Here is a 57,259-nt window from a genome sequence, read left to right on the forward strand (position 1 = left end):
CTCGGCCCACTCCAGCAGCCGGGCCGCGGCGAGGGCCTCCCGCAGCCGCGCCTCGCTCGCCCCCGGGGCGGCCAGCCGCAGGTTCTCCCGTACGGAGCTGTCGAAGATGTGGGCGTCCTGGGCACACAGGCCCACGACCCGGCGCACGTCGTCCCCGTCGAGGGTGCGCGCGTCGGTCCCGCCCAGGGTGTACGAGCCTTCGTGCTGGTCCAGGAAGCGCAGCAGGACCTGTGCCAGCGTGGTCTTGCCGGCTCCCGAGGGCCCGACGACCGCGATCCGGCGGCCCGCTTCGAGGGTCAGGTCGAGCCCGCTCAGCGCGTCGTTCTCCTGCCCGGGGTGCCGGGCGGCGAGCCCCTTCAACCGGAGCGGGAAGGGCGAGGCGGGCAGGGCTTCGGGGCGCTCCGGCTCGGTGACCGGGGCGGGCGTGTCGATGACCTCGTAGACCCGCTCGGCGCTGCGCCGGACCCGCTGGCGGTACTGGACGGCCTGCGGAAGCCCGCTGACGGCCTCGAAGGCGGCCAGCGGCGTCAGGACGACCACGGCCATGGCCACCCCGGACAGCCGGCCCCCGGCGACGGCGTTCGCCCCGACGGCTGCCGCGCACACCACCGTCAGTCCGGTCAGGAAGGCGGACAGCCCGCTCCCGAGCCCGGTGACGGCGGCCGCCCGGGCCGCGATCCCGGTCAGGGTGCGGTCGCTCTCCTTCGCGGCGGCCTTGCGCCCTCCGAGCGCTCCGGCGACCGTGAGTTCCGCGGTTCCGGTGAGCAGATCCGCCACACGGGTGGCGAGCTCTCCCCGGGCGGGCGCCAGCCGGCGCTCCGTCCGGCGCGCGCAGACCGCGCTGACGAGCGGTACGCCGACCCCGGCGGCCAGCAGCCCGACGGCGAGCACCACCCCGGCCTCGGGCAGCAGCCAGGCGGTGAACGCCACCGAGCCGGTGCCCACGAGCAGCGCGGTGCCGACGGGCAGCAGCCAGCGCAGCCAGTAGTCCTGCAGGGCGTCGGCGTCGGCCACCAGCCGGGTCAGCAGATCCCCGCGCCGCTGGGTGCGCAGTCCGGCGGGCGCGATGCGCTCCAGCCGCTGGAACACCGAGACGCGCAGGTCGGCGAGCATCCGCAGGACCGCGTCGTGGGACACGAGCCGCTCCGCGTAGCGGAAGACGGCCCGTCCCATGCCGAAGGCCCGCGTCGCGGTGACGGCCACCATCAGGTACAGCACGGGCGGCTGTTCGGAGGCGCGCGAGATGAGCCATCCGGAGACGGCCATCAGCCCGACGCTGCACCCGACGGCCAGCGCCCCGAGGAACAGACCGAGCCTGAACCGTCCCTGCCAGGCCTTGGCGACGCCCCGTACCCGCCGGAGCGGATCGCCCCCGCCGGCATCGCTGCCGCCGGTGGACGCGGCCCGTTCCGGAGCGTCCCCGAGGATCCACTCGCCGGGATCGCGCGGTGCCGGTCCCGGCGCGGGCTGCCCCGCCCGCAGGGCGGGAAGCGAAACGGCGGGAAGCGGCGCGGCGGGGGAGGACCCGGCGGGCCCGGCCCCCACCCGCACGACCCGGTCGGCCAGCGCCAGCAGCGCCGGCCGGTGGACCACCAGCAGAACGGTCCGGCCGACCGCGAGGCGGCGTACGGCCTCCACCACGGCCGCCTCGGTCTCGCCGTCCAGGGCCGCCGTCGGCTCGTCGAGCAGGAGCACCGGCCGGTCCGCCAGGAACGCCCGGGCCAGCGCGAGGCGCTGGCGCTGACCGGCGGACAGTCCGACCCCGCCCTCGCCGAGGAGGGTGTCCGCCCCCCGCGGGAGAGCCCGTACGAACTCCCAGGCCCCGGCGTCCGCCAGGGCGGCGGTCACCTCGGCATCGGCGGCGCCGGGCCGCGCCAGCCGCACGTTCTCCGCGATCGTCCCCGCGAACAGGTGCGGCCGCTGCGGGACCCACGCGATCTGCTCCCGCCACTGCTCGAGCGCCAGCCCGGCCAGGTCCGCGCCCCCGACCAGGACCCGGCCCGCACTCGGTGTCACGAAGCCCAGCAGCACCTGCAGCAGCGTGGACTTGCCAGCGCCGCTCGGGCCGGTGAGGGCCACGCATTCGCCCGGTTCCACCGTCAGCGAGACGGGTCCGGGGGAATCCTCGCCCCGGCCGTCGTACCGGACGGCCACCCCGTCGAGCTCGATCCGCAGGTCCGGGACCGGGACGGAGGCCGTCCCCGGCGAGGCGGCGACCGGGGTCTCCAGCACCTCGAAGATCTCTTCCGCGGCGGCCAGTCCTTCCGCCGCCGCGTGGTACTGCGCCCCGACCTGACGCAGGGGCAGATACGCCTCGGGCGCCAGGACCAGGATGACCAGCCCGGTGTAGAGGTCCAGCTCCCCGTGGACGAGCCGCATGCCGATGGTCACGGCGACCAGTGCCACCGACAGGGTCGCCAGCAGTTCGAGTGCGAACGAGGACAGGAACGCGATGCGCAGCGTGCGCATCGTCGCCTGCCGGTAGTCATCGGTGATCTTGCGGATGGACTCCGCCTGCGCCTTCGCGCGGCCGAAGACCTTGAGGGTCGGCAGACCGGCCACCACGTCCAGGAAGTGCCCCGAGAGCCGGGACAGCAGCCGCCACTGGCGGTCCATCCGGGACTGGGTGGCCATGCCGATCAGGATCATGAAGAGGGGGATCAGCGGGAGCGTGACCACGATGATCGCCGCCGACACCCAGTCCTCGGTGACGATCCGCGCGAGCACCGCCACGGGGACGACGATCGCGAGCCCCAGCTGGGGCAGGTACCGCGAGAAGTAGTCGTCGAGCGCGTCCACTCCCCGGGTGGCCAGGGCCACCAGGGAGCCGGTCCGCTGTCCGCTCAGCCAGCCGGGCCCCAGGTCCGCCGCACGTTCCAGCAGCCGGCCGCGCAGTTCGGACTTGACCGCCGCGCTCGCCCGGTGCGCGGCCAGCTCGGTCAGCCAGGCGACCAGGCCGCGGCCGAGCGCCACCGCCGCGAGCAGCAGCAGGGGCGTCCGCAGGGCTGAGCCGTCGAGTCCGTCCTCGAAGGCACCGACCACGATCTCGGCGATCAGCATCGCCTGGCCGACGACCAGCCCCGCCCCGGCGAGCCCGAGGGCCACCACCGCCCCCAGGAAGAGGCGGGTGGAGCGGGCGTACCGAAGCAGGCGCGGGTCGATCGGTTTCACGTGAAACATCCCCCAGGCAGGATCGGGCGGAGCGGAGCTGACGAGTCGGCGGAGCGGCTCAGTGCACGTCGGCGATGTGCTGCGTGCCGATGCGCTTGCGGAACACCCAGTACGTCCACGCCTGGTAGAGCAGGACGACCGGGGTCGCCACCGCCGCGCACCAGGTCATGATCTTCAGGGTGTACGCGCTGGACGAGGCGTTGGTGACCGTGAGGTTCCAGGCGTCGTTCAGCGAGGACGGCATGACGTTCGGGAAGAGCGTCAGGAAGAGCATCGCGACGGCCGCCGCGATGGTGACCCCCGAGAGGCCGAAGGACCAGCCCTCGCGGCCCGCGAGGTTGAAGCCGAGGGCACCGACCAGGGCCAGTACCGCCACGATCATGGCGATCAGGCTCCAGCCGTCACCGCGCGAGACCTGGGTCCAGATCAGGAAGGCGAGCGCCAGCACGGCGGTCACCGCCCCGAGCCGGGTGGCCAGCTTGCGCGAGCGGTCCCGGATGTCGCCGACCGTCTTGAGCGAGGTGAACACCGCGCCGTGGAAGGTGAACAGGGTCAGGGTGACCAGGCCGCCGAGGATCGAGTAGACGTTGAGCAGGTCGAAGAAGTTTCCGACGTACTCCATGTCCTGGTCGATCTTGACTCCGCGCACGATGTTGGCGAAGGCCACGCCCCACAGGAACGCGGGGATCAGCGAGGTCCAGAAGATCGCGTGTTCCCAGTTGGTCTGCCACTTGTCCTCGGGCCGCTTGTGCCGGTACTCGAAGGCGACCCCGCGGATGATCAGGCAGATCAGGATGAGCAGGAGCGGCAGGTAGAAGCCGGAGAAGAGGGTGGCGTACCACTCGGGGAAGGCGGCGAAGGTCGCGCCGCCGGCCGTGAGCAGCCAGACCTCGTTGCCGTCCCACACGGGCCCGATCGTGTTGATCAGGACCCGCTTCTCCGTGCGGTCGCGGGCCAGCAGCTTGGTCAGGACGCCGACTCCGAAGTCGAAGCCCTCCAGGAAGAAGTAGCCGATCCACAGAACGGCGATGAGTACGAACCAGACGTCGTGGAGTTGCATGGTGTGGTCTCCTCAGCCTCAGTACGAGAAGGCCATCGGCCGGTCGGGGTTCTTGTCGTCTCCGCCGATCTTGGTCGGCGGGTTGAGGTCGGCCTCGGTGAGCTCGGGCGGGCCGACCTTGACGTACTTCAGGAGGAGCTTGACCTCGATCACGGCGAGCACGGCGTAGAGCGTCGTGAAGCCGATCATCGAGGTGAGCACCTCACCCTGGGAGACGTTCGGCGAGACCGCGTCCCTGGTGCGCAGGACCCCGTAGACCACCCAGGGCTGGCGGCCCATCTCGGTGAAGATCCAGCCCCAGGAGTTGGCGATCAGCGGGAAGCCCATGGTCCAGAGCGCGATGATCCAGTACCAGTTGGTGAACTTGGGGCTCAGCGCCTTCTTGAAGAGGACCAGGTGCGGGACCTCTTCCTCACCGGTGCGCAGCCCCGGCGGCAGCATGAACTTCCTGCGGGTCAGCCAGAGCCCCAGCATGCCGACACCGAGCGAGGCCATTCCGAAGCCCATCATCCACCGGAAGCCCCAGTAGGCGACGGGGATGTTGGGCCGGTAGTCACCGGGCCCGAACTTCTCCTGCTCGGCCTTGTTGACGTCGTTGATGCCCGGGACGAACGAGGTGAAGTCGTCGTTGGCCAGGAAGGACAGCAGGCCCGGGATCTCTATCGCGACCTTGTTGTGGCCCTTCTCGACGTCTCCGTAGGCGAAGACGGAGAAGGGAGCCGGCGCCTCGCCGTCCCAGAGCGCCTCGGCGGCGGCCATCTTCATCGGCTGCTGCTTGAACATCACCTTGCCGAGCATGTCTCCGCTGATGGCGGTCCCCAGACCGGCGATGATCATGACGACCAGTCCGAGTCGCAGCGAGGTCCGCATGACGGGGATGTGCCTCTTGCGGGCCAGGTGGAAGGCCGAGATGCCGACCATGAACGCGCCGCCGACCAGGAAGGCCGCCGTCATGGTGTGGAAGAACTGGGTCAGCGCGGTGTTCTGCGTGAGCACCAGCCAGAAGTCCGTGAGCTCGGCCCGGCCGCGCTCGGGGTTCATCCGGTAGCCGACGGGGTGCTGCATCCAGGAGTTGGCCGCGAGGATGAAGTACGCGGACAGGATGGTGCCGATCGAGACCATCCAGATGCAGGCCAGGTGGATCTTCTTCGGCAGCTTGTCCCAGCCGAAGATCCACAGGCCGATGAAGGTGGACTCGAAGAAGAAGGCGATGAGCGCCTCGAAGGCCAGCGGGGCCCCGAAGATGTCACCGACGAACCGCGAGTAGTCGGACCAGTTCATGCCGAACTGGAACTCCTGGACGATGCCGGTGACGACGCCCATCGCGATGTTGATCAGGAAGAGCTTGCCCCAGAACTTGGTGGCCCTGAGGTACTTCTCCTTTTCCGAACGCACCCAGGCGGTCTGCAAGATCGCGACGAGCGCGGCCAGCGAGATCGTCAAGGGAACGAAGAGGAAGTGATAGACGGTGGTAATACCGAACTGCCATCGCGCCAGGGTCTCTGGCGCCAAAGCTAGGTCCACGTCGTCGTCTCCTTCGTTTCGCCGTGGTCACAGCCGCAGTTTGCCTCTTGCATCCCACCCAATCCGGGAGGAAGCAGGACACGCTTGTGAACGCGTTCACATTCACAAGCATTATGTCGTACCGCTGTCGGCATCTTTCAGGGGGGTCCCCCCTAGCGAATAAATTCAACAGATTGTTGAATGCGACCCATGAAGATTCGATTCCTCTGGCCCGCCGGCCAGCTCACCGCAACGCTTGACGAAACGCCGACCGCCAAGGCGCTCGCCGACGCGCTCCCCATTTCCGCCTCCGCCAACACCTGGGGCGAGGAGGTCTACTTCGACACCGGCGTCTCCGTGGCACTGGAGCACGACGCCCAGCAGGTCGTCGAGCCCGGCACGGTCGCGTTCTGGACCGAGGGCGACGCGCTCGCGCTGCCCTACGGCCCCACTCCGATCTCCCGCGGGGGCGAGAGCCGCCTGGCGAGCCCGTGCAACGTCCTCGGCTCGTTCGACGGCGACCCCCGCCTGCTGGCCACCGTCCGCGACGGCGACCCCATCCGCGTGGAACTGGCCTGACACCAGTCCCGGGAGCACCACCTCTCCTGCGGGAGCACTACATCTCCTTGAAGAACGCCTCTGCCGTGTGCAGGAAGAGGTCGTTCGCCTCGGGCTCGCCGATCGTGACCCGCAGGCCCTCGCCCGCGAAGGGCCGGACCACCACGCCGGCCTTCTCGCAGGCCGCCGCGAAGTCGGAGGTGCGCTCCCCGAGCCGCATCCACACGAAGTTGGCCTGCGTCTCGGGCACCACGGTCCAGCCCTGGGCCAGCAGCGCCCCGTAGACCCGGGCGCGCTCGCCCACCAGCGACCCGACCCGGCCCATCAGCTCGTCCTCGGCCCGCAGCGAGGCGACCGCCGCGTCCTGGGCGAGCTGGCTGACGCCGAAGGGCACCGCGGTCTTGCGCAGCGCGGCGGCCACCGGCTCGTGCGCGACCGCAAAGCCGACGCGCAGGCCGGCGAGCCCGTACGCCTTGGAGAACGTTCGCAGCACGGCGACGTTGGGGCGGTTGCGGTAGAGCTCGATGCCGTCCGGGACCTCGACGTCGCGGACGAACTCCTTGTACGCCTCGTCGATGACGACGAGGATGTCGGAGGGCACCCGGTCCAGGAACCGCTCCAGCTCGGCACGGCGCACGGCGGTGCCGGTGGGGTTGTTGGGGTTGCAGACGAAGATCAGGCGGGTCCGCTCGGTGATCGCCTCGAACATCGCGTCCAGGTCGTGCACGTCGCCCTCGGCCAGCGGGACCTGAACCGACGTCGCACCCGAGATCTGAACGATGATCGGATAAGCCTCGAAAGACCGCCAGGCGTAGATGACCTCGTCGCCGGGACCCGCCGTCGACTGGATCAGCGACTGGGCGACACCGACCGAGCCGGTGCCGGTGGCGATGTGATCGGCCGGGACCCCGAAGCGCTCGGCGAGCTCGTTCACCAGGCCGGTGCACATCATGTCCGGGTACCGGTTGAAGTGGCCGGCCGCGGCGACCGCGCTCTCCAGGACCCCAGGCAGGGGCGGGTACGGGTTCTCGTTCGAGGACAGCTTGAACGCGACCGGACCGCCCGCAGCCGCGGGCTTCCCGGGCTTGTAGGTGGGAATGCCGTCCAGCTCGGCGCGCAGCTTCGGGCTCTTCTCGCTCACCGCAGGTCCTCCTCGACCATCCCGTACGACGTCGCCGTCGACTCAATACTCCTCACCTTATGAGGATTCCGTCCATCCGAGAACGGCAGGCGCCTGGAATGCGGGAGAGCGCACGCATATATGCGTGCGCCGGTGGCCTGCGCCGTGGCGCGCGTCCCTCGTACAGGTGAGTTGAGCAGAGCCCGAGAGCGCACCGTTTTGGCATGCACGGTCCCGTCGACAAGGACACCAGACACCCTGAGCGACCAAGCGCCTTCATTTCCAAGGTCATTGGGGGTGGCGAACCGTGCAGAAACGTGCCTGTCAACGCGTGCATATGCATCCGGGCCGCGCTGCCCACCGAGCCCTACTATCGGCTCGCCATGACAGCAGCAGGGAAGCATCAGGTGAGCCGGACCGAGACCACCCGGCGGGCCGCCGGCCGACAAAGCCGGGCCGGCATCAGGGACGTGGCCGCCGCGGCGGGCGTCTCGATCACGACCGTCTCCGACGCCCTCAACGGGAAGGGACGGCTGCCGGACGCCACCCGCCGCCACGTTCGCGAGGTCGCAGACCGGCTGGGCTACCGCCCCTCCGCGGCGGCCCGCACCCTCCGTACCGGCAAGTCGGGCCTCATCGGCCTGACCGTGACGACGTACGGGGATGAACCTTTCACCTTCACCGAATTCGCGTACTTCGCCGAGATGGCCAGGGCGGCCACCTCCGCCGCGCTCGCTCGCGGCTACGCCCTCGTCATCCTCCCCGCCACCTCCCGACACGACGTCTGGTCCAACGTGGCCCTCGACGGCACCGTCGTCATCGACCCCTCCGACCACGATCCCGTCGTCACCGAACTGGTCCGCCAGGGTCTGCCCGTCGTATCCGACGGACGCCCGGCCGGCTCACTCCCCGTCACCGCCTGGGTCGACAACGACCACGAGGCCGCCGTCCTGGGCCTCCTCGACCACCTCGCCGCCGCCGGAGCCCGCCGCATCGGGCTCCTGACCGGCACCACCACCGACACCTACACCCGGCTCTCCACCACGGCCTACCTGCGCTGGTGCGAGCGCGTGGGCCAAGATCCCGTCTACGAGTCCTACCCCGCCCACGATCCGTGCGCCGGCGCCGTCGCCGCCGACCGGCTGCTCGCCCGGCCCGACCGGCCCGACGCCGTCTACGGCCTGTTCGACCCCAACGGCACCGACCTGCTCGCCGCCGCCCGGCGCTACGGCCTGCGCGTTCCCGAGGATCTACTGCTCGTGTGCTGCAGCGAATCCACCGTGTACGCCAACACCGAGCCGCCCATCACCACCCTGTCCCTCAAACCGCGCCGCATCGGCACCGCCGTCGTCCAGCTGCTCATCGACGCCATCGAGGGCGTCGACACGGGCGGACCCGTCGAACAGGTCATCCCGACCGAGCTGATCATCCGTACCTCGTCCCAGCGCAGGCAGCCCCGTACGACCGTCAGCCCGCCCCGTTCCCCGGCGCAGGACTGACCACCACGTCGGCCCAACGGCGGGGCCACCGGCCCCGCCCGGGATTTCAGCAACACTCATATCGGGAGAAACCGGCAGGAAGGACCAGCTCCGACCAGGATTCACCACCCCTGGTGCGTCACAGAGCGCGAGCTGCATTCCTATGATGGGCGCACGACATCACGGACCCTCCGCCCCCGAGGCGGAAGGGTCCGCAGGTGTACGGCAGCGCGACGGTGGTGGAGGGGTCGATGACTCAGGGGGCCGGTCAGGGACCCGCGGTGCGGACGGACACCGAGCGGGACTTCCGGTTGCCGGTCGCCGAACCCGCCTCGCATCCCGTTCACCCGGGAGCCGCAGCAGCCGGATCGGTCGGCTCCACGGGGTACGGGGCGGACACACCCGTCTACGGCGAGTACCCCGCGTACTACGACGCGGGCCCGGCTCCCGTCCCCGCGCAGCACGGGTACGGCCACGAAGCCCCGTACGGCGCCGCCGGCGCCTTCGGAGAGCCCGCCGGCCACCAGATGGGCCACGCCTCCGAGGAGAGCGACCCCGACGGGTACACCCCGACGCAGCGCGATCTCCCCGTCATCGGGCGCGGCGCCCTCGGCGGTCCCGGCGACACCGTTCAGATCCAGTACGTCCCCCAGGAGACCCCCGGCGAGGGCCCCGGCCCGCTCTACGTCGTCGGCGACGTCCACGGCTACATCGACGAACTCGTCGCCGAACTGCAGTTCCAGGGGCTCATCGACGCCGACCACAACTGGTCCGCCGGCAACGCCCGGCTCTGGTTCCTCGGCGACTTCACCGACCGCGGACCCGACGGCATCGGGGTCATCGACCTGGTCATGCGGCTCTCCGCCGAAGCGGCCGCCGCGGGCGGCTACTGCAAGGCCCTCATGGGCAACCACGAGCTGCTGCTCATCGGCGCCAAGCGGTTCGGGGACACTCCCGTCGTCTCCGGCGCCGGCACCGCCACCTTCCAGGCCGCCTGGCTCCTCAACGGCGGTCAGCGCACCGACATGGACCGCCTGCAGGACGTCCACCTCCAGTGGATGTCCCGGCTGGACGCGGCGGTCCTGGTGGACGACCACCTGCTCCTGCACTCGGACACCACCGCCTACCTCGACTACGGCGACTCGGTCGAGGACGTCAACGACACCATCCACGAGCTGCTCAACCGCAACGACGCCGACATCACCTGGGACCTGTTCCGCAAGTTCACCAAGCGCTTCGCCTTCCGCGACGAGGACACCGGCCCCCAGGCCGTACGCGAGCTCATCGGCACCTACGGTGGCAGCCGGGTCGTACACGGCCACAGCCCCATCCCCTACCTGCTGGGCGAGGTGGGCACCGAGGACGGTGACGGTGCACACGGTCCCGAGGCCGTCGTCGGCCCGCACGTCTACGCGGAAGGCCTGGCCATCGCGATGGACGGTGGCGTGACGATGGCGGGCAAACTGCTCGTCGTGCAACTCCCGCTGAACGACTGAGGCTTCCCGGAGCTGGGTATTTCCGGAAAGCCCCTGTCGACGTACGGCGTGGGCGCTCTACCATCGCTCTATCCGTAGCAGGCTCTCCTCCGTTTGTGCCGGCGCCCCGTTCAACACGGACATACCGGTCCCCACGGAGCATCGGGGGATGCACATGACCAGCGCTCCGCACCTGCTCACCGAAGACCGACCGGAGTTCGATCGGCTCCTCGACGAGGCGCTGCGCACGGCGAACGCCCGGCCCGAGCTCGCCGCCCTCGGCGAACGGCTGAACGCCGAACAGCTGCGCACCATGGCCATGGGGGCCACCGGGCTGCTGACGGCCGCGGCCGCAGCCGAGTACGACCACTACGTGAAGGTCCGCAAGGAGCGGCAGGACGAGATCCTGTCCACCCCCGGGACGACGGGGGAGGAGGGCGACGGGCAGGGCGGTGGCGCGGGCGTCAGCGCCGTGGTCGCGGTCCTCGCGCCGGTCCTGGCCGGCACCGCCATGCTGATCTTCCTGCTGGTGGGCTACATCCTGAAGATGATCGAACCCGAACCGGCCTTCGCCGACACGATGCTGACGGCGGGTTGGCTCTTCGGCGGACTGACCGCGGCCGCCCTGCTCTTCGCCGTGATCGGGCTGCTCGTGACGGCCGTACGCAACAGCTCCACCGAGGTGGCTGCGGACGAGACCGAGGCGGTACCCGACGAGGTGTCGCGGGCCCGGGAGGCCTGGCGCAACGCCCTGCTGGAGCGGGGCATCGTGCCGTTCCTCCGGGACGCGCTGGCCGATCCCAGCACGGGGGCCGGCTTCCCCGCCCCCAGAAAGCCGGGAGCCGGGCGCATCCCCAACCTGGGATACACCCGGCCCGATTTCACCAGTCCCGGGGCCCCGGCTGAGGGGCCCCGTCCCGGTTACTCGTCCCCGGACTTCACCAGTCCGGACTTCGGCGGCCCGGAGACCGAGCCGGAGTGAGGGCTAGTTCGACTCGAGGCTGTTCGGGGGACCCGCGTAGTTCAGGTCTCCCTTCCACTCGGGCTCTCCCTTGGAGACGCCCTTGGCCCGGACGACGGGGGTGGGCGGCGGCGTCTGCTCCTGCCAGCCCGCGGCGTCCGGGATGAAGTTCTGCCCGTTGACCGCGATGTGGAGCTGGAACACCCGGCCCGTGGTCGTCAGGACCTTGATGTACGCGGCAGTGGCCTGGCCGTCGATGGAGACTCCGCAGGCGAATCCCGTTTCCTCGCTGTCGGGGTAGCCCGGGAGGCCGGAGACGTCGATCCAGGTGGGTACGCCACCCACGGTGGTGGCCCGGCCCGCGAAGGTGTGACCGTTGCTGAGCGCGGCGTGGAAGTCCTCGTTGTTCGACGGCGCGAAGCTGTCGATGTCACTGCACGGACCGGTGGAGCCCGTGGAACCCGTCGCGCCCGTCGAACCGGTTGCACCCGTGGAACCGGTTGCGCCCGTGGCACCGGTCGGACCGGTGGCGCCCGTCGCACCCGTGTAGCCGCGCGGCCCGGTCGGACCCGTGACTCCGGTCGCACCCGTAGCGCCGGTCGCACCGGTGGCGCCGGTGGCACCCGTGTAGCCGCGCGGCCCGGTCGGACCCGTGACTCCGGTCGCACCCGTAGCGCCGGTCGCACCGGTCGCTCCGGTCGCACCCGGGTAGCCGCGCGGCCCGGTCGGACCCGTCGCACCCTTGGGTCCCTTGGGTCCCTTGGGTCCGCGCGGGCCCACCTTGCAGTCGTCGCCGTGAGCCGCCGCCGGCGCACTCGCTCTGTGGCGCTGGGACTTGCAGTGGTCCGGACCCCCGGACGCCTCGGCCAGCGCGACCGCCGGGGACGCAAGGCCACCCAGTACCAGCGCCACCGTGGCGAGCGTGCCTCCCGTCAGCCAGCCGGCCCGTCGGGGCAGCGGCCCCAGGTAGGTACGGGTTTTGTTCTCAGAACTCATGTACCGCTCCTCGCACACACCGGATCGAATGGAACTGCGAAGTCCGGAGATGCGACCGGGCTCCGCGGGCCATCCTGGGGACCCGGGCGCCTTGAACCCGACCGGCGCGCCCATCGGTCAGCGGAACGGCGGACCCCACACCGCCACTTGGCGGCCTGCTGCGGGGCCACTCGGGTCCGCCCGGAGGTTCGAGTCCCCGCGGCTCCGCGGCGGTCCGTGTTTCACGTGAAACATCCGTTCCTGTTTCACGTGAAACATCGGTGAGCCCGCCCGTCTAGCCGGCGGACCGGTCTCCCAGCACCCGCCTCCGCTGAGCGACATCCGCGAGCGCCGGCGAGCGCCAGGCCCCGTCCGGGTGGTACAGGTTCCGGCCCGGCTCCACGATCTCGTCGATCCGGTCGAGGGTCGCATCGTCGAGGACCAGTCCGGCGCCCTTCAGCAGGGCTTCCAGCTGCTCCATGGTCCGCGGGCCGGTGATCACCGAGGTGACGGCGGGATGCGCCAACGGGAAGGCCACCGCCAGCTCGGGCAGCGTGCAGCCGATGGAGTCGGCGAGCTCCACCAGCTGCTCCACAGCCTCCAGCTTCGCGACGTTGCCCGGAATCGCGGGGTCGAACCGGGCCGGAGTCAGCGCCGGACGCCCCGAGGTCATGTCGACTGCGCTGCCGAGCCGGTACTTCCCGCTCAGGAACCCCGACGCGAGCGGGCTCCAGGTCAGGACGCCCATCCCGTACCTCCGGGCCACCGGCAGCACACTGGTCTCGATCCCGCGCGCGAGGATCGAGTACGGCGGCTGCTCGGTCCGGAACCTCGGCAGGGCCCGCCGTTCGGCGACGTGGTGCGCCTCGACGATCTCCTCGGCCGGGAAGGTGGAGCAGCCGAAGGCTCGTATCTTGCCGGCCCGGACCAGATCGCCGAGGACGGACAGGGTCTCCTCGACGTCCGTGCCCTGATCCGGCCGGTGCACCTGGTAGAGGTCGATCCAGTCCGTGTCCAGTCGGCGCAGGCTGTCCTCGACGGCACGCACGATCCAGCGCCGGGAGTTCCCGCTGCGGTTGCGGCCCTCGCCCATCTGGAAGTGCACCTTGGTCGCGAGCACGACGTCGTCCCGCCGGCCCTTCAGGGCCTTGCCCACGATCTGCTCGGACTCCCCGGCGGAGTACATGTCCGCGGTGTCCACGAAGTTGATGCCGTGATCGAGCGCGGTGTGGATGATCCGTGCGCACTCCTCGTGATCCGGATTGCCGACCGCGCCGAACATCATCGTGCCGAGGCAGTGCGTGCTGACCTCGATGCCGGTCCCACCCAGAATTCGGTATCGCATGCTCATGGGCCCGGACTCTAGGAGCTGGAGCGCACTCCAGGACAAGCCCTACGGCGAAGCCTCGTGCGACTACCGGACGTGCGGCGGCCCGGAGCACCGGCCGGACCGAAGTCCGGCGGCACTCCGGGCCGCTTGGGTTTCACCGTCGGATCACGGTGCTGCTCGCACCGGGCTCACCGACTCGGGGACTAGCCGCGGGGCTTGTCATCCTTCGGCACCATGTGCTCGGCGACCGGCGCCTCGGCCTCCGGCATCTTGCCGGACCGGTTCTTGAGGTCGGGCTTCATGGTCTGCGGCTTCTGGAGGAACATGTCCCTGGCGGGCACGCGCAGTGCGGGAGCGGTCTGGGGGCCGGGGATGATCTGAACCCAGGGGTGCTGCTGCCCCATCGCAGCCGTCCCGCAGTCCAGGGACGGTTGCGGGTTGCTGACGGTGCAGAAGGTCTCCCAGACCTGCCCGGTGATGGTCGAGATCTCGATGTTGGCCCCGTTGGCGTGCTCGTCGACGGCGATTCCGCACGCCACCCCGGACGGGTAGTTCGGGTTGCGCGCGGGGTTGGTCAGGTTGTGCCAGTCGAAGTTCGTGTTGGGGTTCCCGAGACCACGGATTCCGACGTACGCGACCCCGTTGATCATCACCGCCTTGATCTCTCGGGAGGAGCTGGGCTTGTAGTTGGCGATGGCGTTGCACTGCGAGGAAGGACCGGTCGCACCTGTGGTACCGGTGGCACCGGTCGCACCCGTGGCGCCCGTCGCACCAGTGACACCGGTCGCACCCGTAACGCCTGTAGCACCCGTCGCACCTGTGGCGCCCGTGGCACCGGTCGCACCTGTAGCGCCCGTCGGGCCGGTCGGTCCGGTCGGGCCAGTCGGTCCGGTCGCACCCGTGGCACCGTCAGCACCCGTCGCGCCGGTCGCACCATCGGCACCCGTCGGACCGGTCAGGCCGGTCGCACCCGTGGCACCGTCGGCACCCGTGGCACCGGTCGCACCGTCAGCACCGGTCGGACCCGTCAGGCCAGTCGCGCCCGTGGCACCGTCGACACCCGTCGCACCGGTCGCTCCATCGGCACCCGTCGCGCCGGTCGCACCGTCAGCACCCGTCGGACCGGTCAGGCCGGTCGCACCCGTGGCACCATCAGCGCCCGTCGCACCGGTCGCTCCATCAGCACCCGTCGCACCCGTCGCGCCATCAGCACCCGTCGGACCGGTCAGGCCGGTCGCACCCGTGGCACCATCTGCACCCGTCGCACCGGTCGCACCATCGACACCCGTCGGACCGGTCGGGCCCGTCGGGCCTGTGGCACCGTCAGCACCCGTGGCACCGGTCGCGCCATCGGCACCCGTGGCACCGGTCGCACCATCGGCACCCGTCGCACCGGTCGCACCGTCAGCACCCGTCGCACCGGTCGCACCGTCAGCACCCGTCGCACCGGTCGCACCGTCAGCACCCGTCGCGCCCGTCGCACCGTCAGCACCCGTCGCACCGGTCGCACCATCGGCACCCGTCGCGCCCGTCGCACCGTCAGCACCCGTCGCACCGGTCGCACCATCGGCACCCGTCGCACCGGTCGCACCGTCAGTACCCGTCGCACCATCGGCGCCCGTCGCACCATCGGCACCGGTCGGCCCGGTCGGTCCGGTCGGCCCCGTCGCCCCATCCGCACCTGCTGTGCCGGTCGCGCCCGTGGCGCCGTCGGCACCGGTGGCGCCCGTCGCGCCGCTGGCTCCCGTCGCGCCGCTGGCTCCCGTCGCACCCGTCGCACCCGTCGCGCCGCCGGGACCTGCCGGGCCCGTCGGCCCCGTCGGCCCCGTCGCGCCGGCCGGCGGGCAGCCGTGGTCGTGGCCGTCGTGGTGGTCGCGCCCCTCTTGGTCGCGCCCGTCGTGGTCGCGCCCCTCGTCTTCGCGCCAGCCGCCGTGCTCGTCGTCGTCCCCGCCGCCCCGGCTCCAGTCCTGTGGCGGTCCGTCGTGCGGCTCGCAGTCCTCGCCTCCGCCGCCGCCCGACGGAGTCGTGGCTCTCACGGCCGTGACCGTCGGCGTGACCGCCGCGACAACGGGGTTGGCCATGCCCACGAGTACGAGGGAAAGCGAGGCCAGGGCACCTCCCGCGATCCAGGCACGATTGCGGGGGACGGGACCAAGGCGGAGCTTGGTCTGGTGCTCACGACTCATCTGCAGCGCTCCTTCGGAACGGAAGGCGAGCCGGAACGGTTGGCGCCCCGGCTGCGAGTTCGAACGTCCTTGGGACTTACGGACGGAGCCGCCCGGATCTTGAGATGGCCGCGATGTTTATCAGCAGAACGGCTTATCAGACGCCTCCGAACGGCTGCGCCGCCGCCCACCGGCCGGTAGCGCCACCGGCGTGCCGCCGCCCCATCGGCGCCCGCACTCCCTAACGTCGCCCGCGATCCGTCCGACGAGAGGGTGCTGCGGTGAGGCCGACCATCTGTCTGAACATGATCGTCAAGAACGAGGCGCCGACGATCCGGAAGTGCCTGGAGTCGGTGCGCCCTCTGATCGACACCTGGGTGATCGTGGACACGGGTTCCACCGACGGCACCCAGGACGTCATCCGCGACTGCTTCGCCGATCTGCCCGGCGCGCTCCACGACCGGCCGTGGAAGGGTTTCGACGGCAGCCGCACCGAGGCGATCGAACTCGCGCGCTCCAGCGCGGACTACCTGCTGTTCATCGACGGCGACGACGAGATGCAGATCCGGCCCGGGTTCCGCATGCCGGACCTGACCCTCGACGCGTACCAGGTGGCACTGCACGACGGTCCGATCGTCCACTGGCGGCCGGCGCTGGTCTCCACCCGGCTGCCCTGGCGGTACGTGGGCGTACTCCACGAGTACATCGACTGCGGCACCGAGTACGTCCGCGACGTGATCGAGGGCTTCAACATCCTCTCCGTCGGCGGTGGGGGCCGTCTCCGGGAAGAGGGTCAGCGGGCGAAGTACCTGCGCGACGCGGAAGTCCTCACCGAAGGCCTCGCAAAGGAACCCGGCAACAGCCGTTACGCGTTCTACCTGGCCCAGAGCTGGCGCGACGCGGGAGAGCCGGAGAAATCCCTCGACGCCTACGACCACCGCGTGGCCATGGGCGGCTGGGCCGAGGAGACCTACTGCGCGCAGCTCTACGCCGCACGGCTCGCGGTCACCCTCCAAAGGCCGTCGGCCGAGGTGATGGACCGCTACCTGCGGGCACACGAGAGCCGGCCCTCACGCGCCGAGGCCCTCGGCGACCTCGCCCGGCAATGCCGCCTCGAAAGCCGTTGGCCCCTCGCCTACCTGTTCGCCCGGCAGGCAGTACGGATGCCGCCCCCGGACGACATCCTCTTCGTCGAGTTCGCCTGGCACGACTGGCGCGCACTCGACGAACTCGCGGTGGCCGCCTACTGGACCGGGGAGTACCAGGAGTCCTCGGACTGCTGCGAACTCCTGCTCCAGGGCGGCAAGCTGCCCGACGACCAGCAGGACCGGGTCCTCGCGAACCTCGAGTTCGCACGGCGCAAGCTGGGCGTGGCCTCCCGGGCCTTCGCCTGACCGTCCGCCCCCGTCAGGTCACAACGGCGGCCCGCGACTCCCCCCTCGGTGTCGCGGGCCGTCCGTGTGTACCGGTGGCGGGAGGTCAGTCCGCCAGCGGCAGGTACACGCGGTTGCCCGCGGCCGCGAACTCGGCCGACTTCTCCGCCATGCCCGCCTCGATCTCCTCGGCGCCCAGGTCGCCACCGTGCTGGCGGCGGATGTCCTGGGAGATCTTCATCGAGCAGAACTTCGGACCGCACATGGAGCAGAAGTGCGCGGTCTTGGCCGGCTCGGCCGGGAGGGTCTCGTCGTGGAACTCACGGGCCGTGTCCGGGTCGAGGGCCAGGTTGAACTGGTCCTCCCAGCGGAACTCGAACCGTGCGTCCGACAGGGCGTCGTCCCATTCCTGGGCGCCCGGGTGGCCCTTGGCCAGGTCCGCCGCGTGGGCCGCGATCTTGTACGTGATGACACCGGTCTTCACGTCGTCGCGGTTCGGCAGGCCCAGGTGCTCCTTGGGCGTGACGTAGCAGAGCATCGCAGTGCCCCACCAGGCGATCATCGCGGCGCCGATGCCCGAGGTGATGTGGTCGTACGCGGGCGCGACGTCGGTGGTCAGCGGGCCGAGCGTGTAGAACGGCGCCTCCTCGCAGATCTCCTGCTGAAGGTCGATGTTCTCCTTGATCTTGTGCATCGGGACGTGCCCGGGGCCCTCGATCATCGTCTGCACGTTGTACCGCTTGGCGATCGTGTTCAGCTCGCCCAGCGTCTTCAGCTCCGCGAACTGCGCCGCGTCGTTGGCGTCCGCGATGGAGCCGGGGCGCAGGCCGTCACCCAGGGAGTACGTGACGTCGTACGCCGCGAGGATCTCGCAGAGCTCCTCGAAGTTCGTGTAGAGGAAGTTCTCCTTGTGGTGCGCCAGGCACCAGGCGGCCATGATCGAGCCGCCGCGCGAGACGATGCCGGTCTTGCGGCGCGCGGTCAGCGGCACGTACGACAGCAGCACGCCGGCGTGGACCGTCATGTAGTCGACGCCCTGCTCGGCCTGCTCGATGACCGTGTCCTTGTAGATCTCCCAGGTCAGGTCCTCGGCCTTGCCGTCGACCTTCTCCAGCGCCTGGTACAGCGGCACGGTGCCGATCGGCACGGGAGAGTTGCGCAGCACCCACTCGCGGGTGGTGTGGATGTTGCGGCCGGTCGAGAGGTCCATGACCGTGTCGGCGCCCCACTTGGTCGCCCAGGTCATCTTGTCCACCTCCTCCTCGATCGAGGAGGTGACCGCGGAGTTGCCGATGTTGGCGTTGACCTTCACCAGGAACCGCTTGCCGATGATCATCGGCTCGATCTCGGGGTGGTTCACGTTGACCGGCATGACCGCGCGACCTGCGGCGATCTCCTCGCGGACGACCTCGGGGGAGACGTTCTCGCGGATCGCGACGTACTCCATCTCCGGGGTGATCTCGCCCCGGCGGGCGTACGCGAGCTGCGTGACCGCGGCGCCGCCACGGCCGCGGCGGGGCTGGCGCGGACGGCCCGGGAAGACCGCGTCGAGGTTCTTGAGGCCACCGCGGGGCGAGGTGTGCTTGATGCCGTCGTCCTCGGGGCGCACGGGGCGGCCCGCGTACTCCTCGGTGTCCCCGCGGCTGATGATCCAGTTCTCGCGCAGCGGCGGCAGGCCCCGGCGCACGTCGGTCTCGATCTGCGGGTCGGTGTACGGACCGGACGTGTCGTAGAGCGTCACGTCCTTGCCGTTGGTGAGGTGGACCTGGCGGACCGGCACCCGGATGTCGGGGCGGGAGCCCGCCACGTAGCCCTTGTGCCAGCCCGGCTGGCGCTCGGTCTGGCCGTCGGCGTCCTGGCTGACGGCAGGCGTGCGTGCGTCCTGAATGGTCATGAGACCTAATCTCCCTACGCCGGCATTACCCGGTAACAGGTTCGGCGGTCGACGCAGCCTCTTCCCGTACGCATATTCGAATGCGAACGGTGATCAGCGCCCTCTCAGCCCGGTGCTCCGAGCTCCCGCGTTGTGCAAAGTAGCCCCCACGCTAGCGTCATGTGTGGCGTGCTGAACAGTGGGCCCCCTCATCTGTTGCGATGATCAGTCAGTGACGTCCTCGCCGCAGCCCCCCACCGAACCCACGGATCCCGCTGGTCACGCCGGCCACGCAGGCCACGCGCATGCGGAACCCGGTCACTCGCCCGCCCCCTCTGCCGGACACTCCCACGGCCATGCGCACAGCCACGGCCCGGCGGCCCCCGTCTCGAAGCACCTGCGCAAGGTGATCGCGGCCGTGCTGATCCCCTTCGCCACCGCCGTCGTGATCGGCATGGTGGTGCTCTGGCCCGGCGGTGCTCCGGGCCACGAGCGCACCGGGGTCGGCTTCGACCGGCAGACCCAGCAGGGCACGGTCGTCGCGCTGCAGAGCGTCGACTGCAAATCCGTGAACGCCGCGCAGGTGCCGCCCACCGGCGATACCTCCACCCCCGAGGGGCGCGAGGCCCTGGCCGCGCAGAACGGCGAGTGCAAGAAGGCCACGATCAAGGTCGGCAGCGGGCCCGACAAGGGCCGGGAGTTCGTCGAGATCGTCCAGCCGGGCGCACCACGACAGTTGACGGACGGCCAGGGCGTGGTGGTCGCCTACGCCCCGGACGCGCCCCGGGATCTCCAGTACTCCGTGATCGACGTGAACCGCAAGCTGCCGATGGCCCTGCTCGCCGGCATCTTCGCCCTCTCGGTGGTCCTCGTCGGGCGGATGCGCGGGCTGTTCGCGCTCATCGCCCTCGTCGTCAGCTTCGCCGTCCTGACCCTCTTCATCCTCCCGGCGATCCTGCAGGGGTCGAATCCGCTGGTCGTGGCCGTGGTCGGAGCCAGTGCGATCATGCTGATCGCGCTCTACATGTGCCACGGGCTGACGGCCCGCACCTCGGTCGCGGTCCTCGGCACCATCATCTCGCTGCTGCTGATCGGCCTGCTGGGCTCGCTGTTCATCGACTGGGCGTTCCTCAGCGGCAACACGGACGACAACACCGGGCTGATCCACGGGCTCTACCCGAACATCGACATGAGCGGTTTGCTGCTTGCGGGTGTCATCATCGGATCGCTCGGCGTACTCGACGACGTGACCGTCACTCAGACTTCGGCGGTCTGGGAACTCCACCAGGCCGACCCCTCGATGGGCCCGCGCGGGCTCTACCGGGCGGGCATCCGCATCGGGCGGGACCACATCGCCTCGGTGGTCAACACGCTGGTACTGGCGTACGCGGGCGCGGCGTTGCCGCTGCTCCTGCTGTTCTCGATCGCGAACAGCAGCATGGGGTCGGTGGCCAACAGCGAGCTGGTCGCGGAAGAGATCGTACGAACCCTCGTGGGCTCGATCGGACTGGTCGCCTCGGTACCCGTGACGACGGCTCTGGCCGCGCTGGTGGTGTCCGCGGACCGCGCGGAATCCCCGGCGGCCACAGCGGCCTCGGGGCCGCTCCGCGGCGGCCGGGGCCGGAGACGCAAGCGCTGAAAGGCGGACCGGCGGGCGCGACGGGTCAGTTCGCGCAGGCGGCCGGTCGTGAGGAACGGCAAGGTGGAGCACTCAGCGTGTCGGCACGCTGAGCCGTGGTGCCGTGGTGCGGTGGTGCTGTGGTGCGGTGGTGCTGTGGTGCGGTGGTGCGGTGTGCCGTGGTGCGGTGGTGCTTGCCGGCGCACCCTGGTCACGAGGTGTCCGGCCGGGCTCGTGTCAGCCCGCGTTCTGCTCGTTCTGCTGCGACTCCGCGAGGATCTTGTCGAGCGCCTCGTCGAGGTTCTCCTCGAAGTCCCCGAGGTTGCGCTCCTGGCCGAGCGGAACGATCCGGTCGGTACGGTCGAGGAACGCCACGAGTGGCGCCGCGCTCGCACGGAAGAGAGCCCGGTCTGCACCTACTTGCAGCCGGATGTGGACGTCGGACAGTTCCTCCGGATCGGTCGGGGCGATGTGGACATCGCCGTCACCGCACGGCTTGTTGATGCCGTCGAGAAGGAGCTCCCGGCCGAACGCCCAGGTCACGGGCGCATCTCCGGGAAGGTGGAAGGTCAGGCGGACTGCGTAGGGGTCACGAGCGTCGTACCGGAGTTCCACCGGGATCCGGAACGAGAGCTCCTCGGAAACGAGGAAACTCATCATGACCTCTGCCTGTACCGACTCGCGCATTGCCTACCCCGCTGTAGTGGAAGTGGCCAGGAATGATCCCCCAAGGCCCTCTTGACAAGAGTGGTGGAAGCGCTAGCAGATCACAAGGAGTGAGTTTTCAGATACTGATAGAGAACGAGAGGGTGCTCAACAGCGCGCCTACTTCACTCCGTAGCCGATCGACCGCATACAGCAATCGACTTTCCTGGTGCAGAGGAAGAGAAATCGCCATGGTCGCGGCGGTGTCGCCGGCCGTGATGGGGATGGCCGCGCACACCGTGCCGAGGGCGTATTCCTGCCGCTCGGTCACCGGCTGCATCCGCTCCATGGAGCTGATCCGCTGCTCCAGAGCCCGTAGATCCCGCACGGTGTAGGCGGTGATGGCCTCGACCGGGTGACGGTCGTAGTAGTCCATGCGCGTCTTCTCGTCGAGCTGGCCGAGCAGGCACTGCCCGATGGCGTGCGCGTGGCCGGTCTCGCGGAAATCGGCCCACTCTTCGCAGGCCGGGTTCGCCGGGGTGTCCGAGACGCCCACGACCTCGATTTCACCCTCGCGGTAGACCGCGAAGTAGACGGGGGCCCCGACCGCGTCGCGGAAGTGCGCGAGGGAGTCGAGGATCATGCTGCGACGTTTCTGCTGAAGTCCGCCACCGGCCAGTCGGCCCGCGGCGTCCCCCAGGACGAAGACTCCGCTCTCCCGTCGCAGATAGCCCTCGTGCGTCAGGGTGCGCAGCAGGTGGTACGCAGTGGGAAGCGGGAGCCCGGCCTCGCGCGCCAGTTGTTTCGCCGGGGCTCCCTCACTATGGGAACCCACCGCTTCGAGCAGCCTCAGTGCCCGCTGCACCGAACCGATCAGAGTCGGCACACCGGCATTGTGAACCGAAGACAAAGCTCACCCCCAGGCGTGGCGGCGAGCCTTGGGGGGGCCCGCCCTGCGGGGGCCGCCCCCGCGTGTGCCGTGACTCCTGGGGGTCGTGCTCGGTGGCTGTAATAAAGAACCGCAGGTCAGAGCGGTAGTACCGGCGTTCGGTGCCCAGGGAACGGCACAGATTGCCACTCTATCCGCCGATTCCCGGGCTGTGAGCGGTTTGGCGCTTCACGTTCCCTCAGCTGGGTTAATCCCGCTGTGACCCTGGTTGTGCCAGTTCTACCACTCTCCGGCGGAGGACTTCGACTCGGTGCCCTTGAACTTCCTGACGACGAAGATCAGGCCTCCGACGAGGGCCACGAGGAGCAGCGCCTTGAAGAGGAAGCCGATGAGCGCACCGATGATGCTGGTGATCACGCCACCGAAGACGAACAGCACCAGCAGCGGAACGGCGACCCACTTGACCCACCAGGGCATGCCCTCGAATATCGCTCGGATGCCTTCCATGTCCTCGACCTCTTCCTAGTCCGTCTAGCCGTTGAACTCCTGCTCTCGATGCTAGGAGGCCAGGGCTCTCGGCGGGGGCCCGCGAGCCCTCGTAGTCCCCTGATCCGACCCCTAGGGGGACGGGGCTCCGGACCCTCAGTACCGCTCGGTGCCCCTCAGTCCCCCAGGGGCCGTTCACCCTTCCGGCGGAGAGAAGACGACCATCACCTTCAGGTTCTCGGTGATGTGGTGGAACTTGTGCGGCACCCCGGCCGGCACGTAGACCACGCTCCCGTTGGCGACTATCGTCGTCTCCTCCCCGACGGTGATCGAGGCCCGGCCGCTCACGACGAAGTACACCTCGTCCTGGCCGTGGGGCTGTTGGGGATCGCTCTGTCCGGCGTCCAGCGCGTACAGCCCGACCGACATGTTCCGCTCGCGCAGGAACTGCAGGTAGGCGCCCTTGTTCGCGGCCCGCTCGGCCTCGAGCTCGTCCAGCCGGAAGGCCTTCATCTTCTTTGTACCCCTTGTGCTCTCTCGTCCGGCAAGCATCCGCAGATCAGCTGATGTTCCACCGCGACCATCTCTGCAACGATCAGACACATGACGAATTTCGTAGTCAAGACCCTCGCCAACGCGGCAGCCCTGGCCGTCGCCATCTGGCTCGTACCCGGCATCACGCTCGACGAAGGCAGCGGCACGGGCCGCCGGGCGCTCTCCCTGGTCCTGGTCGCGCTGATCTTCGGCCTGGTCAACTTCGCCGTGAAGCCGGTGGTGCGGCTGCTCTCGCTGCCCCTCTTCGTCCTCACCCTCGGCCTCTTCACCATCGTGGTCAACGCGGCGATGCTGCTGCTGACCTCGTGGCTGGCGAAGCAGTTCGACCTCAGCTTCCACGTCGACGACTTCTTCTGGTCGGCGATCGTCGGCGCCCTGATCATCTCCATCGTCTCCTGGGCCGCGAACATGGTCCTGCCCGACAAGAACTGAAGCCGGGCACCCATGTACCGCGTGTGCTTCGTCTGCACCGGCAACATCTGCCGCTCTCCCATGGCCGAGTCGGTCTTCCGCTCCCACGTGGCCGACGCCGGGCTCTCGGGCCTGGTCGAGGTGGACAGCGCCGGCACCGGCGGCTGGCACGAGGGGGACGGGGCCGACCCGCGCACCGTGGCCGTCCTGGAGGCCGCCGGGTACGAGCCCGGCCACCGGGCCCGGCAGTTCCGGGCCTCCTGGTTCGCCGGCCTCGACCTCGTCATCGCCCTCGACGCCGGGCACCTGCGTGACCTGAGGGCGCTCGCCCCCACCCCTGAGGACGCCGCCAAGGTCCGGCTGCTGCGGTCCTACGACCCGGCGGCCTCCGCCGCCCAGGCCGACGTACCGGACCCCTACTACGGCCCCCTCGACGGATTCGAGGAGTGCCTTCAGCTGGTCGAGGCCGCGAGCCCCGGCCTGCTGGCCGCCGTAAGCGAAGCCGTGAAGGAGAAGGAGCACACCCCATGAGCGCCCCCGACCCCGTGTCGCCGAAGGCGGAGCGGTTCGGCGACGGCACCGTCGCCGTCCGCGCCGGTCTGCCGGAGCCCGTCAAGAACGAGCCTCCGCTGCCCGGCCCCGTCTTCGCCGCCCACTTCCACCTTCCCGGCGACGTCGAGGGCCCCTACGCCTACGGCCGCGACACCAACCCCACCTGGACCCTGCTGGAGCGGGCCATCGGGGAGCTGGAGGCCCCCGGCCTGGACGGAGCCGACACGGTCGTCTTCGCCTCCGGCATGGCCGCGGTGTCCGCCGTCCTGCTCTCCCAGGCGCGCGCGGGCGAGACCGTCGTCCTGCCGGACGACGGCTACCAGGTCCTGCCCCTCGTACGGGAACAGCTGGAGGCGTACGGGGTCCACGTGCGCACCGCCCCCACCGGCGAGGACGCCCAGCTCTCCGTGCTCGACGGGGCCCGGCTGCTGTGGCTGGAAACCCCGTCCAACCCGGGGCTCGACGTCTGCGACGTACGGCGCCTCGTGGACGCGGCGCACGCCGGCGGAACCCTCGTCGCCGTCGACAACACCCTCGCGACCCCGCTCGGCCAGCGCCCCCTCGAACTGGGTGCCGACTTCTCAGTGGCCAGCGGCACCAAGGGGCTGACCGGCCACGGCGACCTGCTGCTCGGTTACGTCGTCTGCCGCAACGCCGAGCTCGCCGCGGGCATCCGCCGCTGGCGCAAGGTGGTCGGCGCGATCCCCGGCCCCATGGAGGCCTGGCTCGCCCACCGTTCCCTGTCCACCATCCAGCTGCGCGCGCAGCGCCAGTGGGCCAACGCGCTCGCCGTCGCCGAGGCCCTCGCCGACCGCGGTGACGTCACCGGGCTGCGCTACCCGGGCCTGCCGTCGGACCCGTCCCACAAGACGGCCGCGCGTCAGATGCGGGGCTTCGGCTCCGTGGTCTCCTTCACCCTGGCCGACCGCGCACACGCGGAACGGTTCATGGCCGCCCTGCGGCTCGTCGAGGACGCCACCAGCTTCGGAGGCGTGCGGTCCACCGCGGAGCGCCGCCGGCGGTGGGGCGGCGACGCCGTTCCGGAGGGCTTCATCCGCTTCTCCGCAGGGGCCGAGGACACCGAGGACCTGGTCGCGGACGTGCTGCGGGCGCTCGACCTGGCGGCCGCGAAGAGCTGACCGGCCGCCCGAAGGCGGTCCGAGCACGCCGTCCGGCGGCCCGGACCGCCCGGATCCCCTACCGGCGGGTTTCACCCGGACGCGTTTCAGAAGCGGAAGTCTGGGCCACTCTTCTCCCATGACCGAACGTCCAGTGGTCAAACGCACCGCCCGCGCGATCCTGCTCGACGGTGACGACCTGATCCTCATCAAGCGGACCAAACCCGGCGTCGACCCGTACTGGCTCACTCCCGGCGGGGGCGTCGAGTCCTCGGACCTGACCGTCGTCGACGCCCTCCACCGAGAACTCCACGAGGAACTCGGCGCGAAGATCACCGATGTCGTGCCCTGCTTCGTCGACACCATCGAGCACATCGCCGACGGGGGAGTGACCGGCGTCAAGGTGCAGCACTTCTTCGTCTGCCACCTCGAATCCATGGACCCCAGCCAGCGGCACGGCCCCGAGATCGACGAGCCGGAGGGCGAGTACGAGATCGTCCGCGTGCCCTTCAGCCGCGTCGGCATCGCCGCGGTGCACCTCGTCCCGCTGTCCCTGCGCCACTACCTCGACGGCAACATCGAGGGCGTGCGCGCCATGCACGCCCCCGACCTGGGCTGACCCCCTCACGCGGGCGCCGCCGCAATCAGCCGGCGACGCCCGCCAGTTCCTCCACCTCGTCGTGCCGGATCCGGTCACCGGGGATCCCGATCCTCTTCAGCGCGTCCACTCCGCTGCGGATCATCGCGGCCGGCCCCGAGACGAACGCGTCGTACGAGCTCCAGGGCCCGTGGGTGCCGACGGCCTGCGGCAGTTGTCCGGCGAACCCCTCGTCACACACCACCGGGCGCACCGACAGCCAGGGGTGCGAGCGCTGCAGCCCCAGCAGCGTGTCCTTGTCGTACAGGTCGTCGTCACTGCGCGCCCCGAAGAACACCTCCACCGGACGCCGCTCCCCGTGCTCGGCCACGTCCTCGATCAGCGCCTTGATCGGGGCGATCCCCGTGCCGCCGCCCAGGCACAGCATTCCGTTGTCGGTGCTGTGGTCGACCACCATCGATCCCGCCGGAGGCCCGAGCCGCAGCACGTCGCCGGGCCGGGCGTGCCGTACGAGCGCGTTGGAGACCCATCCCGCCGGTACGGCCTTGACGTGGAAGGACAGCAGTCCGTCCGCGCGCGGCGCCGAGGCGAAGGAGTAGTGCCGCCAGATCCGCGGCCACCACGGGGTCTCCAGGCTCGTGTACTGGCCCGCGAGGAAGGGGTAGGGCTGGTCGGGGCGGACGGTGATCACCGCGATGTCGGAGGTGCGCAGATCGTGGGAGACCACCTCCGCGTGCCACCACGGCGGCGCCTTGGGCTCGTCCTCGGCCGCCGCGTCGATCATGATCTGGGAGATCGCGGTGTACGCCCGGACCCAGGCGGCCTCGGTCTCCGGCCCCCAGGTGGACTCCGCGTACTTGGCCAGCGCCCCGATCAGGGCCTCTCCGACCGGCGGATAGTGCTCCGCCCGCGTTCCGTACTTGCGGTGCCCCGTGCCCAGCCGGCGCAGGTAGGCGGTGAGCACCTCGGGGTTGTCGATGTGCTCGGCGGCCGTCAGCAGCGCCTTCAGCAGCCGGTCGCGCTGTACGTCCATCGCTGCGGGGAACAGCCCCCGGAGATCGGGGTATCCCGTGAACACGACGGCGTAGAAGTAGGAGGTCACCTTGTCGGCGACGGGTGCGATCTCCGCGAGGGTCCGGCGGATGAGAACGGCATCGGGTGAGGGCTCGGGCGCACTGTCCCCGGACGGTATCCGGGACGGCCCCCGTCTTGCCGATCTGGTGGGCGGAGCGTCCATGCGGTGCCTCGCTTCGAGCATCTCGGTAGGTCTGCACACGCCACGGCCTTCGAATCCGTGGTTCCGGGTTTCACAGCGTGCCAGTCCGCCCCAGAGCCTGCGGGGAAATGCGGGAAATCCGCGTTTCGAACCCACTTTCCCCTTAAGATGCCTCAACTCCCATGCGCGCCACCCCTGTCAGCTGGTATGCCTCCCGCAGGTCCCGGCCCTCGTAGACGTGCGTCGCCCGCTCCACCAGGTAGGGCCGGGCATTCACCGCGACCGAGACCGGGACCACGTCGAAGAGCGCCACGTCGGTGCTGGAGTCCCCGTACGCAACACAATCGGCCCGGGTCACGCCGAACCGCGCGCACAGCTGGTCGGCCACCGTGACCTTCCCCTCCGGCGTCAGGATCCCGGCCACGTCCACCGGCCGAGTGAAGGGCACTTCCGGGAAGACCGAGCCGTGCGCGGCGTGCGCGCCCCACTCCAGCAAGAGCTCCACGAAGAACGACGGCGACAGCGAGATCACCGCGCAGTACTCCCCGCGCTCCCGGATCTCCTTCCAGACCTCCTGGATCCCCAGCAGCCACGGAGCCGCGTCGAACGCCGCCCGGACGTGCGCCGGGGTCAGATCCGCCCAGAGCCGCTGGATGGCCGTCGCGAACTGGAACGGCTGGAGCTCCAGCGCGGCGAAGGACCGCTCCAGCGCGGCGATCTCTTCGCTCAGCCCGAGTTGCCGGGACATCTCGACGGGTGACGACGTGCCGTACATCAGCGTTCCGTCGAGGTCGAACAGGTGAAGGCGGGTCATAGCCATCGAGGCTAGTCCCTATGTTTCACGTGAAACAGTGCCCCGCCCCGGACGGCGCACGCGGCGGCGGGGCGATGTTTCACGTGAAACATCCACCCCAAATCCCCTGGACCGGATCCCGGTCCATGAACCACTCTGAGGCCGTGACACCACCCCATCTCACCGCCCTCCCCATTCGCGCACTGACCGTGGACGACCTCCGCCACTGCGCCGATCTCTCAGAAGACCGCGGCTGGCCCCGCGAGGACCACAAGTGGGGGCTGCTGCTCGCCGCCGGACACGGCTACGGCATCGACGCCCCCGACGGCCTGGGACTCGCCACCGTCTGCGTGGTCACCCGCTACGGGCCTCCGCTGGCCGATCCCGAACTCGCCGCCATCGGCATGGTCCTGGTCGCCGAGCGCTACGCCCGCCAGGGTCTGGGCCGACGCCTGATGACGTACATCTGCGACGACGTCCTCAAGGGCGTTCCGATCACCCTGCACGCCACCCCGTACGGCCGCCCTCTCTACGAGGAGCTCGGCTTCGAGACCACCGGCCGTGCCGAGATGCTCCGGGGCTCCTTCAGCCCGGATGCCGCCGCTCCCGGGCAGGACGGAATCCACGTCCGGCCCGCCGGTGGCGAGGACATCCCGCGGATCCTGCTGCTGGACGCCGAGGTCTTCGGCGCCGACCGGACCCACATGGTCACCCGGCTGCCGGCCTTCACGGACCGGCTGCTCGTCGCCGAGGACCCGTCCGGCGAGCTGATCGGCTACGGAGCCATCTGGCCGAACATGGAGACCCATGTCATCGGACCGCTGGTGGCCCGCGACACCGATGCGGCCCGCGCCCTGGTCACCGCCCTTGCGGCCGCCACCGACCGGCCCTTGCGCACCGATGTCGACGTACGCCACGAGGAGCTGCTCGGCTGGCTCAAGGACCGTGGTCTCGGCTCCGTGACCTTCAATGCCGTGATGACCCGGGGCATCCCCGACCTGCCCGGTGACTGGACCCGCCGCTGGGCTCCGCTCACCGTGGCGGCCGGCTGAGCCAGGAGGACCGGACCATGACCGACACCAGTTCCGACCTGCTCATCCGGCCGGCCACCGAGGAGGACCTGCCGGCGATCGTCGCGATGCTCGCGGACGACCCGCTCGGTGCCACCCGGGAGTCCCCCGACGACCTCACCCCGTACGTGGCGGCGCTCCAGCGGCTGACGGACGATCCCCACCAGCACGTGGTCGTCGCCGTCCGTGCGGACCGCGTCGTCGGCACGCTCCAGCTGACGATCGTCCCCGGGCTCTCCCGCAAGGGGAGCACCCGTTCGATCATCGAGGGCGTACGCGTCCACGCCGACGAACGCGGCAGCGGACTGGGAACCCGCTTCATCGAATGGGCGATCGAGCGGTCCCGCGCGGAGAACTGCGCACTCGTCCAGCTCACCTCGGACGTGACCCGCACCGACGCCCACCGCTTCTACGAGCGGCTCGGCTTCACCGCGTCCCACGTCGGGTTCAAGCTCCAGCTCTGAGCCTCCGTGTGGGCCGGGTCGCTGCCGGCGGCCCGGCCTACGATCGGGAAGATGAGCAGCCTCCCCCTCATCAGCACCGCGGAGCGCCGACGTCGCCTCGGCCGCCGGCACTGCCTCGCACCGTCGGCCCGCGCCACGAACGTGCCCGAGGCCGCGGACGCCGTGATCGGCCTGCACGCCACCGACGCATCGACGGTGTTCCTCTCGGCCCGGGCCCGGCTGAGCGAAGGCGGACCGGGGGCGGTCGAACGGGCCCTGTACGAGGACGTGAGCCTCGTACGGCTGCTCAGCATGCGCCGTACGCTCTTCGCCGTTTCCACCGAGCTCGCCCCGTACGTCGACTCCTCCACCGCGCGGGCCATCGCCGCGAAGGAGCGGCGCACCCTCCTCAAGCACCTCGCCGAAGACGGTCAGGGCCTCGATGCCGACTGGCTCGCCGGGGCGGAGAGCGCCGCCCTCGACGCACTGGACAGCCAGGGGCCCTCCACCGGCAGCCAGCTCTCGGCGGCCGTGCCCGTACTGCGCCAGAAGATCACCATCGAGCGGGGCAAGAAGTACGAGACGGAGACGGGCGTCGCCACCCGCGTCATCCGGCTCCTCGCCGCCGACGGCCGCATCCGCCGGGACCGGCCCCGGGGGTCGTGGACCTCCAGCCAGTACCGCTGGGTTCACACCGAGCCCTGGCCCGCCGTGCCGCCGGCCGAGGCCCGCGCCGAGCTGGCCCGCCGCTGGCTCGGGTCGTACGGTCCGGCCACCGAGGCCGACCTCAAGTGGTGGACGGGCTGGACCCTCACCGACGTGCGCACAGCTCTTGCCGCGGTCGGCCCCGACACGGTCCGGCTCGACGACGGCACCACCGCGCTCGTCAGCCCCGGTGACACCGGGCCCGAACCCGAGCAGGAGCCCTGGGCCGCCCTGCTGCCCGCCCTCGACCCGAGCGCGATGGGCTGGGCGGACCGGGGCTTCCACCTCGACCCCGCCCACCGCCCGGCCCTCTTCGACTACGCCGGCAACATCGGCCCCACCGTGTGGTGGAACGGCCGGATCGTCGGCGGTTGGGCCCAGCGCGCCGACGGAGAGATCGTCCACCGGCTGCTGGGGGACGCCGGCAGCGGAGCCGAGGAGGCCATCGCCGCCGAGGCCGTCCGGCTCTCCTCCTGGCTGGGGGAGGCCCGCGTCACCCCACGCTTCCGCACCCCGCTGGAGCGTGAACTCGCAGCGGGGTGAGGGCGGTCCGCTAGCCGATGCCCCGCCAGCCCTGCGGGTCGACCCCGCCGGGCACCGGCGCCTGCGGGTCGTAGGGCTCGCGGGTGAACACGAACGAGCCGAGGTCGAGGTGGCTCACCGATCCGTCCGGCCGCCGTACGGCCCGCAGCGACTCGCCCGCGTAGTAGCCGCCCAGTCCGGTCCAGCTGCCGTCCGGCTCGGGCCGGAAACGCGCGGACCGGCCGCTGCCACCCACCGGGCCCAGCTCCAGGGAACCGTCGTAGGTCAGTCGTACGGCCTGGGCCGACGTGCCCCAGTACCAGGGGCCACAGAGCTCCAGCGCGACGGGATCGGCCTCCCGCAGCGGCCGCCACGGCTCGGGGATCCGCGGCTCCGCCTCGGCGACGATGCCCAGCAATTCGGCCGCCAGCGTCGAAACAGCCGGCCCCGAAGTGCAGTTGGCCAGCACCACCGCAGCCACGTCGTCCGCTTCGCTCAGCCACAGCCCGGCGACGAAGCCGGGCAGCGAGCCGCTGTGGCCCGCGAGCCGGCGCCCGCCGCTCAGCGTCAGCTGCATCCCCAGCCCGTATCCGAGCTCGGCGAGGCCCGGCTCCGGCGGGGTGGCCGACGTCCGCATCTCCCGAACGGACTCCGCGCTCAGCACGCGCGCGTCGCCCCGCACGAGGAAAGCGGCGAACTTCGCCAGATCGGCGGTGGTGGACCACAGCTGGCCGGCCGGGGCCATGAGCCCGAGGTCCTCCAGGGGCTCCGGCATCATCACGTCCGCCCACGGGTGCACCGCCCAGCCGCCGGCGTGCGGAGCCACCGGCTGCGCCGACGTGCGCTCCAGTCCCAGCGGCTCCAGCACCTCGGCGCGGAGCACGTCCTCCCACGGCCTCGCCCGGACGGCTTCCACGAGCGAACCGAGCAGGGTGTAGCCGGGGTTGGAGTAGTGGTGGCGGCGTCCGGGCTCGAAGCGGAAGGGGTGCTCGCCCAGGACGTCCGAGAGCTCCGGCCGCAGCGTGCCCGCCGTGCGCTCCCACCACTCGCCGGGCGTCTCCGCCGCCAGCCCGGCCGTATGGGACAGCAGTTGCCCCACCGTCACCTCGCCGACTCCGGTTCCCGGAAGGAACTTCTCGACCGGGTCGCCCAGTTCCAGCAGGCCCTCGTCCCGCAGCCGCATCACCAGCACGGCGGTGAACGTCTTGGTGATCGACCCGATCCGGTACTGCACGTTTCCGTCCGGACCGTGCCCCTCGACCATGGTCCGGGACCCCTCCCAGACCACCTCTCCACCCCGCACCACGGTCGCCACCAGGGACGGAGCCCGGCCCTCGCGCTGCGCCACCGCGATCCGGTGGCTCAGTGCACGCCGGGTCGCGGGCAGCAGGACAAGATCTTCAGATACGGCATCCATGGGGCGGATGCTACGTGTTGGCCATGTCCACGAACCGCGAATAATGGCCCTGGAAGGCCACGGTGATGGTGGCCGTCGGACCGTTACGGTGCTTCGCCACGATCAGGTCCGCCTCACCTGCTCGGGGGGACTCCTTCTCGTACGCGTCCTCGCGGTGCAGCAGGATCACCATGTCGGCGTCCTGCTCGATCGAGCCGGACTCACGCAGGTCGGAGACCATCGGCTTCTTGTCGGTGCGCTGTTCGGGACCACGGTTCAGCTGGGACAGCGCGATCACCGGGACCTCCAGCTCCTTCGCCAGGAGCTTGAGGTTTCGGGACATGTCCGAGACCTCCTGCTGGCGGCTCTCGGGCCGGCGCGAGCCGCCCGACTGCATCAGCTGGAGGTAGTCGATGACGACGAGCGACAGGTCGCTGCGCTGCTTGAGGCGGCGGCACTTGGCCCGGATCTCCATCATCGACAGGTTCGGGGAGTCGTCGATGTAGAGCGGGGCGGCGGAGACGTCCGGCATCCGGCGGGCCAGCCGGGTCCAGTCGTCGTCCGTCATCGTGCCGGAGCGCATGTGGTGCAGGGCCACCCGGGCCTCCGCCGAGAGCAGGCGCATCGCGATCTCGTTGCGCCCCATTTCGAGGGAGAAGATGACGCTGGGCAGATTGGCCTTGATGGAACAGGCGCGGGCGAAGTCCAGCGCGAGGGTGGACTTACCCATGGCGGGACGGGCCGCGATGACGATCATCTGGCCCGGGTGCAGACCGTTGGTCAGCGAGTCCAGGTCCGTGAAGCCGGTCGGGACGCCCGACATCTGGCCGCTGCGCGACCCGATCGCCTCGATCTCGTCGAGAGCGCCCTCCATGATGTCGCCGAGCGGCAGGTAGTCCTCGGAGGTCCGCTGCTCGGTGACGGCGTAGATCTCGGCCTGGGCGCTGTTGACGATCTCGTCGACGTCCCCGTCGGCGGCGTAGCCCATCTGTGTGATCTTCGTACCGGCCGCGACCAGGCGGCGCAGGACCGCCCGCTCGTGGACGATCTCCGCGTAGTACTCGGCGTTCGCCGCCGTGGGGACCGACTGGACGAGGGTGTGCAGGTAGGGAGCCCCGCCGATCTTGCTGATCTCACCGCGCCGGGTCAGCTCGGCGCTGACGGTGATCGGGTCGGCCGGCTCTCCCTTGGCGTACAGGTCGAGGATCGCCTGGTAGATCGTCTCGTGCGACGGGCGGTAGAAGTCGTGGCCCTTCAGCACCTCGACCACGTCGGCGATGGCGTCCTTGGACAGCAGCATGCCGCCCAGGACGGACTGCTCGGCGTCGAGGTCCTGGGGCGGGACGCGCTCGAAGCCGCCGCCCCCGCCGTCCCAGGAGCCGCCCTCGCGGCCCCGATCGCTCTGTTCGTCCCCGCGGCCACGGCCTTCGCCGTTGCGGCGCGGACGGGCGGGCAGACGGTCACCTGGACCGCTGTCGGCCCAGGGGTCGTCCATGGGCTCGGACATGCTCACCGGGCCGCCTCCTCCCGTCCGCAACGCGGACCTTGCCGTGTCACTCTTTCTACGACACGGCTCTGACATTTGGGGCACCCGAATCGGCTCTCGGCGAGTCGGACAACGCACCACGGTAGGGCCGCGAGCGACGTCAGCCAATCTTGTTATCCACAGGCTGTGTGGATGAGGTGTGGATGACGGCGCCAATGCTGTGGGTAACTCCCCGGAAGCTGTGCACGGACCGGGGGACGGCGCTGTGGACAAAATCACCTGCCCTACCCACCTACCCCACCTGACCTGGCACTTCTCCCTCCACCGGCTGTGGGGAAGAAAATTATTCGCCACTGTCTCAAGATCGCCTCCAACGAGGTGGGACGAACGCTCGAATCGGCGTATCGGTAAGGAGTCCAGACCCCTTGCGTCTATTACCTGTGGAAGATTAGATTGAGCACATGAGACAGGCCCCCACCGCACCGAAGGCTGCCCCGAGACGGCACGACCGCGAGATCCTCGCACTCGCCGTCCCCGCCTTCGGCGCCCTCGTCGCCGAACCCCTCTTCGTGATGGCCGACAGCGCCATCGTGGGCCACCTCGGCACACCCCAGCTGGCCGGTCTCGGCATCGCTGCCGCACTCCTCACCACGGCCGTGAGCATCTTCGTCTTCCTCGCCTACGCCACCACCGCGGCCGTGGCCCGCCGCGTCGGCGCGGGCGACCTCCAGGCCGCCATCCGGCAGGGCATGGACGGCATCTGGCTCGCCCTGCTCCTCGGCGCGGCCGTCGTCGCCGTCGTGCTGCCCACGGCGCCCACCCTGATCTCCTTCTTCGGGGCCTCCGACACCGTCGCCCCGTACGCGATCACCTACCTGCGGATCTCGGCCCTCGGCATCCCCGCGATGCTCGTGGTGCTCGCCGCCACCGGCGTCATCCGCGGCCTCCAGGACACCCGGACCCCGCTCTACGTCGCGATCGGCGGCTTCGCCCTCAACGGAGCCCTGAACGTGGCCTTCGTCTACGGGGCCGGCCTCGGCATCGCCGGCTCCGCCTGGGGCACCGTGATCGCCCAGTGCGCCATGGCCGCCGCCTACCTGGTCGTGGTGGTCCGGGGCGCCCGCAGGCACGGTGCCTCCCTGAAACCCGACGCCGAGGGCATCCGGGCCTGCGCGCAGGCCGGCGCACCCCTGCTGGTCCGCACTCTGTCCCTGCGGGCCGTCCTGCTGATCGCGACCGCCGTGGCCGCACGCCTCGGGGACGCCGACATCGCCGCCCACCAGATCCTGCTCTCCCTGTGGAGCCTGCTCGCCTTCGCCCTCGACGCGATCGCGATCGCCGGGCAGGCCATCATCGGCCGCTACCTCGGCGCGGGCGACACGGCGGGGGCCAAGGCCGTCTGCCGCCGCATGGTGCAGTGGGGGATCGCCTCCGGCATCGTCTTGGGCCTCCTCGTGATCGCGGCACGCCCGGTGTTCATCCCGCTCTTCACGAGCGACCCCGCCGTCGAGGACGCCCTCCTGCCGGCCCTGCTCGTGGTGGCCGTCTCGCAGCCCGTCTCCGGCATCGTCTTCGTCCTCGACGGCGTCCTGATGGGCGCGGGCGACGGCCGCTACCTGGCCTGGGCCATGCTGCTGACCCTGGCCGTCTTCACCCCGGCCGCGCTACTCGTACCGACCCTGGGCGGCGGGCTGACGGCCCTCTGGTGCGCCATGACCCTGATGATGCTGGTCCGGATGGTCACCCTCCAGCTGCGGGCCCGCTCGGGCCGCTGGCTGGTCGCCGGAGCCACGCGCTAGACCTCAGCAGCCCGGGGGAGCCTCGAGCCGACCCCCGGGCGTTGTTTCACGTGAAACATCGCCCGTTCTCGACCTCTGTTTCACGTGAAACAACGAAGAAGGGCCGCACCCCCGGAGGGGTGCGGCCCTTCATGCGCAGCCCTTAGGCGGCGACGACCTCGATGCCAACGGTCGCGGCCACGTCAGCGTGCAGACGCACGGAGACCTGGTACGAGCCGAGGGTCTTGATCGGGGAGCCCAGCTCCACGCGGCGCTTGTCGACCTTCGGGCCACCGGACGCCTCGATCGCCGTGGCGATGTCGGAGGGTGTGACGGAACCGAAGAGACGACCGGCGTCACCCGCGCGGGTGGCCAGACGGACCTTGACGTTCTCGAGCTTGGCCTTGAACTCGTTGGCCTGCTCGATCGTCGCGATCTCGTGGATCTTGCGGGCGCGGCGGATCTGCGCCACGTCCTTCTCGCCACCCTTGGTCCAGCGGATCGCGAAACCACGCGGGACCAGGTAGTTGCGGGCGTAGCCGTCCTTGACGTCGACGACGTCGCCGGCGGTGCCGAGGCCAGAGACCTCGTGGGTCAGGATGATCTTCATTATTCGGTCACCCTTTCCTTATCGCGCGGTGGACGTGTAGGGCAGCAGTGCCATCTCACGGCTGTTCTTCACAGCCGTGGCGACGTCACGCTGGTGCTGCGTGCAGTTGCCGGTGACGCGGCGGGCACGGATCTTGCCACGGTCGGAAATGAACTTCCGCAGCATGTTCGTGTCCTTGTAGTCCACGTACGCGGTCTTGTCCTTGCAGAACGCGCAGACCTTCTTCTTAGGCTTGCGCACAGGCGGCTTCGCCATTGTGTCTCTCCTGTGAAATCAAGAAGTGGGGGTGCGAGCTGCCCTAGAAGGGCGGCTCGTCCGAGTAGCCACCGCCGGAGCCGCCGGAGCTTCCGCCCCAACCGCCACCGCCGCCGCCCTGCTGCTGGCCGCCGGCCGGCGCACTGGACGCCCAGGGGTCGTCGGAGGGAGCTCCGCCGCCCTGGGGGCCGCCGCCACTGGGGGCTCCGCCCCAGTTGCCACCGCCGCCGCCCTGCTGCTGACCGCCGCCACCGCCGCCGCCGTATCCACCCTGGCCACCGCGACCCGTGGTCTTGGTGACCTTGGACGTGGCGTTCTTCAGGCTGGGGCCGACTTCCTCGACGTCCAGCTCGTAGACCGTGCGCTTGACACCCTCACGGTCCTCGTACGACCGCTGCTTCAGCCGGCCCTGCACGATGACGCGCATGCCTCGCTGAAGGGACTCGGCGACGTTCTCGGCCGCCTGGCGCCAGACCGAGCAGGTCAGGAATAGGCTTTCGCCGTCCTTCCACTCATTGGTCTGCTTGTCGAAGGTGCGGGGAGTGGACGCGACACGGAACTTCGCGACCGCCGCACCCGAGGGGGTGAAGCGCAGCTCGGGGTCGTCGACGAGATTGCCGACGACCGTGATGACGGTCTCGCCTGCCATGGATGAACCTCTCGGCGGGGATTGCTGCTGGGCTGCTGTGCTACTCGGTCCCGATTACCGCTGAACCGAAGTTCAGTGGGTCTCGGGGCGAAGGACCTTGGTCCGGAGAACCGACTCGTTCAGGTTCAGCTGTCGGTCAAGCTCCTTGACGACCGCAGGCTCGGCCTGGAGGTCGATGACCGAGTAGATGCCCTCGGGCTTCTTCTTGATCTCGTAAGCGAGACGACGACGGCCCCAGGTGTCGACCTTCTCGACCTTTCCGTTGCCCTCACGGACGACAGAAAGGAAGTTCTCGATCAGCGGGGAGACAGCGCGCTCCTCGAGATCGGGGTCGAGGATGACCATCACTTCGTAGTGACGCATGTGGAACCCACCTCCTTTGGACTCAGCGGCCACGGTCGTTCCGTGGCAGGAGGGTCGTGATGCGTGCGCACGGCATCTGCAGAGCAGACACCGCGCAGCTGTACAGACTACCTCCTCGACTCCTTCCGGTTGAAATCCGGCACCAGGAGGCCACAATCTGTATGCATCGGGTGTTCTCGGTGCTAAGCCCCCGGCCCCGCCGGAGGCGGCCCGCAGCACCGCTCTGCTGCAGCCAGGAGGTGCCTTCCCATGGCACAGGCAATGCAACGACAGTCCATCTCCCTCTTCGCGACCGACGGCAAGCCCCATCCGCTCCAGGACACCCTGGTGGCGGTCACGCTGGTCCTCGGCGCCGTGGCGTTCGTCACGGCCTTCTTCCACAACCTGCACCTGCTCAGCTCGTGGACCGGGCTGATCGGGATCGTCACCGGGCTCTACGGCCAGTTCATCTCCGTCACGACACGCGAGCGGACGGCACTGATCATCGGCCTCGGAGCCTCTGCCATCGGCTTCTTCCTCGGCATGGCGCACGGCGGTCTTTTCGGCGGCTGGCTGGGCTGACCGGGTGCCTCCGCGACGGGGCGCCGGCCTCCCACCGGCCCGGGCCCGGCCTGTCCCCCAGATGGGTGGCGCCCCCGTCGCAGTAGGCTTCGCGCCATAGCCAGCGAAGCCGCCGAGGAGACGCCCCGCATGAGCCTGTCCCTGAGGACCATCAGCCGAGAGCAGCACTTGGGCTACCTCCAGAGCCTGCCCTCGGCTAGCCACTGCCAGGTCCCGGCGTGGGCCGACGTGAAGAACGAGTGGCGTTCCGAGAACCTCGGATGGTTCGACCAGTCCGGCGAACTCGTCGGCGCCGCACTCGTGTTGTACCGACAGCTGCCCAAGGTGAAGCGGTACCTCGCGTACCTCCCCGAGGGCCCGGTCATCAACTGGTACGCCCCCAACCTCGAAGAGTGGCTCCAGCCGATGCTGGCCCACCTCAAGCAGCAGGGCGCCTTCACCGTGAAGATGGGCCCGCCCGTCGTCATCCGCCGCTGGAACTCGACCGCCATCAAGGCCGGGATCCAGGACCCGGAGGTCAAGCGCCTGCGCGACGTGGAGGCCTCCGTCATCGAGCCCCGCGCCTTCGAGGTCTCCGACAAGCTGCGCCGGATGGGCTGGCAGCAGGCCGAGGACGGCGGAGCCGGCTTCGGCGACGTCCAGCCCCGGTACGTCTTCCAGGTACCGCTGGCCAACCGCTCGCTGGACGACGTCCTCAAGGGCTTCAACCAGCTGTGGCGCCGCAACATCAAGAAGGCCGAGAAGGCCGGCGTCGAGGTCGTCCAGGGCGGCTACGAGGACCTGCCGACCTGGCAGAAGCTGTACGAGGTCACGGCCGAGCGCGACAAGTTCCGCCCGCGCCCGCTCAGCTATTTCCAGCGCCAGTGGACGGCCCTCAACTCCGAGGACCCCAACCGGATGCGGCTGTACATCGCCACGCACGAGGGGGAGCCGCTGGCCGCCGCCACGATGCTCACCGTCGGCCAGCACGTCTGGTACTCGTACGGCGCCTCCGCCAACCACAAGCGTGAGGTCCGTCCTTCGAACGCGATGCAGTGGCGCATGCTGCGCGACTCCTACGCGCTCGGTGCAAGCGTCTACGACCTGCGCGGCATCAGTGACACCCTGGACGAGAACGACCACCTGTTCGGCCTCATCCAGTTCAAGGTCGGTACGGGCGGCGAGGCCGTCGAGTACGTCGGCGAGTGGGACTTCCCGCTCAACAAGCTGCTGCACAAGGCGCTCGACATCTACATGTCGCGTCGCTGACCCCGCCCCATCCACACACACCGCACCGCTGCACCACGCAGCTTTTCGAGAGAGGCTCCGGACGGGCATGGCGCTCACGCTCTACGTCGACACCGCGCGCTGGCGTGCGCACCAGAAGCAGATCCAGGACCAGTTCCCCGGGATGATCCCCGTCTGCAAGGGCAACGGCTACGGCTTCGGTCACGAGCGGCTCTGCGAGGAGGCGACCCGGATGGGTGCCGACGTCCTCGCCGTCGGCACGACCTACGAGGCCGCCAGCATCAAGGACTGGTTCGGCGGTGACCTGCTCGTCCTCACCCCGTTCCGGCGCGGCGAGGAGCCGGTGCCGCTGCCGGACCGGGTCATCCGCTCGGTGTCCTCGCTGGACGGGGTGCGCGGCCTGGTCGGCGCCCGTGTGGTCATCGAGTGCATGAGCTCGATGCGCCGGCACGGGATCTCCGAGCAGGAACTCGGCCAGCTCCACTCGGCGATCGAGGACGTCCGGCTGGAGGGCTTCGCCCTGCACCTGCCGCTGGACCGCCCGGACGGCTCGGACGCCGTCGAGGAGGTCATCGGCTGGATGGACCGGCTGCGCGCGGCCCGGCTGCCGCTGCACACCATGTTCGTCAGCCACTTGAAGGCTTCGGAGCTGACGCGGCTGCAGCAGCAGTTCCCGCAGACGCGCTTCCGGGCCCGCATCGGCACCCGGCTGTGGCTGGGCGACCACGAGGCGACCGAGTACCGCGGCGCGGTGCTCGACGTCACCCGCGTCGCCAAGGGCGACCGGTTCGGCTACCGGCAGCAGAAGGCCGCCTCCGACGGCTGGCTGGTCGTCGTCGCCGGCGGCACCTCCCACGGAGTCGGCCTGGAGGCCCCCAAGGCCCTGCACGGGGTGATGCCGCGCGCCAAGGGCGTCGCCCGGGCCGGACTCGCCACCGTCAACCGGAACCTGTCGCCGTTCGTGTGGGCGGGCAAGCAGCGCTGGTTCGCCGAGCCGCCGCACATGCAGGTGTCCATCCTGTTCGTGCCGTCGGACTCTCCCGAGCCGAAGGTCGGCGACGAGCTGGTGGCGCACCTGCGCCACACCACCACGCAGTTCGACCGGGTGCTCGACGCCTGAGTCACTCCCCGGGGCGCGCGCCCCATTCCACTCGCTGACCCTCCGAAGGCGCCGCGTCCTGCGGCGCCTTCGGCGTACGCGGGAGCGTGAAGACGTCCTCGGCGCCGTCCAGGACGCCCCCGGAGGGGTCGTCCGAGCCGTCGCGCCTCACCACGTCCCGCTCGGGCAGCAGGATGTCGCGTACGACCACCGCGCACAGGTAGAGCGTGCACAGCAGGTGGGCCGTGATCGCCAGCTGGTAACCCTCCAGCGGCAGGCCCTGGTGCTTGTCCCCGCTGGTCGTGTAGGCGAGGTAGAACCAGATCCCCAGGAAGTAGACGACCTCGCCGGCCTGCCAGATCAGGAAGTCCCGCCAGCGCGGCCGGGCCAGTGCGGCGAGCGGGATGAGCCAGAGCACGTATTGGGGCGAGTAGACCTTGTTGACGAGGATGAAGGCGGCCACCAGCAGGAAGGCCAGCTGCGCGAAGCGGGGGCGGCGGGGCGCGGTGAGCGTGAGCAGGCCGATGCCCGCGCACAGCAGCAGCGTCAGGCCCGTCGCGTAGGTGTTGGCGCCTTCGAGGGGGTTTCCGGAGCGCTGGGAGATCAGCAGCCACACGGATCCGAAGTCGATGGGCCGCTCCTGGCTGAAGGTGTAGAACTTCTGCCAGCCCTCCCAGGCGAAGAGCATCACGGGGAGGTTCACCACGAGCCAGGCGACCACGGCGCCGCCGACCGCCTCGCCGAACGCACGCCACTTCCCGGCCCGCCAGCAGAGCACGAACACGGCCCCGAGCAGCAGCACGGGATAGAGCTTGGCCGCGGTGGCCAGGCCGATCAGGACGCCGAAGGCCACCGGCCGGCTCCGCGACCACATGAGCATCGCGGCGGCGGTCAGGGCGATGGCCAGCAGGTCCCAGTTGATGGTCGCGGTGAGGGCGAAGGCGGGAGCGAGGGCGAAGAGCAGCGCGTCCCAGGGCCGCCGGCGGTGGGTACGGGCCACGCACACCGCGATCACGGCGGCGCAGACCATCAGCATGCCCGCGTTGACCATCCAGTACATCTGCTCCCGGTGCTGCATGGAGCCGCTGCCGGGGGTCATCCAGGAGGCGATCTCCATGAAGAGCCCGGTGAGCACCGGGTACTCCAGGAACTGCATGTCGCCCGGGATCCGGTCGAAGTACGGGGTGAGGCCGTCGGCGAAGCCGCGGACCACGTAGAGGTGCGGGATGTCCGAGTAGCAGGCGTGGGTGTACTGGGAGCCGGCCCCGCGGAACCACGCCCAGTCGTAGCAGGGCAGCTTCTGCACCATGCCGAGCGCGAACATCCCCAGGGCGACGAGCACGACGACCCGCACCGGGGTGAGCCAGTGGCCGCCCAGCCGGGCGTAGCGGCCCAGCGGGCCGCCGATGAGCTCGCTCCCCGCGGCGGCCACCTCGTCCTGCTGGGTGGGCAGTACGGGGCTGTCCTCGTGCACCTTCGTCATGCGCACATCCTGCCGTACGGCGCCGCACATGGGAGAGGGCCGCCGCACTCGGTGCGACGGCCCTCTCCTGCCGTGTCGTGGGCGCTCGGTCAGCCGCCCGTGGAGCCCCCTATCGGGAAGCCTCCGTTACCACCGTTCGTCGCGCCGCCCGGCCGGCCACCGCCCGTCTTGCTGGCCGAGGGCGAGGGCGACCGGGAGGAGCTGGCGCTCGGGTCCGGGTCGCAGATGGCCCACGGCTTGCAGGTCGGCTTGCCGCCGCTGCGCGAAGGGCTGGGGCTGGGGGACGGGGACGGCGAGTTCGACGGAGACGGCGAGGGCGAGGGCGAGGGGGACGGTGAGGGCGACGGCGAGGGAGCACCGGAGGCGTCCGCGACGACACCGACCTCCTCGGGCTTCGGGAAGTCCGACTCCGGGACGCCGTTCAGCGCCTCCTTCATGTACTTGGTCCAGATCTCGGCCGGGATGTCACCACCGTGGAGGGAGGGGATGCCCGCCACGCCCCTCATCGAGATGAGTTCCTTCTTCTGCGCGCTGGGGTCCGAGCGGAACAGCGCCACGGAGGTGGACAGCTCGGGGGTGTAGCCGACGAACCAGGCCGACATGTTCTTGTCGGTGGTGCCGGTCTTGCCCGCGGCGGGCCGGCCGAGCTTCTTGGCCTTCGTACCGGTGCCGTTCTCGACGACGTTGCGCAGGACCTTGGTGATGTTGTCCGCGATGGAGTTGTCCATGGCCCGCTCCGCCTTGGGCGCCTCGAAGCCGGGGACGTCCTTGCCGTTCTTCTGGACCTTGGTCACCGAGTACGGATCGTGGTGGGTGCCGGAGGCGGCGAAGGTGGCGTACGAGTCGGCCATCCGGATGGCGCTGGGGGTCGAGGTGCCCAGCGCGAAGGAGGCGTTGTCGTTCGGGTCGAAGGACTCCTTCAGGATGCCGGTCGACTCGGCGACCTTCCTCACCTTGTCGTGGCCGACGTCGAAGATGAGCTGGGCGAAGGGGACGTTGATGGAGTCCTCCATCGCCTTGTTCAGCGTCACGTAGCCGTAGTCGGTCGGGCTCTCGTTCTTCTGCTTGAACGGCTTGCCGGAGCCGTCGCGCAGCGGCTGGCCGGCACGGTTGTTGATCACCGTGAGGTCGCTGGCCATGTACTTGCTGTCGGCCGAGATCCCCTTGCCCTTGGAGTTCTGGGTGCCGTACTGCATGGCCGCCGCGAGCACGAACGGCTTCCAGGTCGAGCCGACCTGGACACCGGAGGTGTTGGCGTTGTTGTTGAAGTGCTTCTTGTCGATGCCGGGACCGCCGTACAGGGCGACGAGGGCTCCGGTCTTCACGTCCACCGAGGCCGCGCCGAACTGCACGAAGGTGTCGGTGTCGGGCCGCTTCTTCTCGTCGATCAGCCCGTCGCGGGTGCCCTCGACGGCCTTGACCATCGCGTCCACCTTCGTCTTGTCGAAGGTGGTGTAGATCCGGTAGCCGCCCTTGGCCAGGTCCTCGACCTTGATGCCGTTGGTCTTCAGCATGTACAGCTTGGCCGTCTCGACCAGGTAGCCGATCTGGCCGGACATGCCGGCGGCCTCGGGGGCCTCGATCAGGGCGGGGAATTCCTTGAACTGGTCCCTCTCCGCCTGCTGCATGCGGCCCACCTTGACCTCGCGGTCCAGCACCCAGGCCCAGCGCTTCACGGCCCGGTCCTTGTTCGCCTCGGGCGTGGCCGCGGAGCCGATGCCGCCGTCGGGGTTGTAGAGGTTCGGGCCCTTGAGCACGGCGGCGAGGAAGGCGCTCTCGGAGGGGGTCAGCTTCTCGCTGTCCTTGCCGAAGTAGGCGCGCGCGGCGGCCTGGATCCCGTAGGCGTCGCGACCGTAGTAGGCCGTGTTCAGGTAGCCGGCGAGGATCGTGTTCTTCTCCTCGCTCACACCCAGCTTTATCGAGATGAAGAGCTCGGTGACCTTCCGCTTGAGCGTCTGGTCGGAGTCCAGGTACGTGTTCTTCACGTACTGCTGGGTGATCGTCGAGCCGCCCTGGGTGGATCCGCCCTTGGCCATGTTCCACACGGCGCGGGCGATGCCCATCGGGTCGACGCCCTTGTCCGATTCGAAGGACTCGTTCTCCGCCGCGATCACGGCGTTCTGCATCGACAGGGGGATCTTCCCGATGGGGACGATCTGGCGGTTCACGGAGCCGCCGGTCGCGACCATCTGGCTGCCGTCGGACCAGTAGAAGACGTTGTTCTGCGCATCGGCCGTCTTGTTCGCGTCGGGCTTGTTCACCATGGCGATGCCGATACCGGCGCCTGCCGTGATGATCGCGAAGAAGCCCAGGGCCGTGCCGCAGACGAGCTTCCAGGAGGGGACCAGGCGCTTCCAGCCGACCTTTTCGCCGCGCGGGTAGTTGATGAACCGCTTGGGGCGGCCGGCGCCCGTGGCGCCCCTGCCCCGTCCCGCCGGGGCGCGGCCGGCGGATCTCCGGGCGTCCGATCGGCTGCCGTGACCTGGCTGCTGTCCGTACGGCCCACTGGGTGACGCGGTGGGGACGTCACGCCCGGCACCGGCACCCCTGGAGGGACGCTGCTGGGCAGCCTTGCGGGCGGCGGCGCGGCCGCCGCCCTGGGGCTGTTGCGGTTTGCGGCGGTGCTCGCTCATCGAACGACTACTCCTCGGGCAGGCGAGTGGCCTGGAAGCGGCAGGTGAGTTCCGGTCCCCCCGGTGTCATGGCGCACAGACTACGCACGCCCAAAAGCCAATCAGTGCCGAAGTTCACCCCAAATCAGGCAACTTGCCTCGCGCAAATCAGTGATGTGACGCCGGTCACCGTGTCACCACTTGTAGCTGACGGCTACCCGTTCTATCGTCTGGATGTATCGAGTCGATACATCAGCTCGACATAAAGACTCCGAGGCGGGGGAAAGGGCAGGCGGATGAGCAGGCGCTCAGGCATCCTCGAGTTCGCTGTTCTCGGCCTGCTCCGCGAATCTCCCATGCACGGTTACGAGCTGCGCAAGCGGCTCAACACCTCGCTGGGGGTGTTCAGGGCGTTCAGTTACGGGACGCTCTACCCCTGCCTCAAGACGCTCGTCACCAACGGATGGTTGATCGAAGAGCCGGGCAACGCCCCGGAGGACGCTCTCGCCGCTTCACTCGCAGGGCGCCGCGCCAAGATCGTCTACCGGTTGACGGCAGCAGGTAAGGAGCACTTCGAGGAGCTCCTCTCCCACACGGGCCCCGATGCCTGGGAGGACGAGTCCTTCGCCGCCCGCTTCGCCTTTTTCGGTCAGACCGAGCGAGACGTACGCATGCGGGTGCTGGAAGGCCGTCGCAGCCGCCTTGAGGAGCGCCTGGAGAAGATGAGCGCCTCGCTGGCTCGCACACGCGAGCGGCTCGACGACTACACGCTCGAGCTGCAACGCCACGGCATGGAATCCGTGGAGCGCGAAGTGCGCTGGCTGAACGAGCTCATCGAGAGTGAGCGGGCGGGACGGGATCAGAGACGACCCGGTCCGTCCGACGAAACTGCAAAGTGAGGTCTGCATCTCGCAGGCCTCGTCCGAGAACAAACAGGGAGCAACCGGAATGGGTTCGGTTCGCGTAGCCATCGTCGGCGTAGGCAACTGCGCCGCCTCGCTGGTGCAGGGCGTCGAGTACTACAAGGACGCCGACCCGGCGGCCAAGGTCCCCGGTCTGATGCACGTCCAGTTCGGCGACTACCACGTCAGCGACATCGAGTTCGTCGCCGCGTTCGACGTCGACGCGAAGAAGGTCGGCCTCGACCTTTCGGACGCCATCGGCGCCAGCGAGAACAACACCATCAAGATCTGCGACGTCCCGAGCGCGGGTGTGACCGTTCAGCGCGGCCACACCCACGACGGCCTGGGCAAGTACTACCGCCAGACCATCGAGGAGTCCACCGAGGCCCCGGTCGACATCGTCCAGATCCTCAAGGACCGTCAGGTCGACGTCCTGATCTGCTACCTCCCCGTCGGTTCCGAGGTCGCGGCGAAGTTCTACGCCCAGTGCGCCATCGACGCCAAGGTCGCCTTCGTCAACGCCCTCCCGGTCTTCATCGCCGGCACCAAGGAGTGGGCGGACAAGTTCACCGAGGCCGGTGTCCCGATCGTCGGCGACGACATCAAGTCGCAGGTCGGCGCCACCATCACGCACCGCGTGATGGCGAAGCTGTTCGAAGACCGCGGTGTCCGTCTTGAGCGCACCATGCAGCTCAACGTCGGCGGCAACATGGACTTCAAGAACATGCTGGAGCGCGACCGGCTCGAGTCGAAGAAGATCTCCAAGACTCAGGCCGTCACCTCGCAGATCCCCGACCGCGAGCTCGGCGAGAAGAACGTCCACATCGGCCCGTCCGACTACGTGGCGTGGCTCGACGACCGCAAGTGGGCCTACGTCCGCCTCGAGGGCCGCGCCTTCGGTGACGTCCCGCTGAACCTCGAGTACAAGCTCGAGGTGTGGGACTCCCCGAACTCCGCCGGTGTCATCATCGACGCGCTCCGCGCTGCGAAGATCGCCAAGGACCGCGGCATCGGTGGCCCGATCCTGTCGGCCTCGAGCTACTTCATGAAGTCCCCGCCGGTGCAGTACTTCGACGACGAGGCCCTGGCCAACGTCGAGAAGTTCATCAAGGGCGAGGTCGAGCGCTAGTCGAACCCCGGCGTCCGCAAGGACACCTGGACTTCGAGAGCTCTTCAGCGGAGGGTCCCCGGGCAATGTGCCCGGGGACCCTCCGCGTGTGTGACCCTTTCCCTCATGGCTGTCGTACGTGATCTGCGCGTACTCCTGCGTCTGCGGGACTTTCGCAACCTGCTCGCCGTACGGCTGCTCTCCCAGGCCGCCGACGGGGTCTACCAGGTCGCACTGGCCGCCTATGTCGTCTTCTCCCCGGAGAAGCAGGCCTCGCCCGCGGCCATCGCCTCGGCCATGGCCGTGCTCCTGCTGCCCTATTCGGTGATCGGCCCCTTCGCGGGAGTCCTGCTGGACCGCTGGCGCCGCCGCCAGGTCTTCCTCTACGGCAACCTGCTGCGGGCCTTCCTCGCCTGCATCACCGGCATGCTGATCGTCGCGCACGTCCCCGACTGGCTCTTCTACGCCTCGGCCCTGTCCGTGACCGCGGTCAACCGCTTCGTCCTGGCCGGGCTCGCGGCCTCCCTGCCACGGGTCGTCGGGCCCGGCCAGCTGGTCACCGCGAACGCCCTCTCACCCACCGCGGGAACGCTCGCCGCCGTCGCCGGCGGGGGACTGGCCTTCCTGGTCCGCGTACTCGCCGACGACTCCGACGCCCTGGTCGTCCTCCTCGGAGCCGGCCTCTACCTGTGCGCGGCCCTGGTCTCCCTGCGCCTGGCACTGGATCTCCTCGGGCCCGACCATCCTCCCGGGAGGATCAACCCGACGGTCGTCCAGGGGGTCGCCCTCACCGTGCGGGGCCTGGCCGAAGGCCTGCGCCACCTGGCCTCCCGGCGCGAGGCGGCCCGGGCGCTCACCGCCATGACCGTCATGCGGTTCTGCTACGGGGCCCTGTTCGTCACGCTGCTCATGCTCTGCCGCTACGCCTGGTCGGACAACGAGGCCGACGGGCTGGCCCTGCTGGGCGTCACGGTCGGCGTTTCCGGGGCCGGGTTCTTCGCGGCCGCCGTCGTCACTCCCTGGCTGGTGGGCCGGCTGGGCGCCCTCGGCTCCATCACCCTGTGCGCCGCGGGCGCCGCGGTGCTGGTGCCGGCACTCGGCCTGTTCTTCGCACCCGGGCCGATACTTGCGGCCGCCTTCGTGCTGGGCCTGGCCACCCAGGGGGCCAAGATCTCCACCGACACCGTGGTGCAGTCCCAGGTGGACGACGCCTTCCGCGGCCGCGTCTTCTCCGTCTACGACGTGCTCTTCAACGCCGCCTTCGTCGGCGCCGCCGGGGTGGCCGCACTCGTGCTCCCCCTCGACGGGCACTCCGTCCCCCTGATCATCGGGGTGGCCCTGCTCTACGCCGCGACCGCCGCACTCCTCATGCGTCAGGGCGATGTTTCACGTGAAACATCGCCCTGACCGCAACACGACCGGCTCTCCGGCCCGATGTTTCACGTGAAACATCGGGCCGGCCCTCAGGCCTGAGCGGCCCACCACTCCTTGAGGGCGGCCACCGCAGCCTCCTGCTCCATGGGACCGTTCTCCAGCCGCAGCTCCAGCAGGAACGCGTACGCCTTGCCGATCACCGGGCCGGGGCCCACATCGAGGACCCGCATGATCTCGTTGCCGTCGAGGTCGGGCCGGATCGCGTCCAGCTCCTCCCTCTCCTGCAGCTGGGCGATGCGCTCCTCCAGCCCGTCGTAGGTGCGGGAGAGCGCGTTCGCCTTGCGCTTGTTGCGCGTGGTGCAGTCGGAACGGGTCAGCTTGTGCAGGCGGTCCAGCAGCGGACCGGCGTCACGGACGTAGCGCCGCACGGCCGAGTCGGTCCACTCGCCGTCCCCGTACCCGTGGAAGCGCAGGTGCAGCTCCACCAGCCGGGCCACGTCCTTGACCATGTCGTTGGAGTACTTGAGCGCGGTCATGCGCTTCTTGGTCATCTTCGCGCCCACCATCTCGTGGTGGTGGAAGGAGACCCGCCCGTCGCTCTCGAACCGACGGGTCCGGGGCTTGCCGATGTCGTGCAGCAGGGCCGCGAGCCGCAGCACCAGGTCCGGGCCGTCCTCCTCCAGCGCGATCGCCTGCTCCAGCACGATCAGCGAGTGGTCGTAGACGTCCTTGTGCCGGTGGTGCTCGTCGCTCTCCAGCCGCAGCGCCGGCAGCTCCGGCAGCACGTGCTCGGCCAGCCCCGTGTCCACGAGGAGGCCCAGGCCCTTGCGCGGGTGTGCGGACAGCAGGAGCTTGTTCAGCTCGCCCTGGACCCGCTCGGCCGAGACGATCTCGATGCGGCCGGACATCTCCGTCATCGCCGCCACCACGTCCGGGGCGACCTCGAAGTCGAGCTGCGCGGCGAACCGCGCCGCCCGCAGCATCCGCAGCGGGTCGTCGGAGAAGGAGTCCTCGGCCGTGCCCGGGGTGCGCAGCACACCCGCCCGGAGATCCTCCAGACCGCCGTGAGGGTCCACGAACTCCTTCTCGGGCAGCGCGACGGCCATCGCGTTCACCGTGAAGTCGCGGCGGACGAGGTCCTCCTCGATGGAGTCGCCGTAGGAGACCTCGGGCTTGCGCGAGGTCCGGTCGTAGGACTCCGAGCGGTAGGTGGTCACCTCGATCTGGAAGCTTCGATCAGCGTCTCCGACGCGGGCACTTTTCTGCGCACCGACCGTGCCGAAGGCGATGCCGACGTCCCAGACCGAGTCGGCCCACGGCCTGACGATCTTGAGAACGTCCTCGGGCCGGGCGTCTGTGGTGAAGTCGAGATCATTGCCGAGGCGCCCGAGCAGCGCGTCGCGGACGGACCCGCCGACCAGGGCGAGGCGGAAACCCGCCTCCTGGAAACGGCGGCCGAGCTCGTCGGCGACAGGGGCGATCCGCAGCAGTTCGCTCACTGCGCGGGCCTGCCCGTGATTCAGGACACTGGGGTTGTCTTCGTTGGCGTTCGGCACAACAGAAAAGGGTACGTGCCCGGCCCGCCGCGAGCTCCCGTGTTTTGCGGCCACCCCGGCCCGCGGCCGCTCCGGGGCGGGCCCGATCATGTGGAGCAAGGCGCGGCACTCGCGCACAGCGGGCCTCGTTACCATGCGTGGACGCACAAACGACGACCACTGACACTCCGAGGGACGGGCGAGCGCGTTGGCCGAGGCGGCAGACATCCAGGGGGCGTCCCTCGCTCCTGCCCGGCGGCGCTGGCTGCGACGCGCGGTCGTCCTGCTCGCCGGGACGCCGGTACTCGCCGGCCTGGTCTACTCGCACGTGCCCGAAGCCCAGGCCGCCGATACTGCGGCCGCCGCCGTCGACGTCCAGCTCGACGCCCTGACGCCGACCGCGCCGGTCAAGGGCGACACGCTCACCATCTCGGGCACGGTGAAGAACAACGGCTCCGAGAAGATCACCGACGCACACGTGGGTCTGCGGGTCGGGCCGGCGCTGGGGGACCGCAGCTCCATCGACGAGGTCGCCGAGCGCGGCGCATTCCGGGCGGGCACCGACCCGGCGGAAGTCGGCCCCGAGTTCGCCGTGAAGATCGATTCGCTGCCTTCGAAGGTCAGCCAGCCCTTCACCCTCAAGGTTCCGGTGAACAAGCTGGACCTGGACGAGGACGGCGTCTACCAGCTCGGCGTCTCCGTGTCCGGGGAGACCTCGAGCCGCCAGTACGAGCAGGTCCTCGGCATCAAGCGGACCTTCCTGCCCTGGCAGCCGGAGCCGGCCGCCAAGCGCTCCCAGCTCGCGTACGCCTGGCCGTTGATCTCCACCACGCACCTGACCTCGGAGACCGGCTCGGACGAGCTCCAGACCCCCGTCTTCCTCGACGACAGCCTCGCCGACGAGCTGCGGACCGGCGGCCGCCTGGAGCAGATGGTCACCCTCGGCAAGGACCTTCCCATCACCTGGGTCATCGATCCGGACCTGCTCTACACCGTCGACGCCATGACCAAGGGATACCGGGTCCGCACCCCCGAGGGCCGGACCGTCCCGGGCAAGAACAAGGCCATCGCCGAGCAGTGGCTGAGCTCGCTGGAAAGCGCCGTCCAGGGCAAGAAGGTCGTCGCGCTGCCCTTCGCGGATCCGGACATCGCCTCGCTCGCCCACCGCGGCAAGGACGTCTCCGGCACCCTGGGACAGCTGCGGCCGGCCACGGACAAGGCGAAGCAGGCCGTCGAGACCGTCCTGCACGTCCCCGCGAGCACCGACTTCTCCTGGCCCGTGGACGGCGCCATCGACCCGTCGATCGTCAACGTCGCGACCTCGGCCGGTGCCCACAACGTCCTCACCCGCAGCGACAGCCTCCAGGAGACCGGCGCCCTCGGCTACACCCCGTCGGCCGCGCGGCCCATCGGCGCGGGCACCACGGCCGTCGTCGCCGACGCCGACCTCTCCACCGCGTTCCAGGGCGACATGCTCCGCGCCGGGAACTCCACCCTCGCGGTGCAGCAGTTCCTCGCCCAGACCCTCGCCCTGAACCTGCAGAAGACCGACAACCAGCGCAGCTTCGTCGTCGCTCCGCAGCGGATGCCCAGCTCCAGCCAGGCACAGACGATGGCCGCCGCCATCCGGGGTCTGCAGTCGGGCCGCTGGAGCCAGGGCGTGGACCTGGAGGCGGCCGCCGCGGCGACTCCCGACCCCCGCGCCGCCACCCAGGTCCCGGGAGCCGGCCAGTACCCCGAGGCGCTGAGCAAGCAGGAACTGCCGGTCTCCGCCTTCGAGAAGATCCGCACCACCGAGAACACGCTCGGCCACTTCAAGGTGATCCTGACCGCGCCCGACCGCGTCGAGATCCCCTTCGGCAACACCACCAACCGGGAGATGTCCTCCTCGTGGCGCGGCCGCCCCGACGCGGCGCGGGCCTACCGGGACCAGGTGCAGCAGTACCTGATCCGGCTCACCGAGAAGGTCAAGATCATCCCGAAGTCCGACGCGACGCTCTCCGGACACAGCGCGACCATCCCGGTCACCGTCCAGAACAGCCTCGTCCAGGACACCCACAACCTGGTCCTGCGACTGCAGTCCGCCAACCCGACCCGGCTGATGTTCGGCGACAGCGGCGAGGCCCAGCAGGAAGTCGCGATCCAGGGCGGGCACAGCCAGACCGTGAAGTTCCCCGCCAACGCCACCGCGAGCGGCCCGGTCTCGGTGACGGCCCAGCTCTTCACCACCGACGGCGTGCCCTACGGAAAGGCCCGCAAGTTCACCGTCGAAGCCACCGAGGTGACCCCGACCGTCATGCTCGTCATCGCGGGCGGTGTCCTCCTCCTCGTGCTGGCCGGCATCAAGATGTACGCCAGCCGCAAGCGTGTCGCGGCACGCACCGCCGCAGAGGAGAGCACGCAGCAGAGTGACGAGTCCCCGGACACCGGACCGCAAAGCGCGGACCCGTCCGGCACGGGTGAGACAGTGGACCGTTGAGCGATGCCGTGGCCGGTCGGCCTGGGGACGATGAGGTGGGGTTTCGATGAACGCGCCGTACGAAGGTGACCGCGCGCAGGGCACTGGCGGGCCTGCGCCCTCCCAGGGCACTGCCCCCGGCGCCCCGGTGCCGGGACAGGTTCCCGCGCCCGCGCCCGCGCCGGACCACGACCCCTATGTCCAGGACGCCTACGCCTACGACCCGTACCGGGCGCAGGACCTCTCCGCCCAGGATCCGGTGGCGGAGGTCCTCTACGACCGGGCCTCGCACCCGCCGCCACCGCCCGGCACCTTCCAGGAGCCCGGCCCGCTCTACGCGGCCCCGGCCGCCCCCTCCTACGCCCCGGACCCGCGGGTGTGGGCCCAGACCCCGCCGCCCGAGCCGGACGGCCCCTCCCGGCACCTTCCCTACGGCGACCACGCCACGACCACACAGTTCGTCGGCGTGGACTCCCTCGTGACCAAGGCCGCCGACCAGGACCCCCGCCCCGACGCCTTCGCGCACCTCTACCGGGACCAGGACGCGGCGCCCCGTACGCCCGCCGAGGACGCGCCCGTGGCCGCCCCGGCACCGAGCAAGCCCGCCGGACGCGCCTCCAGCCTGCTCAAGTCCAGCGCCCTGATGGCCGCCGGCACCATCGTCTCCCGCATCACCGGCTTCCTGCGGACCCTGGTGATCGCCGGAGCGATCGGCGTCGCCACCCTCAACGACAGCTACCAGGTCGCCAACACCCTGCCGACGATGATCTACGTCCTGGTCGGCGGCGGCGCCCTCAACGCCGTCTTCATCCCGCAGCTCGTGCGCGCGATGAAGAACGACGAGGACGGGGGAGAGGCGTACGCCAACCGGCTGCTGACCCTCGTCATGGTCCTGCTGGGCGCCGTCACCGTGGTCTGCGTGCTCGCGGCCCCGCTGTTCATCGGCATGATGTCGCAGAAGATCGCCAACGACCCGGCGCGCCTGGACGTGGCCGTCGCCTTCGCCCACTACTGCCTGCCCACCATGTTCTTCATGGGCGTGCACGTGGTCCTCGGTCAGATCCTCAACGCCCGCGGCCGGTTCGGCGCGATGATGTGGACCCCGGTCCTCAACAACATCGTCGTCATCGCCACCTTCGGCGCCTTCATCTGGGCCTTCGGCGGCTTCACCACCACGGGCGTCACCGAGGCCGGCATCACCCCCGAAGGCGTCCGGCTCCTGGGCCTCGGCACCCTCCTCGGCCTCGTCGTCCAGTCCCTGGCGATGCTTCCCTACCTGCGCGACGCCGGCTTCAAGCCGCGCCTGCGGTTCGACTGGAAGGGTCACGGCCTCGGCAAGGCCGCAGGCCTGGCCAAGTGGACGTTCTTCTTCGTCCTCGCCAACCAGCTCGGCCTCATCGTCGTCACCCAGCTCGCCACCTGGGCGGGCGAGGTGGCCGACAAGCAGGGCCACGGCGGTACCGGCATCACCGGCTACAACTACGCCCTGCTGCTCTGGCAGATGCCGCAGGCCATCATCACCGTCTCCGTCATGACCGCCGTCCTGCCGCGCATCTCCCGGTCCGCCCACGACGGCGACGCCGCCGCCGTCCGTGACGACATCTCCTACGGACTGCGCACCTCGGCCGTCGCGATCGTGCCCTGCGCCTTCGCGTTCCTCGCCCTCGGCGTCCCCATGGCAGGCCTGCTCTACGCCGGCTCCGGCACGCAGAGCGCCCAGAACATCGGCTTCATCCTGATGGCCTTCGGCCTCGGACTGATCCCCTACTCCGTCCAGTACGTGGTCCTGCGCGGCTTCTACGCCTACGAGGACACCCGGACGCCCTTCTACAACACGGTCATCGTGGCCGCCGTCAACGCGGGCATGTCCGCCGTCGCCTTCTTCGTGCTCCCCGCCCGCTGGGCCGTCGTCGGCATGGCCGCCGCCTACGGCCTCGGCTACGCCGTGGGCGTCGGTGTCGCCTGGCGCCGACTGCGCACCCGCCTCGGCGGCGATCTCGACGGAGCGCACGTGATGCGCACCTACACCCGGCTCATCGGCGCCTGCGTCCCCGCCGCCGCCGTGGCCGGCGCCGTCGCCTTCGCCGTCCTGCACTTCATCGGCAGCGGAGCCCTCGGTTCCCTCACCGCGCTGGTGGCCGGCGGCATCTCCCTGGCGGCGGTGTTCCTCGTCGCCGCCAAGCGGATGCGCATCGAAGAACTCAACGCCATGGTCGGGATGGTCCGCGGGCGCCTGGGGCGCTGATGCGTACAACCATCCCGTCCTCTGGCGTGTCGTGCAGATCGGTGGACTGTGGGCACAATTGGCATGGCTTCGCAGACTGGCCGACAGCGCGCAACGGATGGGGAGGCGGGGACGACGGTGGCGGAACGTAGCACGGCTGCCGTCGACGTGGCCGACAACAGCGGCGACGAGCCGCTGGCCGCGGAGACGGCCCAGGCCACGGCCGACGGGGTGGACACCCAGAACGGACAAGCCGCGGACGGAACCATGCCCGAGAAGGACGGCGAACGCAGGACCCCGGCACCTGCTGCCGCACCCGAGCTGCACAGCGGCCACAAGCTGGCCAGACGCTACCGGCTCGAGGAATGCGTCACCCGTCTGGACGGATTCAGCAGCTGGCGTGCGATGGACGAGAAGCTGCGCCGGGCCGTGGGCGTCCACCTGCTGCCCGCCGACCACGCGCGGGCCCGCGCCGTCCTGGCCGCCGCCCGCTCCTCGGCCCTCCTCGGCGACCCCCGGTTCGTCCAGGTCCTCGACGCCGTGGAGGAGAACGACCTCGTCTACGTCGTCCACGAGTGGCTGCCCGACGCCACGGAGCTCACCGCGGTCCTCGCCGCCGGCCCCATGGAGCCGCACGAGGCCTACCAGCTCGTCAGCCAGGTCTCCCAGGCCATGGCCGCCGCGCACCGCGAGGGACTGGCGCACCTGCGCCTGACCCCCAGCGCGATACTGCGCACCTCCACGGGCCAGTACCGCATCCGCGGCCTCGCCGTGAACGCCGCCCTGCGCGGCATCACCAGCGAGACCCCGCAGCGCACGGACACCGAGGCCATCGGCGCCCTCCTGTACGCCTCGCTGACGCAGCGCTGGCCCTACGAGAACGACGCCTACGGCCTCACCGGCCTGCCCAAGGGCGTCGGCCTGATCGCCCCCGACCAGGTCCGCGCGGGCGTGCACCGGGGTCTGGGCGAGCTGGCCATGCGCGCCCTCGCCAACGACGGGGCCACCGCCTCGCGGCAGGAACCCGCCTGCACCACCCCGGAAGAGCTCTCCAAGGCCGTGGCCGCGATGCCCCGCATCCGGCCGCCGGAGCCGACGTTCACCGCGCCCCCCGAGTACCAGCACACCACGTACCAGCAGGGCAGCTACGGCAGGCCCCAGGGCCCCGGCATGCCCACCACGCAGGTCCGCACCGTCGTCCCCCCGCCGCCGCCCCTGCAGAGCCGTACCGGTCGCGTCCTCAAGTGGAGCGTGGCCGCCCTGCTGATCGCCGCCCTCGGTCTGGGCAGCTGGCAGCTCGCCGACACCCTGCTCAACCGAAGCAACCAGGGCAGCACCAGCGGCAGCCAGACCAGCCACGAGAAGCCCGAAGACACCCCGACGGAGAAGGCGCCCACGCTCCTCTCCATCAAGGGCGCCCAGGAGTACTTCCCCGACCGCGTGGCCCAGGACGCCTCCAACGTGCGGAACACCTTCGACGGCGACGCCAGAACCTACTGGCGCACCAAGAGCTTCCACGACGGCCCGGAGATGACGGCGGACTTCAAAGCCGGAGTCGGCATCGTCTACGATCTCGGCTCCGAGCAGGCGGTCAGCGGCGCTTCGATAGCGTTGAAGTACGCGGGCGACCACACGACCGTCACGCTCTACGCGGCCGACTCCATGTCCTCGTCGACCCCGCTCAGCTCCATGAAGAAGATCGCGAACGGCACCACGTCGGACAGCGCGCTCAACACGACCACCGACGCACCGGTCACCACGCGGTACGTGGTCCTCTGGATCACGGCGATGCCGCAGGCGGGCGCCGACACGTACAGCGGAGCGGGGTTCAAGCAGGCCATCACGGACGTGAAGTTCACGGGCTGACGGACGGCAGGGGAGGGGCCCAGCGTTGGACGAAGCCACACCCGGCGGCCGCAGCGACCAGGAGCTCCTGTCGCTGCACACCGCCGGTGACCCGGACGCCTTCGGTGAGCTCGTGCGCAGGCACCGCGACCGGCTCTGGGGCGTCGCCCTGCGCACCCTCGGCGACCGGGAGGAGGCCGCCGACGCCGTGCAGGACGCCCTCGTCTCGGCCTACCGGGCCGCGCACACCTTCCGCGGCGAATCCGCCGTCACGACCTGGCTGCACCGCATCACCGTGAACGCCTGCCTGGACCGGGCCCGCAAGGCCGCCTCCCGCAGGACGTCACCCCTCGACGACACGGACCGCCTGGAGCGCCTCCTGGAGCCCCACGAGTCCGCCGAGGCTCCCGCGGAGCGCCAGGACCTCCACCGGCAGCTCCTGGCCGCTCTGAGCACCCTCCCGGCCGATCAGCGGGCGGCACTGGTCCTCGTCGACATGCAGGGATACCCCGTCGCCGAGGCCGCCCTCATGCTCGACGTCCCCGTCGGCACCGTGAAGAGCCGCTGCGCCCGCGGCAGGGCCAAACTCGTCCCGCTCCTCACTCATCTGCGCACGCATACCGGGGATAACACCGATACCGAGCGGGGAAGGAACCGGACACCGGGGACAACCGTCCCACCGGCGGCAGACCGCGGGGACCCGACCGCGGATCCCAACGCAGTGAAGGGCGGAGGTGGACGAGCGTGAACCCCACAACCGGCGCGACCGGCACGATCGGGCACCCCGACGTCTCGGAGATCTCCGAGCTGGCGGAAGGCCTCCTCTCCCCGTCCCGCACGGCGGAGGTACGCAGCCATCTCGGCGGCTGCCCCCTGTGCGCGGACGTCCGTGCCTCGCTGGAGGAGATCCGGGCCCTGCTCGGCACCCTGCCCGGCCCCGCCCGGATGCCCGCCGACATCTCCGGGCGGATCGACGCGGCCCTCGCCGCCGAAGCACTCCTCGATGCCACCGCGCCGCACCGGGAGCCCGAGCCCGCCGGGGCAGCCGGGGCGGCCGGTCCCGATGTTTCACGTGAAACACCCGCCGCCGCGCCCGGTGAAAAGGGCCCCCTGCGGCCCTCCGGTCACCCGGCCGGCGCAACCGGCCCCGGCCGGCGTCGCGCGCGCCGCCGGGTCGCTCTTGCGGGCGGTCTGCTCGCGGCGTGCGCCGCTGGCGTCCTGGTGTTCGGCCTGATGTCCGGCGACCGCCCCGCCCAGGACATGTCCGCACGGGGGGACGCGTCCACCGCGCAATCCCGGTCCGGCACGCCCGAGTACACCGCACAGGGACTCCCCGGCACCGTGCACCAGCTCCTCGCGTCCGCCGCCCGGGGAGACAAGGCGGCGGGGGAGCGGAACAACACCTTCGGAGTGGAGAACAGCCCCGCGTCCGAACCGAGCCTCGCCCCGGCCGACGGCGAGGCGCCCGGGGCACCCGCCTGCGTCCGGGAAGCCACCGGGAGAAGCGAGACCCCGCTGGGCTTCGAGTCCGGCACCTACGAGGGCAAGGACGTCTTCCTCCTCGTCCTGCCCCACCCCGGCGACCCCGCCTCCGTGGACGCCTATCTCGTCGGCTCCGCCTGCGTCACCGA

48 protein-coding genes and 1 riboswitch (2 of these 49 cut by a window edge) are annotated in these 57,259 nt (G+C 70.2%); of the genes, 25 read left to right on the forward strand and 23 right to left on the reverse strand.

Annotation, left to right across the window (positions count from 1 at the left end; genetic code table 11):
• The 3 genes in view from cydD to ACFRU2_RS29415 are tightly spaced (at most 58 nt apart) and all read right to left on the reverse strand, a layout consistent with a single transcriptional unit that may run on beyond the window.
• A protein-coding gene (cydD, locus tag ACFRU2_RS29405) for a thiol reductant ABC exporter subunit CydD (protein ID WP_382977590.1) crosses the window boundary here: on the reverse strand, positions 1–3,171 show its 5' portion. It extends 411 nt beyond the left edge of the window; only the first 3,171 of its 3,582 coding nucleotides appear in the window; its start codon is at positions 3,169–3,171; its stop codon lies beyond the left edge, outside the window.
• A 58-nt stretch (positions 3,172–3,229) separates the two neighbouring features.
• Positions 3,230–4,231: a cytochrome d ubiquinol oxidase subunit II gene (cydB, locus tag ACFRU2_RS29410; protein ID WP_382977593.1), complete on the reverse strand. Its 1,002-nt coding sequence runs from the start codon at positions 4,229–4,231 to the stop codon at positions 3,230–3,232.
• Between the two features lie 18 nt (positions 4,232–4,249).
• Positions 4,250–5,755, reverse strand: coding sequence for a cytochrome ubiquinol oxidase subunit I (locus ACFRU2_RS29415; protein ID WP_382977596.1), 1,506 nt, complete (start codon positions 5,753–5,755; stop codon positions 4,250–4,252).
• 189 nt (positions 5,756–5,944) lie between these two features.
• On the opposite strand from ACFRU2_RS29415, the gene ACFRU2_RS29420 reads away from it, so the two are divergent.
• The gene (locus tag ACFRU2_RS29420; protein ID WP_243331197.1) at positions 5,945–6,313 is read left to right on the forward strand and encodes a cyclophilin-like fold protein; all 369 of its coding nucleotides are present in this window, start codon (positions 5,945–5,947) and stop codon (positions 6,311–6,313) included.
• A 37-nt stretch (positions 6,314–6,350) separates the two neighbouring features.
• Here ACFRU2_RS29420 and hisC read toward each other — a convergent pair whose 3' ends face one another.
• The gene (gene hisC / locus ACFRU2_RS29425) at positions 6,351–7,433 is read right to left on the reverse strand and encodes a histidinol-phosphate transaminase (RefSeq protein WP_382977599.1); all 1,083 of its coding nucleotides are present in this window, start codon (positions 7,431–7,433) and stop codon (positions 6,351–6,353) included.
• Between the two features lie 362 nt (positions 7,434–7,795).
• Here hisC and ACFRU2_RS29430 point away from each other — a divergent pair, with 362 nt between their 5' ends.
• The 3 genes from ACFRU2_RS29430 to ACFRU2_RS29440 all read left to right on the forward strand — a co-directional run bounded on the left by ACFRU2_RS29430 (position 7,796) and on the right by ACFRU2_RS29440 (position 11,347).
• Positions 7,796–8,911 (forward strand): LacI family DNA-binding transcriptional regulator, encoded by a 1,116-nt coding sequence (locus ACFRU2_RS29430; protein WP_243331194.1) that lies wholly within the window; start codon positions 7,796–7,798, stop codon positions 8,909–8,911.
• A gap of 215 nt (positions 8,912–9,126) precedes the next feature.
• A complete protein-coding gene (locus ACFRU2_RS29435; RefSeq protein WP_382977844.1) occupies positions 9,127–10,386 on the forward strand; it encodes a metallophosphoesterase in 1,260 nt (419 codons plus the stop codon).
• Between the two features lie 148 nt (positions 10,387–10,534).
• The gene (locus ACFRU2_RS29440; RefSeq protein ID WP_382977602.1) at positions 10,535–11,347 is read left to right on the forward strand and encodes a hypothetical protein; all 813 of its coding nucleotides are present in this window, start codon (positions 10,535–10,537) and stop codon (positions 11,345–11,347) included.
• Positions 11,348–11,350: 3 nt separating this feature from the next.
• On the opposite strand, the gene ACFRU2_RS29445 is transcribed toward ACFRU2_RS29440, so the two are convergent.
• From ACFRU2_RS29445 to ACFRU2_RS29455, 3 genes are all read right to left on the reverse strand, one after another.
• A complete protein-coding gene (locus tag ACFRU2_RS29445) occupies positions 11,351–12,322 on the reverse strand; it encodes a hypothetical protein (RefSeq protein ID WP_382977605.1) in 972 nt (323 codons plus the stop codon).
• A 274-nt stretch (positions 12,323–12,596) separates the two neighbouring features.
• Positions 12,597–13,646: an aldo/keto reductase gene (locus ACFRU2_RS29450; protein ID WP_382977847.1), complete on the reverse strand. Its 1,050-nt coding sequence runs from the start codon at positions 13,644–13,646 to the stop codon at positions 12,597–12,599.
• Positions 13,647–13,834: 188 nt separating this feature from the next.
• Positions 13,835–14,284: a hypothetical protein gene (locus ACFRU2_RS29455; RefSeq protein ID WP_382977608.1), complete on the reverse strand. Its 450-nt coding sequence runs from the start codon at positions 14,282–14,284 to the stop codon at positions 13,835–13,837.
• 1,793 nt (positions 14,285–16,077) lie between these two features.
• Here ACFRU2_RS29455 and ACFRU2_RS29460 point away from each other — a divergent pair.
• Entirely contained in the window at positions 16,078–17,190 is a 1,113-nt protein-coding gene (locus tag ACFRU2_RS29460; protein ID WP_382977611.1) for a glycosyltransferase, read from the forward strand.
• An 85-nt stretch (positions 17,191–17,275) separates the two neighbouring features.
• On the opposite strand, the gene thiC is transcribed toward ACFRU2_RS29460, so the two are convergent.
• On the reverse strand, positions 17,276–19,063 hold the full coding sequence (thiC, locus tag ACFRU2_RS29465) for a phosphomethylpyrimidine synthase ThiC (RefSeq protein ID WP_351371703.1): 1,788 nt from the start codon (positions 19,061–19,063) through the stop codon (positions 17,276–17,278).
• A riboswitch (TPP riboswitch) is annotated at positions 19,058–19,202 on the reverse strand. Its footprint overlaps the gene before it by 6 nt.
• Before the next feature lie 72 nt (positions 19,203–19,274).
• Between thiC and ACFRU2_RS29470 the strand changes: the two genes are divergently transcribed.
• Positions 19,275–20,681 (forward strand): YibE/F family protein, encoded by a 1,407-nt coding sequence (locus ACFRU2_RS29470; protein WP_382977615.1) that lies wholly within the window; start codon positions 19,275–19,277, stop codon positions 20,679–20,681.
• Positions 20,682–20,897: 216 nt separating this feature from the next.
• Here the strand turns inward: ACFRU2_RS29470 and ACFRU2_RS29475 are convergent, their stop codons facing one another.
• The 4 genes from ACFRU2_RS29475 to ACFRU2_RS29490 all read right to left on the reverse strand — a co-directional run bounded on the left by ACFRU2_RS29475 (position 20,898) and on the right by ACFRU2_RS29490 (position 23,193).
• Entirely contained in the window at positions 20,898–21,347 is a 450-nt protein-coding gene (locus ACFRU2_RS29475; RefSeq protein WP_243331178.1) for an SsgA family sporulation/cell division regulator, read from the reverse strand.
• A gap of 97 nt (positions 21,348–21,444) precedes the next feature.
• Complete coding sequence (locus tag ACFRU2_RS29480) at positions 21,445–22,182, reverse strand: IclR family transcriptional regulator (protein ID WP_382977850.1); 738 nt, start codon at positions 22,180–22,182, stop codon at positions 21,445–21,447.
• A 291-nt stretch (positions 22,183–22,473) separates the two neighbouring features.
• Positions 22,474–22,692 carry a DUF5326 family protein gene (locus ACFRU2_RS29485; RefSeq protein WP_266960205.1) on the reverse strand — a complete coding sequence of 73 codons (219 nt, stop codon included), beginning with the start codon at positions 22,690–22,692 and terminating at the stop codon, positions 22,474–22,476.
• Between the two features lie 183 nt (positions 22,693–22,875).
• Positions 22,876–23,193: a cupin domain-containing protein gene (locus ACFRU2_RS29490; protein WP_382977618.1), complete on the reverse strand. Its 318-nt coding sequence runs from the start codon at positions 23,191–23,193 to the stop codon at positions 22,876–22,878.
• Between the two features lie 90 nt (positions 23,194–23,283).
• Here ACFRU2_RS29490 and ACFRU2_RS29495 point away from each other — a divergent pair, with 90 nt between their 5' ends.
• The 4 genes from ACFRU2_RS29495 (at position 23,284) to ACFRU2_RS29510 (ending at position 25,935) form a co-directional block, all read left to right on the forward strand.
• Positions 23,284–23,667 (forward strand): phage holin family protein, encoded by a 384-nt coding sequence (locus ACFRU2_RS29495; RefSeq protein WP_382977620.1) that lies wholly within the window; start codon positions 23,284–23,286, stop codon positions 23,665–23,667.
• 12 nt (positions 23,668–23,679) lie between these two features.
• Entirely contained in the window at positions 23,680–24,177 is a 498-nt protein-coding gene (locus ACFRU2_RS29500; RefSeq protein ID WP_382977623.1) for a low molecular weight protein-tyrosine-phosphatase, read from the forward strand.
• Entirely contained in the window at positions 24,174–25,337 is a 1,164-nt protein-coding gene (locus ACFRU2_RS29505; protein ID WP_382977626.1) for a cystathionine gamma-lyase, read from the forward strand. The genes ACFRU2_RS29500 and ACFRU2_RS29505 overlap by 4 nt, the downstream gene beginning before the upstream one ends.
• A 118-nt stretch (positions 25,338–25,455) precedes the next feature.
• The gene (locus ACFRU2_RS29510; protein ID WP_250738602.1) at positions 25,456–25,935 is read left to right on the forward strand and encodes an NUDIX domain-containing protein; all 480 of its coding nucleotides are present in this window, start codon (positions 25,456–25,458) and stop codon (positions 25,933–25,935) included.
• A 25-nt stretch (positions 25,936–25,960) separates the two neighbouring features.
• Here the strand turns inward: ACFRU2_RS29510 and ACFRU2_RS29515 are convergent, their stop codons facing one another.
• Both ACFRU2_RS29515 and ACFRU2_RS29520 read right to left on the reverse strand, forming a co-directional pair.
• Positions 25,961–27,151 (reverse strand): globin domain-containing protein, encoded by a 1,191-nt coding sequence (locus ACFRU2_RS29515; protein WP_382977629.1) that lies wholly within the window; start codon positions 27,149–27,151, stop codon positions 25,961–25,963.
• Positions 27,152–27,293: 142 nt separating this feature from the next.
• Positions 27,294–27,944: an HAD family hydrolase gene (locus ACFRU2_RS29520; RefSeq protein ID WP_382977632.1), complete on the reverse strand. Its 651-nt coding sequence runs from the start codon at positions 27,942–27,944 to the stop codon at positions 27,294–27,296.
• 143 nt (positions 27,945–28,087) lie between these two features.
• Here ACFRU2_RS29520 and ACFRU2_RS29525 point away from each other — a divergent pair, with 143 nt between their 5' ends.
• Genes ACFRU2_RS29525 through ACFRU2_RS29535 form a run of 3 tightly spaced genes read left to right on the forward strand, consistent with a single transcriptional unit; the run spans position 28,088 to position 30,684 of the window.
• On the forward strand, positions 28,088–28,975 hold the full coding sequence (locus ACFRU2_RS29525; protein WP_382977635.1) for a GNAT family N-acetyltransferase: 888 nt from the start codon (positions 28,088–28,090) through the stop codon (positions 28,973–28,975).
• A 17-nt stretch (positions 28,976–28,992) separates the two neighbouring features.
• On the forward strand, positions 28,993–29,457 hold the full coding sequence (locus tag ACFRU2_RS29530) for a GNAT family N-acetyltransferase (protein WP_382977638.1): 465 nt from the start codon (positions 28,993–28,995) through the stop codon (positions 29,455–29,457).
• Between the two features lie 51 nt (positions 29,458–29,508).
• Positions 29,509–30,684: a winged helix DNA-binding domain-containing protein gene (locus ACFRU2_RS29535; protein ID WP_382977641.1), complete on the forward strand. Its 1,176-nt coding sequence runs from the start codon at positions 29,509–29,511 to the stop codon at positions 30,682–30,684.
• A 10-nt stretch (positions 30,685–30,694) separates the two neighbouring features.
• Here ACFRU2_RS29535 and ACFRU2_RS29540 read toward each other — a convergent pair whose 3' ends face one another.
• Positions 30,695–32,080 carry a serine hydrolase domain-containing protein gene (locus tag ACFRU2_RS29540; protein ID WP_382977644.1) on the reverse strand — a complete coding sequence of 462 codons (1,386 nt, stop codon included), beginning with the start codon at positions 32,078–32,080 and terminating at the stop codon, positions 30,695–30,697.
• Between the two features lie 10 nt (positions 32,081–32,090).
• Complete coding sequence (gene dnaB / locus ACFRU2_RS29545; protein ID WP_382977853.1) at positions 32,091–33,554, reverse strand: replicative DNA helicase; 1,464 nt, start codon at positions 33,552–33,554, stop codon at positions 32,091–32,093.
• A 452-nt stretch (positions 33,555–34,006) separates the two neighbouring features.
• Here dnaB and ACFRU2_RS29550 point away from each other — a divergent pair, with 452 nt between their 5' ends.
• Positions 34,007–35,344: an MATE family efflux transporter gene (locus ACFRU2_RS29550; protein ID WP_382977647.1), complete on the forward strand. Its 1,338-nt coding sequence runs from the start codon at positions 34,007–34,009 to the stop codon at positions 35,342–35,344.
• Between the two features lie 142 nt (positions 35,345–35,486).
• Here ACFRU2_RS29550 and rplI read toward each other — a convergent pair whose 3' ends face one another.
• The 4 genes from rplI to rpsF all read right to left on the reverse strand — a co-directional run bounded on the left by rplI (position 35,487) and on the right by rpsF (position 37,200).
• Entirely contained in the window at positions 35,487–35,933 is a 447-nt protein-coding gene (rplI, locus tag ACFRU2_RS29555) for a 50S ribosomal protein L9 (protein WP_243331152.1), read from the reverse strand.
• Positions 35,934–35,951: 18 nt separating this feature from the next.
• Entirely contained in the window at positions 35,952–36,188 is a 237-nt protein-coding gene (gene rpsR, locus ACFRU2_RS29560; RefSeq protein ID WP_005315025.1) for a 30S ribosomal protein S18, read from the reverse strand.
• A gap of 43 nt (positions 36,189–36,231) precedes the next feature.
• On the reverse strand, positions 36,232–36,837 hold the full coding sequence (locus tag ACFRU2_RS29565) for a single-stranded DNA-binding protein (protein ID WP_382977651.1): 606 nt from the start codon (positions 36,835–36,837) through the stop codon (positions 36,232–36,234).
• A 72-nt stretch (positions 36,838–36,909) separates the two neighbouring features.
• Positions 36,910–37,200: a 30S ribosomal protein S6 gene (rpsF, locus tag ACFRU2_RS29570; RefSeq protein WP_015034882.1), complete on the reverse strand. Its 291-nt coding sequence runs from the start codon at positions 37,198–37,200 to the stop codon at positions 36,910–36,912.
• Between the two features lie 249 nt (positions 37,201–37,449).
• Between rpsF and ACFRU2_RS29575 the strand changes: the two genes are divergently transcribed.
• The 3 genes from ACFRU2_RS29575 to ACFRU2_RS29585 all read left to right on the forward strand — a co-directional run bounded on the left by ACFRU2_RS29575 (position 37,450) and on the right by ACFRU2_RS29585 (position 40,108).
• Positions 37,450–37,761, forward strand: coding sequence for a hypothetical protein (locus tag ACFRU2_RS29575; protein WP_382977654.1), 312 nt, complete (start codon positions 37,450–37,452; stop codon positions 37,759–37,761).
• A 129-nt stretch (positions 37,762–37,890) separates the two neighbouring features.
• On the forward strand, positions 37,891–39,009 hold the full coding sequence (locus tag ACFRU2_RS29580; protein ID WP_243331146.1) for a peptidoglycan bridge formation glycyltransferase FemA/FemB family protein: 1,119 nt from the start codon (positions 37,891–37,893) through the stop codon (positions 39,007–39,009).
• 67 nt (positions 39,010–39,076) lie between these two features.
• Positions 39,077–40,108 carry an alanine racemase gene (locus tag ACFRU2_RS29585; RefSeq protein WP_382977657.1) on the forward strand — a complete coding sequence of 344 codons (1,032 nt, stop codon included), beginning with the start codon at positions 39,077–39,079 and terminating at the stop codon, positions 40,106–40,108.
• Between the two features lies 1 nt (position 40,109).
• Here the strand turns inward: ACFRU2_RS29585 and ACFRU2_RS29590 are convergent, their stop codons facing one another.
• Both ACFRU2_RS29590 and ACFRU2_RS29595 read right to left on the reverse strand, forming a co-directional pair.
• Positions 40,110–41,570, reverse strand: coding sequence for a glycosyltransferase family 87 protein (locus ACFRU2_RS29590; protein ID WP_382977659.1), 1,461 nt, complete (start codon positions 41,568–41,570; stop codon positions 40,110–40,112).
• 89 nt (positions 41,571–41,659) lie between these two features.
• Entirely contained in the window at positions 41,660–44,203 is a 2,544-nt protein-coding gene (locus ACFRU2_RS29595) for a transglycosylase domain-containing protein (protein WP_382977660.1), read from the reverse strand.
• A 275-nt stretch (positions 44,204–44,478) separates the two neighbouring features.
• Between ACFRU2_RS29595 and ACFRU2_RS29600 the strand changes: the two genes are divergently transcribed.
• The 3 genes from ACFRU2_RS29600 to ACFRU2_RS29610 all read left to right on the forward strand — a co-directional run bounded on the left by ACFRU2_RS29600 (position 44,479) and on the right by ACFRU2_RS29610 (position 47,599).
• Entirely contained in the window at positions 44,479–45,081 is a 603-nt protein-coding gene (locus ACFRU2_RS29600; protein WP_250738617.1) for a PadR family transcriptional regulator, read from the forward strand.
• Between the two features lie 49 nt (positions 45,082–45,130).
• Complete coding sequence (locus ACFRU2_RS29605) at positions 45,131–46,213, forward strand: inositol-3-phosphate synthase (protein WP_382977663.1); 1,083 nt, start codon at positions 45,131–45,133, stop codon at positions 46,211–46,213.
• A gap of 105 nt (positions 46,214–46,318) precedes the next feature.
• On the forward strand, positions 46,319–47,599 hold the full coding sequence (locus ACFRU2_RS29610; protein ID WP_382977665.1) for an MFS transporter: 1,281 nt from the start codon (positions 46,319–46,321) through the stop codon (positions 47,597–47,599).
• Positions 47,600–47,655: 56 nt separating this feature from the next.
• On the opposite strand, the gene ACFRU2_RS29615 is transcribed toward ACFRU2_RS29610, so the two are convergent.
• Positions 47,656–49,122, reverse strand: a complete 1,467-nt coding sequence (locus ACFRU2_RS29615; RefSeq protein ID WP_382977668.1) for a CCA tRNA nucleotidyltransferase — start codon at positions 49,120–49,122, stop codon at positions 47,656–47,658.
• Positions 49,123–49,309: 187 nt separating this feature from the next.
• On the opposite strand from ACFRU2_RS29615, the gene ACFRU2_RS29620 reads away from it, so the two are divergent.
• The 5 genes from ACFRU2_RS29620 to ACFRU2_RS29640 all read left to right on the forward strand — a co-directional run.
• Entirely contained in the window at positions 49,310–51,580 is a 2,271-nt protein-coding gene (locus ACFRU2_RS29620) for a DUF6049 family protein (RefSeq protein ID WP_382977671.1), read from the forward strand.
• A 46-nt stretch (positions 51,581–51,626) separates the two neighbouring features.
• On the forward strand, positions 51,627–53,804 hold the full coding sequence (murJ, locus tag ACFRU2_RS29625; protein WP_382977673.1) for a murein biosynthesis integral membrane protein MurJ: 2,178 nt from the start codon (positions 51,627–51,629) through the stop codon (positions 53,802–53,804).
• A gap of 117 nt (positions 53,805–53,921) precedes the next feature.
• Positions 53,922–55,649, forward strand: a complete 1,728-nt coding sequence (locus tag ACFRU2_RS29630; RefSeq protein ID WP_382977676.1) for a protein kinase family protein — start codon at positions 53,922–53,924, stop codon at positions 55,647–55,649.
• 25 nt (positions 55,650–55,674) lie between these two features.
• A complete protein-coding gene (gene sigM, locus ACFRU2_RS29635; RefSeq protein ID WP_382977679.1) occupies positions 55,675–56,376 on the forward strand; it encodes an RNA polymerase sigma factor SigM in 702 nt (233 codons plus the stop codon).
• A protein-coding gene (locus ACFRU2_RS29640) for an anti-sigma factor family protein (RefSeq protein ID WP_382977682.1) crosses the window boundary here: on the forward strand, positions 56,373–57,259 show its 5' portion. The gene runs 55 nt beyond the window's last position; only the first 887 of its 942 coding nucleotides appear in the window; it begins with the start codon at positions 56,373–56,375; the stop codon falls past the right edge of the window. The genes sigM and ACFRU2_RS29640 overlap by 4 nt, the downstream gene beginning before the upstream one ends.

This window comes from Streptomyces sp. NPDC056883 (genome assembly GCF_042788835.1).
GTDB classification, from domain to species: Bacteria; Actinomycetota; Actinomycetes; order Streptomycetales; family Streptomycetaceae; genus Streptomyces; species Streptomyces stoeckheimensis.

Excerpts from the sequence above, each read along its gene's own strand:
- cydB (WP_382977593.1), bottom strand. The coding sequence starts at position 4,231 with ATGCAACTCCACGACGTCTGGTTCGTACTCATCGCCGTTCTGTGGATC.
- ACFRU2_RS29420 (WP_243331197.1), top strand. The coding sequence starts at position 5,945 with ATGAAGATTCGATTCCTCTGGCCCGCCGGCCAGCTCACCGCAACGCTT.
- ACFRU2_RS29430 (WP_243331194.1), top strand. The coding sequence starts at position 7,796 with ATGACAGCAGCAGGGAAGCATCAGGTGAGCCGGACCGAGACCACCCGG.
- ACFRU2_RS29440 (WP_382977602.1), top strand. The coding sequence starts at position 10,535 with ATGCACATGACCAGCGCTCCGCACCTGCTCACCGAAGACCGACCGGAG.
- ACFRU2_RS29445 (WP_382977605.1), bottom strand. The coding sequence starts at position 12,322 with ATGAGTTCTGAGAACAAAACCCGTACCTACCTGGGGCCGCTGCCCCGA.
- ACFRU2_RS29450 (WP_382977847.1), bottom strand. The coding sequence starts at position 13,646 with ATGCGATACCGAATTCTGGGTGGGACCGGCATCGAGGTCAGCACGCAC.
- thiC (WP_351371703.1), bottom strand. The coding sequence starts at position 19,063 with ATGACCATTCAGGACGCACGCACGCCTGCCGTCAGCCAGGACGCCGAC.
- ACFRU2_RS29475 (WP_243331178.1), bottom strand. The coding sequence starts at position 21,347 with ATGCGCGAGTCGGTACAGGCAGAGGTCATGATGAGTTTCCTCGTTTCC.
- ACFRU2_RS29490 (WP_382977618.1), bottom strand. The coding sequence starts at position 23,193 with ATGAAGGCCTTCCGGCTGGACGAGCTCGAGGCCGAGCGGGCCGCGAAC.
- ACFRU2_RS29495 (WP_382977620.1), top strand. The coding sequence starts at position 23,284 with ATGACGAATTTCGTAGTCAAGACCCTCGCCAACGCGGCAGCCCTGGCC.
- ACFRU2_RS29500 (WP_382977623.1), top strand. The coding sequence starts at position 23,680 with ATGTACCGCGTGTGCTTCGTCTGCACCGGCAACATCTGCCGCTCTCCC.
- ACFRU2_RS29505 (WP_382977626.1), top strand. The coding sequence starts at position 24,174 with ATGAGCGCCCCCGACCCCGTGTCGCCGAAGGCGGAGCGGTTCGGCGAC.
- ACFRU2_RS29510 (WP_250738602.1), top strand. The coding sequence starts at position 25,456 with ATGACCGAACGTCCAGTGGTCAAACGCACCGCCCGCGCGATCCTGCTC.
- ACFRU2_RS29515 (WP_382977629.1), bottom strand. The coding sequence starts at position 27,151 with ATGGACGCTCCGCCCACCAGATCGGCAAGACGGGGGCCGTCCCGGATA.
- ACFRU2_RS29520 (WP_382977632.1), bottom strand. The coding sequence starts at position 27,944 with ATGACCCGCCTTCACCTGTTCGACCTCGACGGAACGCTGATGTACGGC.
- ACFRU2_RS29530 (WP_382977638.1), top strand. The coding sequence starts at position 28,993 with ATGACCGACACCAGTTCCGACCTGCTCATCCGGCCGGCCACCGAGGAG.
- ACFRU2_RS29535 (WP_382977641.1), top strand. The coding sequence starts at position 29,509 with ATGAGCAGCCTCCCCCTCATCAGCACCGCGGAGCGCCGACGTCGCCTC.
- ACFRU2_RS29540 (WP_382977644.1), bottom strand. The coding sequence starts at position 32,080 with ATGGATGCCGTATCTGAAGATCTTGTCCTGCTGCCCGCGACCCGGCGT.
- dnaB (WP_382977853.1), bottom strand. The coding sequence starts at position 33,554 with ATGGACGACCCCTGGGCCGACAGCGGTCCAGGTGACCGTCTGCCCGCC.
- ACFRU2_RS29550 (WP_382977647.1), top strand. The coding sequence starts at position 34,007 with ATGAGACAGGCCCCCACCGCACCGAAGGCTGCCCCGAGACGGCACGAC.
- rplI (WP_243331152.1), bottom strand. The coding sequence starts at position 35,933 with ATGAAGATCATCCTGACCCACGAGGTCTCTGGCCTCGGCACCGCCGGC.
- rpsR (WP_005315025.1), bottom strand. The coding sequence starts at position 36,188 with ATGGCGAAGCCGCCTGTGCGCAAGCCTAAGAAGAAGGTCTGCGCGTTC.
- ACFRU2_RS29565 (WP_382977651.1), bottom strand. The coding sequence starts at position 36,837 with ATGGCAGGCGAGACCGTCATCACGGTCGTCGGCAATCTCGTCGACGAC.
- rpsF (WP_015034882.1), bottom strand. The coding sequence starts at position 37,200 with ATGCGTCACTACGAAGTGATGGTCATCCTCGACCCCGATCTCGAGGAG.
- ACFRU2_RS29575 (WP_382977654.1), top strand. The coding sequence starts at position 37,450 with ATGGCACAGGCAATGCAACGACAGTCCATCTCCCTCTTCGCGACCGAC.
- ACFRU2_RS29580 (WP_243331146.1), top strand. The coding sequence starts at position 37,891 with ATGAGCCTGTCCCTGAGGACCATCAGCCGAGAGCAGCACTTGGGCTAC.
- ACFRU2_RS29585 (WP_382977657.1), top strand. The coding sequence starts at position 39,077 with ATGGCGCTCACGCTCTACGTCGACACCGCGCGCTGGCGTGCGCACCAG.
- ACFRU2_RS29590 (WP_382977659.1), bottom strand. The coding sequence starts at position 41,570 with ATGACGAAGGTGCACGAGGACAGCCCCGTACTGCCCACCCAGCAGGAC.
- ACFRU2_RS29595 (WP_382977660.1), bottom strand. The coding sequence starts at position 44,203 with ATGAGCGAGCACCGCCGCAAACCGCAACAGCCCCAGGGCGGCGGCCGC.
- ACFRU2_RS29600 (WP_250738617.1), top strand. The coding sequence starts at position 44,479 with ATGAGCAGGCGCTCAGGCATCCTCGAGTTCGCTGTTCTCGGCCTGCTC.
- ACFRU2_RS29605 (WP_382977663.1), top strand. The coding sequence starts at position 45,131 with ATGGGTTCGGTTCGCGTAGCCATCGTCGGCGTAGGCAACTGCGCCGCC.
- ACFRU2_RS29610 (WP_382977665.1), top strand. The coding sequence starts at position 46,319 with ATGGCTGTCGTACGTGATCTGCGCGTACTCCTGCGTCTGCGGGACTTT.
- murJ (WP_382977673.1), top strand. The coding sequence starts at position 51,627 with ATGAACGCGCCGTACGAAGGTGACCGCGCGCAGGGCACTGGCGGGCCT.